The following is a 57,671-nucleotide window of genomic DNA, read 5'->3' on the forward strand; positions in this document are numbered from 1 at the left end:
TGCATGCCGACAAAGGGTGGGACCCGAAAATCAAAGTGTAGGTGCAATTCTGGAACGTCGACCTGGTAATTCTGTCAGTATCGAGCTTTTGCAATAGTCCGTAGCGTAGCAACACATCTACAACGCGGAGCTATTGCAATGACAATCAAACAGGCAGGTGAACTGGACCTTACCTACGGCGACCAAAACGACGGCCTTGCTCGTATCCCCCCCATACCCGACCTGGATCCGGATGCATATACTCTACTAGTCAACCCCAGTGCTTGGGCGGATGATGGCTCAGTGGTTATGTATGGCCACAATCCTGACGACGATGATAAGGAAAACAAGGTTTTCATCCGGATGAATGCTGATGGTCACTGGGATCGCGCAACCGGGCATGTACCGATTTCCAAAAAACAAACTGTCCCAATGCCGCGAAACTTTGACAATCTAACAGTCCTCAGCCACTCCACCGGCAAGATGGAGGATGGGGTGATTGCGGCGGGTGCTGTGAATTATTTTGAAGGTAAAACAATCTACCAAGACATCGTTGTTGGCAGATACGACGAGCGCTTTTCACCTTGGCCAGGTTTTGGAAATGATGGCATTGCCATTACGCGCCCGGTGGGCGAGCCTGATGACTCACGCCTAGCAGATATCTCGGCCAAGGCAGTCGACTATCGAAACACACCAAAATTGGCATTGGTCGCGGGGCTGATCAGGGTCGTATTCAAAGCCGTTACTTACCCGGAAACGGGGAGCGAATATGAAACCACCTGGTGCATGGCGATGGATCCAGCGACGGGAGAACCCGCTGAAGCTCTTGGTCCCAACGGTGACAAGAGTCGTTGGGAATTACCCAGTTTCGATGGCAATGCCCTGACGCCCCATCGTGTCGTTTTTCTTGACGACGGCGGCTTCTACCTCTTGGGGGATGCGCAAACGTCAATGTATCTGCTGCGCTTCAATGCCAATGCCGTATGGGACAGGTCATTTGCTGGGCAAGACGGCTACATTAAACTCCCACGCCGGTTCAGGAAGTTCGGTTTGGCAATCAAGGATAACTTGATCGTGGTCAGCAGCGGCGCAACGCCCAATACCGAAGTACCGAGTGGTACCTTACTTTACGGTTTCGACTTTCAAGGCCAACCCGTCAAATCCTTCGAACACACATTGACGCTGCCAAATGGCAATCTCTCACTTCCACACATCGCTTTCGATGAGCAAGGCCGACTGGTTCTGGCGGGCGAGCGGCACTTCATCGCTGGCAGCGATCCACAAATTAATAACGAACTGCGCATGGCACGCTTATTGGCTGATGGATCACTGGACAACCGCTATGGCAAGGATGGTTTTTCGGAACCTGTTCCCTATCTCTGGGCTTGTAACAACCTGTATATCAGCCCCTTAGGAATATACGTTCTCACGCTGATGCCTGTCAGCGATGCCCCCTTCTATGAACTGATTGCGCGATTCCAGTCCTGATGGTTGGTGGCCCCTTCAAGGGGCCACGCTGGGGCTCGCGCGCCAAGTTTTTGATCAGCCTTCAGAATACCCGCTTCACATGCGATGGTTCGAACCGTGAATCCTTCCAAAGTTACTGCACAGGCAGGAAGTTCATCAGTAACAAACTCTGCGCGTAATTCAAACCAATTCGTCTATAACGCTCATCCAGCAACTCTGCCAACAAATCCAGCCGCGCCACGATCTTGCCGAACTCCACGGCAAAACTCAGGTTGCTACCCTCCTCAGAGATCTCGTTGGAAAACAGCAACAACACCCCATTGGCATCCTGCCGCTGGCTGAGCATCCAGGTGGCCTTCTCGATATTGCGCGCCGCGTTGTTGACGAACAGCGGGTCGATGGTATCGGTCATGTAGAACTCGGTACGCCCGCCGTGCGCGGTAATCAGCATGCTGCCGATGGCGTAGATGAAGGCGCCGACCCGGTCGCCGCGAAACTCCGGGCTCAGGGCATAGCTCAGGGCGGCGAGGTCGCGGCGGTTGCCCAGTTGCGGCAACGGCTGACGCTGTTCGATGGCAATGCGGATTTGCCGCTCGGCGGTGGCGGCGTCGAGGTAGCCGGACATCTTCCACTGGTTGGGATTGCGCAGATACAGCTTGTTCATCAGCAGATACAGGCTCTGCAGGTTGTCACGCATGGCCAGCGTGGCCATGCGGTCGACGCTGGTCTGGAACAGCTCGGTGGGCTTGCCGTTGCCGAACTGGCTGACGATGTCGTGGCCTTGCTGCTGGCTGCAGCCGGCGATGGCTATGACGGCACCTACCAGCAGCAGGCGCGGGAAAAATCGGGGATTGCTTGCAACCATCGGCACCGGGTCGATATTCGGCGGCCGCACTGGGGGTCAGCGCGACCTGGCCAAGCATAGAGCCCGGAATTCGGAAAAAGTGCAGTAGCGGTCAGCCCGGTGAGCGGATCACAGGGCAGGCGTGGCGCAACATCTCCACCACCTGCGCATGCAGCGCCGGGTCACCACAGGCCACCACGCACCCGCCATTCTGCGCCGAACTGCCATCCCAGGCAGTGATCACCCCACCTGCCCCTTCGATGATCGGCATCAGCGCCTGCACGTCATACGGCTGCAAGCTCGCTTCGACGATCACGTCGACGAAGCCCGAAGCCAGCATGCAATAGGCGTAGCAATCACCCCCGTAACGCATCAGCCGCGCCTTGCCGGCCACAGCCTCGAACGCCGCCTTACGCTCGGCGGTGTCGAACATGTCCGGTGTGGTGCACATCAGCGTGGCCGCAGCCAAGTCGGTGCAGCTGCGCGTTTTCAATCGCGTGCCGCTGCGCCAGGCGCCTGCCGGGGTGCCGACGAAGCGTTCGCCAGTGAACGGCTGGTTCATCACGCCCACCACCGGCCGGGTGCCGTCGTTCAAGGCAATCAGCGTGCCCCACAGCGGCAGGCCGGTGATGAAGGCTCGGGTGCCATCGATCGGATCGAGCACCCAGGTCAGCGGGCTGCTGCCTACCGCCACACCCGCTTCTTCACCGAGAATGCCATGCTCCGGGTAGCGCGCCTGGATCAGCTCACGCATGGCATCCTCGGCGGCCTTGTCGGCCACGGTCACCGGGTCGTACAGGCGCCCGCCCTTGTCCTCGACCTCCAGGCTGGCCCGGAAATACGGCTGGATCGCCAGCGCAGCGGCATCGGCCAGCTGTTCGGCGAAGGCTTGGAATTCGCCGATCTGTTCAGCGCTCAGGGACATGGGACGGGCCTCGTGGAAAATGTCGGGGCTGCATCATACCCGACAAGCCGCGTGTTACACCGCTGTCAGGTGTTCATAGAGAATGGTCGCCCCCACCAGCATCAGCACGATGCCACCGACGATTTCGGCACGCTTGCCCACCACCGAACCCAGCGCTCGCCCGAGCATGGTGCCAAGGGTCACCATGGTCATGGTCGCCAGGCCAATCGCTGCCGCCGCCACCCAGATATTGACGTCGACGAAGGCCAGGCCGACGCCCACTGCCAGGGCGTCGATGCTGGTGGCAAAAGCGGTCACCGCCAGGATCCAGAATGCGTGCTGGCTCTGTTTTTCTTCCGCTTCGTCATCCGGCTTCAGGCCCGCATGCACCATGTGCGCGCCGAGCAGCAACAACAGGGTAAAGGCGATCCAGTGGTCCCACTGTTCGACATACTGACTGGCCGCCTGGCCCAGCAGCCAGCCAATGACCGGGGTGATGGCTTCGATCACGCCGAAGATCAGGCCTGTGCGCAGGGCCTCGGCCAAACGTGGCTTGTGCAGGCTCGAACCTTTGCCGATGGCGGCCGCGAAGGCATCCGTGGACATGGCGAAGGCGAGGAAAATGAGGGAAATGGGATTCAACGATCAGACTCCAGCCGGGCAACGAGTCAACGACAGACGACCTGCAGGCCCGGCTTGGCTGCAGGAAGGTCGTTGGTCTCGCCAATCCGGGTGGATGCGCTGGCCATGGCAGGTTGCCAAATATGTTGACCAGAGCGCCTACGCAGTGCGCGAAGGCAGGCTACTCCCCAATGAGTGGCGCGATGATACCAGTGGCATGTGAAAAAAGCGTGAACCATTTTGGCCTTGCGCAACGGGTCTAGACTGTACAGACCAGATGACATGGCATGAACCGGGGGGCTGCCACACGTGGAGGTGTGCAATGAGCCAGTTCAAGCGTCTGTTCGTCATGCTCGGCCCGCAAATGCGCCATAGCCCGGCGCTGCAGCGCGCGGCGGCACTGGCCGAGTCCAGTGGTGCCCTGCTGGACATCAATGTCTTCGTCGATGATGTCGACACCTTCGGCCTGATGGGCGACGGCCGCGAGCGTGAGCGGCTGCTCGGCGACAACCGCCAGTGGCTGGCCGACGAGGCCGAGCAACTGGGTAACGCCGGGCTCGATGTGTCCACCGAACTGCTGCTGACCCGTGACCCGCTGGGCAGCGTGCTCGAACGCATCGAACGGCTGGGTTGCGATCTGCTGATCAAGGACGTGCAGCACGAACCGGTGCTCAAGCGCCTGTTAGTGACGCCGCTGGACTGGCAACTGCTCAAGGAGAGCCCGGTGGCCGTGCACCTGGTCAGCGACATCCGTCTGCCCTTGCCCCGGCAGATCGCCGCAGCAGTGGACCTCAACTGCCACGGTGCGGGCGAGCACCTGGACGATCAGGTGATCCACAGCGCCCATGCCCTGGCCCTGCAATGCAACGCCGAACTGCACTTGCTGCATGTGGGCGATGCGGCCAAGACCCACATCGCCGATTTTGGTGCCGGCACCGTCACCATGCCGGGGTTTGATGGCAGCGTGCGCACGGCGCAGCGGGCAGCGTTCAACCGGCTGGGCGACCACCACCAGATTCCGCTGGAGCGGCGGCATTTTGTCGAGGGTGCGGCGATCCGGGCGATTGCCCAGTTCGTCAGCCACAGCCGGGTGGATGTCATCGTGATGGGCAGCCATCGGCATGATGCGATGCAAACGTTCCTTGGCGGTACCACGGCGCATGTGCTGGAACATCCGTTGTGCAATGTGCTGGCGATCAAGGGCGACCCTGTGCATCGCATGGTATCTGGCACACCGGTGCCAACTAAATAGAATGCATTTGATAATGATTCGTAGTAGTTTCTCGGCGCTTCTTACACTCTCCTTTAGCGCCCTACTTCAGGATCGTACCGTCGATGCGTCGCACGTTCGTTTCGCTTTGTGTGCTTCAAGCTATGTCCCCGCTGGCCTTTGCCGAGCCTGAACCGCTCAGCGACCCTGCCCAGATCGAGCTCCAGGCCCTGAATATCACCAGCAGCGCCGACAGCGAACGCGCCGATGGTCCGGTCGATGGTTACAAGGCCAACCGTTCGGCCAGTGCCACGCGCACCGACACGGCCCTGCACGAGACCCCGCAGTCGATCAGCGTGGTGCCCAAGGATGTGCTTGAAGACACCGGTGCCACCCGCCTGCAGGATGGCCTGGATTACGCCGGGGGCGTCGGCCGCGCCAACAACTTCGGCGGCCAGGGCCTGACCACCTTTACCGTGCGCGGCTTCACCACCGGCGAGTTCTACCGCAACGGTTTCCCGATCAACCGCGGCTACCCCAACGCCCCCGACGCCAACACCGTCGAACGCCTGGAAGTGATCCGCGGCCCGGCCACCAGCCTGTACGGGCGTGGCGACCCCGGCGGCACCTTCAACGTGGTCAGCAAGCAGCCGCTGGCCGAGCCCAAGGTGACCCTGGGCAGCCAGTTCGACGACCAGGGCATGCACCGGGCCACCCTGGATGCAACCGGGCCGTTGAACGCCGATGGCTCGCTGGCCTATCGCCTGAACGTGCTGGGCGAAGGTGGCGAAAGCTTCCGCGACGATGTCGAGAGCGAGCGCTATGACGTTGCGCCGGTGATCAGCTGGCAAGTCAACGATGCCACCAAGGTCATCTTCGAAGGCGACTTCATGCGCAACAACCACCCCCTGGATCGCGGCCTGACGCGTCTGCCCGGCCAGCTCGGTACGGCCTCGCGTGACACCAACATCTGGGAAAAAGGCAGCGACAACCTGCTGCACAACGACAACAACATGGCCCAGCTGCGCTTCGAGCACCTGCTCAATGACAACTGGACCCTGGGCGGCGGCATGCAATGGCTGGACGGCTCGCTCAAGGGCAACGCCGTGGAAGCCAACGGCCTGCAAGCCGATGGCCGCACGCTGGGGCGCAACTTCAACTACCGCAAGCTGGAATGGACCGACCGCGACTACCAGCTCAACCTCACCGGCCACTTCGACACCGGCGCTTTCGCCCATACCCTGCTGACCGGTATCGAATACGAAGACTACGACTACAACTCGATTATCCAGCGTTCGGCGGCGGGTACCGGTGCCTACCCGATCGACATCTTCGATCCGGTGCTGGGCCAGCCGCGCCCTGCCCTGACCCGCACGACCACCCACGACAAGGAAAACCTCAAGACGTGGGCGGTCTTCATTCAGGACCAGGTGGCCATCACCGAACGCCTGAAAGCCCTGGCCGGGGTGCGCTTCGAACGCTTCGAGCATGACTACGACAACAAGCTCAACAATGCCGGTGACTTCAACAAGGGCGAAAACGGCGTCACCCCACGCTTGGGCCTCATCTACGACCTGACCGATACCGTTGCCGTGTATGCCAACACCGCCCGCTCGTTCAAGCCCAACAGCGGAGCCAGCCTGCAAGGCACGGGCTTCGATCCGGAAAAGGGCAAATCATACGAGCTCGGCGTGAAGTGGGAGGCGCTGGACCGTCGGTTGAGCGTGGACGCGGCGATCTATCACATAGTCAAGGAAAACGTGCTGACCCGTGACCCGAACGACCCGAGCGGCACCTACAGCGTCGCGGCCGGCGAAGTGCGCAGCCGCGGCCTGGATATCAACGTCGCCGGCAACCTGACCCCGCAATGGCGGATGATCGGTGGCTATGCCTATGTCGATGCGGAGGTGACCAAGGACAACAGCATCCCCACCGGCACCCGCTTGGCGAACATCCCGCGCAACAGCTTTAGCCTGCTCAACACCTACGCGTTCCAGGATGGGCTGGCCAAGGGTCTGGGACTGGGGGTTGGCGTGAAGTATGTGGATGACCGCGCCGGGCAGACAGCGGCCAGCACCTACACCATGGAGCGCTACACCGTGGTCGACCTGCTGAGCTTCTACAAGGTCAACGAACACGTGCGCTTGAACCTGGACGTGAAGAACGTGTTCAACAAAGGGTATGACGAGGGGGCGTTCAATACCTACGTGTACCCAGGGGCGCCGCGCACGGTGCAGGCTGGGGTTTCCTACACGTTCTGAAGCAGTGGGGCCGCTAGGCGGCCCCCGCAATCAGAAACCTTTGCTGTAGAACAGCGAGTACGACTCGATGCCGTCGTTCGGTTGCTTGATGCCGGCATTGGAATAGTGAATCGCCCGGAACCCCACCTTCTGCTCGCCTGGCAACTTCAGACCGAAACCGATACGGTCTTCGAAGTTGAACGACGAACCCAGCCGCTGGTCGCCCACCTCAGTCTTGGAGAAGGCCGCCAGGCCAATGCCCGCTTCGATATAAGGGGTGTAGGTAAAGCCATTGAATTCGTAGGTGAACACCGGGCTGAACGACAACGAGTGGGCGCCGCTGGCATCGCCCCCTTCCCAGTAGGTGTAGCCCGCGTCCCAATAGCCCGTCACATAACCGATGTCACTTTCAAGCCACTTCTTGTCCCAGTCGAACGACATGCCGATACGGTATGTCATGTCACCTTGGCTGGTGGCCCCCACGCCACCGGAAACCTGTGCGGCCTGGGCCAGTTGGGTGCCGGCGACGGCCAATAGGACGGCGGCCAGCGTGCTGGCAAGACGGGTTTTCATCAATGACTTCTCCTGATGGTCACACGGGCAAGTGGGGGCTTTGGCCCCTCGATTTTTGCAGTGAACGGGTATTCATCCGGTCACAAGGGGTAATACTTTTTTGATTATTGTCCAGATAATCAGAAAGTTGAAAGTGAAATGCCAGCATTGCCTGAATTTGCTCGCAATTCTCAACCGCCTCAGTCGTATTCCTCGTCGATGGCGCCACGCAAGGCGGAGTACAGATGTACTCCGCCCGTTGTGGCCGATCAGTGCCAGTTCAAGCTCGCAGTGACCGGTGTCTTACCGTTCACCGTGACCTGTTGCTGGACCGTGGTGCCCTGCCCCTGGCCGACGACCTTGTACTGGCCCGGCGGCAGCTGGACGTACACCAGCGGGCCGGCATCCTGCAGGCTCAACACCGACTTGCCTTGTGCATTCTGAATATCGACGGCGGCGCCGCTTTCGAATTGGCCGTGTGCGCCGGTCGACATTTCGATGTGCAGGTCATAACCCTTGGTATGGCGCATGGCGTTGGCCTCGTCCTGCCCGATACCGCCCTCGAGGTAGCGCACGCCATTCTGCTCCTGCGGCTGCAGTTGCACGGCTTGCATGTCGATGGGGGCGTTGTGATCGTCTATTTCCGCGGCGGCGGCCAGCGTCCAGGGCAGCGCCAGTGTGATCAGCAGCGTGGCGCCCAACGCATAGTGATGGTTACGCATGGTCAGCTCCTCCTCAAGGAGATGGCTTACGTAATGTTTGACCCCGCACAGTGCCGATGTTCACGCCGTTCGCCGCTCTTCGAGCAGTTTCACGAACATGCTCAGGCTGCGCGAAACCGTGCCACGCCGCCACACCAGCCAGGTCTTGAGGTAGCGGAACTGCTCCTGCATCGGCCAGGCGCAGACCGTGCTGCAACCGGGCATGTTGTCGAGCATGCTGCGCGGCAGCATGGCCAGGCCGGCACCGGCGCTGACGCAGGCGAGCATGCCGTGGTACGACTCCATTTCGTGGATCTTGCCAGGCACCGCCTGGTCCTGGACGAACCAGTTCTCGAAGTGGTGACGGTACGAGCAATTGGCGCGGAAGGCATAGATGCTCGCGCCGTTGACGTCCTGGGCACGGGTCACCGGGGCGTGGTTGAGCGGTGAGATGACCACCATCTCCTCCTCGAACACCGGCATGCCTTCAAGCGTGGGGTGAAGCACCGGGCCGTCGACGAAGGCCGCCACCAGGCGCCCCGCCAGTACCCCCTCGAGCATGGTCCCGGAAGGCCCGGTGGACAGGTCGAGGTCGACCTTGGGGTAGCGCTGGTTGTAGGCGGCCAGCAGCGCCGGAATGCGCACCGCCGCCGTACTCTCCAGCGAACCCAGGGCGAAGGTACCTTGCGGGTCCTCGCCGGCCACGGTCAGCCGCGCCTCGTGCACCAGGTCGAGGATGCGCCGGGTGTATTCAAGGAAGTTCCAGCCGGCCGGCGACAGGCGCAGGCGGCTTTTTTCGCGGATGAACAGCTCGACGCCAAGGTCTTCCTCCAGCTGCTTGATGCGCGTGGTCAGGTTCGACGGCACTCGATGGATATGCTGGGCGGCGGCGCTAATGCTGCCCTGCTCGGCCACGGCCTTGAAGATTTCCAGTTGCACCAGGTCCACAGTCATTCTCCAAACGTGAATGTTTCGCTCATTATTATTCAGTTTTCATTAAAGCCATAGCCCACTAGTCTGGCGGCACTGATTAACAACAACGAGAGTCTCCCGCCATGAGTGCGATCAGCAGCCTGACCCACGCCATCTCCGTCGACCCCTTCAGCGGCGAGCAGATCGGCGCCTACCCGTTCGACACCGACGCCGCACTGGAAGCGGCGCTGCAACGTGCCAAGGCTGGCTACGGCCAGTGGCGCCAAGTGTCGCTGGGTCAGCGCAGCGAGTACCTGCTCGCCCTGGCCAGCACCCTCGAAGCCAAGGCCGAGGCCTTCGCGCAGATGATCAGCCGCGAAATCGGCAAGCCGATCGCCCAGGCCCGTGGTGAAGTCAGCAAATGCGTCGGCCTGTGCCGCTGGTATGCCGAGCATGGCCCGGCGATGCTCGCCGCCGAGCCGACCCAGGTCGAGAAAGCCCGGATCGAGTATCGCCCGCTGGGCCCGATCCTCGCCGTGATGCCGTGGAACTTCCCGGTCTGGCAGGTGCTACGCGGCGCCGTGCCAGCGATCCTGGCGGGCAACACCTATGTACTGAAGCACGCACCCAATGTGATGGGCAGCGCCTACCTGCTGGGTGAGCTGTTCAAGGACGCCGGCCTGCCTGAAGGGGTGTTCGAAGTACTGAACGTCACGCCGGAGGGTGTCACCCGCGCCATCAACGACGTGCGCATCGCCGCCGTGACCCTGACCGGCAGCGTGCGCGCCGGCATGGCCATTGGTGCCCAGGCAGGTGCCGCGCTGAAGAAATGCGTGCTGGAGCTGGGCGGTTCCGACCCGTTCATCGTGCTGGCGGATGCCGACCTGGATGCCGCTGTACAAGCTGCCGTCATTGGCCGCTACCAGAACACCGGCCAAGTCTGCGCCGCCGCCAAGCGCCTTATCATCGAAGAAGGCGTCGTCGAAGCATTCACGCGCAAGTTCGTCGAAGCCACACGCAAACTGAAACTCGGCAACCCGCTGGAAGACGACACCTACATCGGCCCGATGGCCCGTTACGACCTGCGTGACGAACTGGATGGCCAGGTCCAGGCAACGCTGGCTGAAGGCGCCACCCTGCTGCTGGGCGGCAACAAAGTCGAAGGCGTGGGCAACTTCTACGCACCGACCGTGTTTGCCAACGTCACGCCAGACATGACGGCCTTCAAGCAGGAGCTGTTCGGCCCGGTGGCAGGGATCATCACCGCCCGTGACGCCGACCATGCAGTGGAGCTGGCCAACGATAGCGAATTCGGCCTGGCATCGACCATCTACACCGCCGACTATGCGCTGGCCGAGCGCATGACCGCCGCGCTGGATACCGGTGGCGTGTTCATCAACGGCTACTGCGCTTCCGACCCCCGCGTGGCGTTTGGTGGCGTGAAGAAGAGCGGTTTCGGGCGTGAGCTGTCGCACTTTGGTGTGCGCGAGTTCACCAATGCCCAGACGGTTTGGCTGGACCGTAACTGATCTGATGCTGGGGCCGCTTTGCGGCCCTTTCGCGACGCAAGGCCGCTCCTACAGGGGATCGCGTTTCCCTGTAGGAGCGGCCTTGCGTCGCGAAAGGGCTGCAAAGCAGCCCCCAGCAATATCAATCCCTCACCTGGTCCTTGACCCAGTCCAGCATCCCCCCCGGCACGATCAGCTCATGCCGCGCCCGAGAACAGGCGGTATACAGCCCCGCCAGCATCCGCGCCCGCTCATTGCGATTGCCCGCCGTGGTCGGCGCCACCATCAGCTCTGGCGACACCATCACCCGGGCGAACTCCATGTTCTTCACATCCCGCACCCGCCCGAGGAACAGCTTGGGCGCCTTGTCCCAGCGGTAACGGCTCTTGGCCTTGGCAAAATGCTCGGCGGTGTAGCCTTTGCGCAGCATGCCGGCCACCGCGGCAAAGGCCTTGTCGTCGCCCTTGTCCTGCTCCAGCGCTTGCCAGCTGGGGTAACGGAACAACATCGGGTGGCGTGCGCGGGTACCGTAGCGGTACAGCTCGATGCAATCTTCAACGAACAGTTCGAAATCCTTGCGCGCGCCTTGCAATAGCACGAAGGGCACCCCTTGATGGGTCAGGCGCTGGAACCAGCCGAACAGGCCCCATTCATCATCGACGATCAACGCGGTCGGCTGTTCAGGCACCGTCACCGTGTCGAAGAAGCTCACCCGCGTGTAATGCTCGGCGCTGCCGCTGAAGGCGGCCTGGATAGCCGCCGGGTGCGCCTGGATCAGCGGGTTGAGTACGCCGTCCAGGGCTGGGCCGGCGCGCAGCGAATGGTCGATGTAGCGCTGGCGGATGAAGTTGCCATGGTGCGGGCTGAGGCCATTGAGGTTCTGCAATTCGTCGCCCAGGGCGATGACCGACTGCGGGCTGCGATCGAGCACCGCGAGCATCGGCGCGGACAGCTCATGGGCTTCGTCGACGATGACGTGGCTGTAGCGGCTGTCGATCACCTCAGCGGTCAACGACAACAGCTTGACCCGGTGGTAATCGCGCACCGGTAACTGGATCTCGCGTGCCGAGGGACGGATCAGTTCCTGCCAGTACAGACGGGCCTTTTCCAGCAGCACTTCCTGGTCCAGGGGCGTGGTCCCCGGCCCGGCCCAAGGCAGGTGATGCAGCTGCACCTGGCTGTCGCCGCCGCGGCAGAAGCTGCGCACGGCCTTGACGCACAGGGCCACTACCTCACGCGCAGCCAGCGGACCGATGTCGGGGATGTTCAGCCAGCGCACCACCTGCGCTTCCTGCGGGCGCCAGGACAGCTTGGTACGGTACGGGTCACGCAGGCGCCAGCCGTTGCTGGTGAGGTCACGGTTGAGGATTTCGTCGGCCAGTTGGCCGAAGGTCAGCGCGGTATACGCCTGGGCATCCTTCACCCGTGCCTGCAGTGCCCGCAGCTGGCCTTCGGTGAGGGCCAGCAACAGCGTACGCTGGGGGTCGAGCAGGCGCGCGAACTGGTGGATCAGGAAGGTCTTGCCGGTGCCGGCGAAACCCTGCACGGCTACCGATTCCTCGACGCCGCAAAGGAACTCACGCAGCAGCCGGTTCTGTTGGTCACTGAGCATCAAGTTGCTGGCCAGTGATGGCAGGTACACCGGATGCAGCGGCGTCACGCGCTGGCGGTAAATGTCGGCGAACTGGAAATTCCACTGGCCTTCGGCGTCGCGGAACTCGTCGGCCTGGTACTCGGTTTCGGCCGACACCAAGGCGACGCCATTCTCACCCAGCATGCCCAGCCCCATGGCGAATGCTTCGCGGTCGAAATGCTGCGCCACCTGGCCCTGGAAGCGGCCCGGGGCGGCGCCTTCGACTTCATTGGCGATGCGCACGATCTCGGCGAACCGGCGCTCCTGCGCGTCTGCCGAAGCGTTCGCCGACTGGCGCGGCAGGTTTTGCACGAACAGCACGGCGGCCGCCTCCAGCAGGCTGGCGGTCGGGAAGAAGTCGGTGGCAGTGGGCGCGCTGGCCAGGCGGTCGGCCTGGTCGCTGGGCAAAGGCAGGTAGAACATCGGGACCTCGGGTGGAAACTGCCGGGCACGATAACAACTTTCCAACGGGAATGCTGAGTTGTCTGTACCGGCCCTTTCGCGGGTGAACCCGCTCCCACAAGTACTGCCTTCCCTTTAATGCCTGTGATATCTCTGTGGGAGCGGGTTCACCCGCGAAGAGGCCGGTACAAGCAACAGAATTCTCAACCCCTGCCCCGTTTGAGGGTCTCACTCGGAAACTCCTTGAACAACTGCCGGTAACTCTCTGAAAATCTTCCCAAATGCCAGAACGACCAGCGCATGGCCACTTCCGCCACGGTCACCTGACCACCGCGCAACAGATCACGCCGCGCACCGTTGAGGCGACGCAAGCGCAACCAGTGCGCCGGCGGCATCCCGGTGAACGCCTTGAACGCCTGCTGCAGCTGGCGCAGCGACACACCTGCCACCTCGGCCAGCTCCACCAGATTGAGGGTTTCTTCCGGGCAGTCTGCTGCCCATTCACTGACCCGCTGCATGATCGCCCGCTCCTCGCCCCGCCGCCCGAGCGCGCCGCCCTGCAAGCGCTGGCAGGCGTTATCGAGGATGAACAGGCAGTCTTCGAGCAACTGCTCGGCCAATGCCTGCCCTTGCAGCGGGCAATCAGCCTGGCCGAGGCGAGTCAAGGTGGCGCTCAGCCAGCTACCGAACAGCGCATTCTGCCCGCTGCCCAGGGGCACCATGAACAGACCGTCGAGCCGCTGCGGGTCCAGGCCATGGCGGGCGAGAAAGGCCTGGTCGAACACCACGGCCACTTCCTGATAATTCTCCGGCGTGATCCAGATGTTGCGGCTCTGCTCGTTGAGCAGGTACAGGCTGTTTTCGCTCTGGTCGAAACAGAACGCCAGCGAACCGCTCGGGGCACGGAAAAACTGCTCGACCCGGGTGTTCAGGCGCTCTTCATACACCTCCACGCCATCGAGCCCAAGGCAGCGCAGCTGGCCGCTGAAGTGCCCTGGCGACATCTGCCGGTATTGCTGCTGCCAGCCGGGGGTGGCGCGCACCTGCTCGGTGACATCCGTAGTGTGGAAAGCCTGGACCTGCAAGGCATTGGGCGTTGTCACGCTTTGTCCTAGTTGCACTCTTTTGGTGCATTCATGACCGAAGAAAGTGGATAGATGGCTTTGCGGGCCTGCGCTCAAGATAGTCCTCAGCGTGTCACCTGGGAAGCGTAAGGCCTTCGAAACCCTGCAACGGCTTTCGCGGGTAAACCCGCTCCCACAAAAAAACCCAACCAAGAGGTCTGTATGAACGCCCCCTTCGATCAGCTGTCCACCTGGCTGAAAGAACACCGCATCACCGAAGTCGAATGCGTGATCAGCGACCTGACCGGCATCGCCCGCGGCAAGATCGCACCGACCGCCAAGTTCCTTCACGAGCGCGGCATGCGCCTGCCAGAAAGCGTGCTGCTGCAGACCGTCACCGGCGACTATGTCGATGACGAGATCTACTACAGCCTGCTCGATGCGGCCGACATCGACATGGTCTGCCGCCCAGACCCAACGGCGGTCTATCAGATCCCGTGGGCCGTCGAGCCCACCGCCATTGTCATCCACGACACCTTCGACAAGCAGGGCAACCCGATCGAACTGTCGCCGCGCAATGTGCTGAAGAAGGTGCTCAAGCTGTATGCCGACAAGGGCTGGCAGCCGATTGTCGCGCCAGAGATGGAGTTCTACCTGACCCAGCGTTGCGAAGACCCGGACTTGCCTCTGCAGGTGCCACTGGGCCGCTCGGGCCGCGCCGAAAGCGGGCGCCAGTCGTTTTCGATCGACGCCGCCAACGAATTCGACCCGCTGTTCGAAGACGTGTACGACTGGTGCGAACTGCAAGGCCTGGACCTGGATACGCTGATCCACGAAGACGGCCCGGCGCAGATGGAGATCAACTTCCGCCACGGCGACGCGCTGGACCTGGCCGACCAGATCACCGTATTCAAGCGCACCATGCGTGAAGCCGCGCTCAAGCACAACGTCACCGCCACCTTCATGGCCAAGCCGATCACCGACGAGCCGGGCAGTGCCATGCACCTGCACCAGAGCGTGGTCGACATTGCCACCGGCAAGCCGGTGTTCGCCAATGACGATGGCAGCATGAGCGAACTGTTCCTGCACCACATCGGTGGCCTGCAGAAGTACATCCCCAAGCTGCTGCCGATGTTCGCGCCAAACGTCAACTCGTTCCGCCGCTTCCTGCCGGACACCTCGGCACCGGTCAACGTCGAGTGGGGCGAGGAAAACCGCACCGCCGGCCTGCGCGTGCCAACCTCAAGCCCCGATGCCATGCGCGTGGAGAACCGCCTGCCGGGCGCCGATGCCAACCCTTACCTGGCAATCGCCGCCAGCCTGCTGTGCGGTTACCTGGGCATGGTCGAGAGGATCGAGCCGAGTGCGCCGGTACAGGGCCGTGCCTATGAACGGCGCAACCTGCGCCTGCCGATCACCATCGAGGATGCGCTGCAGCACATGGAAGATTGCGAGACCGTGCAGCAGTACCTGGGCAAGCAGTTCGTCCAGGGCTATGTGGCCGTCAAGCGCGCTGAGCACGAGAACTTCAAGCGCGTCATCAGTTCCTGGGAGCGCGAGTTCCTGCTGCTGAGCGTGTGATCCCCCGGGGGCGCCAGGCGCCCCCACTAGCACCGAACTCAAAGAACAAGACCAACGAGGTGTCGACATGCGTCATCTGCAAGCCCTGATCCCCGCCACATTCGCCCTGCTGTTCGGCGCCGCCGCCCAGGCCACGCCCAGCGTCAGTGTGTACAACTGGACCGACTACATCGGTAACACGACCCTGGTCGATTTCCAGGCCAGCAGCGGGATCAAGGTCGTCTATGACGTGTTCGATTCCAACGAAACCCTGGAAGGCAAGCTGCTCGCCGGCCGGACTGGCTACGATGTGGTCGTGCCTTCCAACCACTTTCTGGCCCGCCAGGCCCAAGCCGGTGCGTTTTTGCCACTGGACCGCAGCAAGCTGCCGAACTGGCAGCATCTGGACCCAAAACTGCTCAAACAGCTCGAGCAGAATGACCCTGGCAACCAATACGCGGTGCCGTACCTGTGGGGCACCAACGGCATCGGCTACAACGTCGAAAAGGTCAAGGCCGCGCTGGGCATCGACCATATCGACTCCTGGGCCACCCTGTTCGAACCGCAGAACCTGAAGAAGCTCAAGCAATGCGGCGTGGCTTTCATGGACTCGCCCGACGAACTGTTCCCGGCCATGCTCAACTACCTGGGCATGGACCCGCGCAGCGAACAGCCGGCGGACTACGCCAAGGCCGAAGCGCGCCTGCTCGAACTGCGCCCCTATATCACCTACTTCCACTCATCCAAGTACGTCTCGGACCTGGCCAATGGCGATATCTGCGTGGCTTTCGGCTACTCCGGCGATGTGTTCCAGGCCGCCAACCGCGCGGTGGAAGCCAATAACGGCGTGAAGATCGCCTACAGCATTCCCAAGGAAGGCAGCAACCTGTGGTTCGACCTGCTGGCCATCCCCAAGGACGCCCAGAACCCTGAACAGGCCCTGGCCTTCATCAACTACCTGCTCGACCCGAAGGTGATTGCCAAGGTCAGTACCACGGTCGGCTACGCCAACGCCAACCCGGATGCCCAGGCCTACATGGACAAATCGCTGGTCGACAACCCCGAGATCTACCCTCCCCAGGCGGTACTGGACAAGCTGTACATCTCCAGCACCCCGAGCCCGAAGATCATGCGTGTCATGACCCGCTCCTGGAGCAAGATCAAGTCCAACCGCTGAACCGAGAACGCGCCATGCCTTTCGATAACCAACATACCGCGTCGTACTACGCCGCCACAGCGCGCAATGCCACGCCCTACCCCTGCCTCGACGGAGAACTGACGGCTGACGTGTGCGTGGTCGGCGGCGGCCTGACCGGGGTAAACACCGCACTGGAGCTGGCCGAGCGGGGGCTTTGCGTGGTGCTGCTGGAGGGCCGGCGAATCGGCTGGGGCGCCAGTGGACGCAACGGCGGCCAGCTGATTCGCGGCATCGGCCATGATGTCAGCGGCTTTGCCCGCTACGTCGGCCAGGACGGCGTGCAGTACTTGAAACAGGCAGGTATCGAGTCGGTGGCCCTGGTGGCCCGCCGCATCGAACAATATGCCATCGCCTGCGACCTGCGCTGGGGCTTCTGCGAGCTGGCCAATACCCCGGCGCAGTTCGCTGCCTTCAAGGATGAGCAAGAAGAGTTGGCCAGCCTTGGCTACCGCCACGAAACCCGCCTGGTCGGGCCTGAGGGCATGCACGAGATCGTCGCCAGCGACCAGTACGCCGGCGGCCTGGTGGACATGGGCTCGGGCCATCTTCACCCGCTCGACCTGGTCCAGGGCGAGGCGCGCGTGGCCCAAGGCCTGGGGGTACGCATCTTCGAGCAGAGCCCTGTGCTGCGCATCGAGCATGGGCCCACCGTGACCCTGCACACGGCCCGGGGCAAGGTGCGGGCGCAGAGCCTGGTGCTGGGCTGCAATGCCCACCTCGACGAACTGGAGCCTCGCCTGAGCGGCAAAGTGCTGCCCGCCGGCAGTTACGTCGTAGCAACCGAACCACTGCCGCACGCACTCGCCAGCCAACTGATCCCGCAAAACATGGCCATGTGTGACCAGAAGGTTGGCCTGGACTACTACCGCCTCACTGCCGACCACCGCCTGCTGTTCGGCGGCGCCTGCCACTACAGCGGGCGCGACCCCAAGGACATTGCAGCCTACATGCGGCCGAAGGTGCTCAAGGTGTTCCCGCAACTGGCTCATGTGCGCATCGATTACCAGTGGGGCGGCATGATCGGCATCACCGCCAACCGCTTCCCGCAAGTGGGTCGGCTGAGCCAGCACCCCAACGTCTTCTATGCCCAGGGCTACTCCGGGCATGGGCTGAACGTGACCCACTGGACGGCGAAGTTGCTGGCCGAAGGTATCGCGCTGGGGCAGAGCCAGGGGCTGGATGTGTTCAACGCGGTGCCCCACCTGACATTCCCGGGAGGCAAGGCGCTGCGCTCGCCACTGCTGGCGCTGGGGATGTTGTGGTACCGGTTGCGGGAGGCGCTGGGTTAAATTCAGGCCGGGCTGAGCCTGTCGCGCAGTGGCCTGTCCGCGGCGGGCCAACCATTATAAATAACATTCGAATACTAAGCTAAACCATTGATTTTATTACATTTATCTTAATAATCTTGGCATCGCATAATTAAGCTAAAGAATTGCCTGCAAGCCCTTGACTGAAATGATATTTAGAAGCTTCAAAGCAGGCCCTGCAGGACGCGTCTCCCCCTGTTCCCACTTACGCACAGTGGATGCGCTGGTATGCAGATGCAGCGCGAACACCGGCTGACTGAAATTTAGTGCTTCGCGAAGCTGGCGAATGTCCAGAGCGCTAAAATCTCGTACAGGGGCAGGACATAACATTTCGAAATCTCGAAGCGTGACCTTGCCGACAGCTCCGGCCTCATGAAGAGCGACCAGATCATCACGCAACGACTCAACAATTTTGCTGCTCACAGCAGACCTCCATCAAAACACCTGATTGCAATGCTCGCCCGAGCGCTACAGGGCAAAGCTCCAGGAAAACCTTGCCTGCGAAGCTCAGTGCCTTTTGTTCATCCGACGTGATGTTGGCTTTATCGCTTTTGGCGAAACCGTGTAGAAACACATAACGATTGCCGATACGAGCTGAGAGCAGCGTCCGGTAACCACCTCGCTTGCCAACACCGCGCCCCGCAATACGCTTCTTGAACAACTCACCGCCAAGGCTGGCATCCACCAGCCCCCTGCGCATTTCATCCACCGCCTGGCACAACATCGCATCCGAAAGCTTCTGCGCAACCTGCCAGCGCGCGAAATCCCTGCGCTTGAGAACTTCCATCAGTGGCCTCCAAAACATACCCGTTACGGGCATATTTTTTCAAGGGGCGTCTCGATTGCATAGACGGCGCATTCCGGCCAAATCGTAGGAAAAGTCAGCACCTCAACGCGTTACCGAAGCGACTTTTCGCCCGCCCACTGGCCATCTGCCAAGCACCTGCTAGCGTTGTTCTGGCCGACCCATCATGGATGCATGACCATCATGAAATCATTGCCCCGCGTTACCCTGTTGTGTGCCGCTTTGCTCGCTGTGGCAGCCTGCTCCAGCAACCGCGTGGACCCCAAGGACTATTCCGGCTTCCTCAAGGACTACAGCCGCCTGCAGGAAGAGAAAAGCCCATCCGGTGCACCGGTGATGCGCTGGATCGACCCCAAGGTCAATGTCAACCAGTACACGCAGGTGTTCATCGAACCGAGCCAGTTCTACCCCAAGCCGCAAGCGACGGCGGTCATCTCCCAGCAGACGCTGAGTGAAATCACCCGCTACTTTAACGATGCCCTGCGCCGTGAAATGGGCAGCGTGCTGACCCTGGCCAAGGCACCTGGCCCAGGCACCATCGTGGTACGCCCGGCGATCACCGCGGTGTCCACCAGCAACGAAAGCCTCAAGCCTTACGAGTTCATCCCGATCGCGCTGGTGTCGGCGGGCGTCAACACCGCCATGGGTGGCCGCGACCAGGAAGTGGATGTCGGTGTCGAAGCGGCCTTCCTCGATGGCGGCAACCAGAAGGTGCTGGCCCAGGTAGTGCGCAAGGGCACGGGCAAAGAGCTGGAGAACGACAAGACCAAGCTGACCCTGAACGACGTCAAACCGGTGCTCGACGGCTGGGCTAAGGACATGCGTGCCAGCTTCATCACCCTCAAGAACAAGGGCAAGTAAGCGCAAGCCGCTCCGCTCGTCGGTAATCATTCAAAAACGCCATCACTGCCTGGCAGCCCTGCTTTACTCAAGCGGGCTGCCAGGCAGGCGGCACCGCAGACCAGGGACTGGTTGCACAAGCAGGCTGACAACAGCCGCTCGCTCCGGGCAAGCATCAGCACCGCCCGGTTCCCTCTTCTCCCCGCCTTTTCCGCCCGCCTTCGCAGCGTTGTGTATCGGTATTTCATTCATCGAATGCAATGGAGGCAATCATGTCTGATTCACTGCTCGCACCTACGGCAGGGCTGTTCCCGGTGTCCTACCAGATCGGCAGCAACGCCGCCGGCGCCCCGCGCCTGCAACTGGACCTGCTGATCCATACCCCGGACCGCAGCCTCAACGGCGCGGCCCAGATCACCCAGGCCATCAACCCACCGCTGGACCTGCACCTGGACGTCTGGGGCAGCTACACCTACCTCACCGTACAGCCACCCAGCGAAGGCAGGATCCTGATCACCGCCCAGGGCAACCAGGGTGGGCCGCACGCCAACTCGCCGGTGCAGTTCAAGTTCAGGGCGCTGCTTGACCCGGGCTGGCAGCGCGGCGTGGCCGACTACGAGTATTACAATGGCCAGCGCTGGGTGAGCGTGGACAATGTCCCGGTCACGCTGGAAGGCCAACGCATCCAGCAACTGGCCAACGTTGACCTGCAAAGCGAACTGCATAACGCCACGCTAGAGGCGGCCATCGCCAACGGCGACCTTGCGCATCTCAAACAACTGGCTACCGGCGGCCTCGACCAGGCCCTCGCAGCGTCCCAGTCCCCGGCCACCAAAGCCGCCAAGAAAGCCTGAGCAGGCAAGGAGATAGACCATGGCAATCGGACTGTTCCATTTGCGCCTGAACGTCAGCAACGGCTTGCTGGGCGCCCCGACCTTGACCCTCGACCTGCTGGTCAACACCGTGACCAAGCGGGTTTCCGGCAAAGCCCGCGCCAGCCAGGCCACCTACCCGCCGCAGCAATTCCAGGCCAACGTCTGGGGAGACTACAGCGAGCTGCAGTTCGCGCCGGCCGGCGCACCGTCGATCGTCCTGAGCCTGGATGGCAGCCCCAGCGGCCCGCTCAGCCAGATCGCCCAGACCTTCCACCTGCACGGCCTGCTGGAAGCCGACTGGAGCACCGGCTCGGCCAGCTACCGTTACTTCAGTAACGGCCACTGGGTCGATCAGCACGGGCGGGTGCGCAAGGCGCCGGATGTGACCCACCAGGGCCGGCCGCAATTGGCGCAGCGGCTGAAGGCGGCCGTCAGCCAGCTGGAAAGCGTGTAACGCGCAAGCAGTGCGCCGGCAAGGCCACTTGCCGGCGCAACACCCGTCAGCACTCGACGAAGGCCACCGCCAGGCCGCCGCGTGAAGTTTCCTTGTAGTTGGCATGCATGTCGGCACCGGTATCGCGCATGGTGCGGATTACCCGATCGAGCGAGATGAAATGTTCGCCATCCCCGCGCAGGGCCATCTGCACGGCGTTGATGGCCTTCACCGCGGCAATCGCGTTGCGCTCGATGCAAGGCACCTGAACCAGCCCACCGACCGGGTCGCAGGTCAGCCCGAGGTTATGTTCCAGGGCAATTTCGGCAGCGTTTTCCAGTTGTGGCGGTGTGGCGCCCAGCACTTCAGCCAAGCCCGCAGCGGCCATCGAGCAGGCCGAGCCGACCTCCCCCTGGCAGCCGACTTCAGCACCGGAAATCGAAGCGTTCTTCTTGCACAGGATGCCGACCGCCGCAGCGGCCAGCAGAAACGCCACCACATCGTCGTCGCAGGCGTTGGGGTTGAATTTCATGTAGTAATGCAGCACGGCCGGGATGATGCCGGCGGCACCGTTGGTTGGCGCGGTGACCATGCGCCCGCCAGCGGCATTCTCTTCGTTGACCGCCAGGGCAAACAGGTTCACCCACTCCATGGCGCTCAAGGTCGACCCGATCACATTGGGCTGGCCAGCCTCCTGCAAGCTGCGGTGCAGACGTGCAGCGCGGCGCTTGACGTTGAGCCCACCGGGCAAGATGCCTTCGTTGCGCAGGCCATTGTCGACGCAGTCTCGCATCGCTGCCCAGATCCGCAGCAGACCTTCACGCACCTCGGCCTCCGGGCGCCAGGCGCACTCGTTGGCCAGCATCAGTTGGCCAACGCTCAGCTTGTTGGCCTTGCACAGGGCCAGCAATTCGGCGCCACTGGAAAACTCGTAAGGGAGGATGACGGCATTCGCCTCAGCCTGCGGCGCATCGATCTCGCCCTGCTCGACGATGAACCCGCCACCGATAGAGTAATAGGTTTGTTGCAACAGGCTGCCCTGCCCGCCCAAGGCGTCCAGCGTCATGGCATTGGGGTGGTAAGGCAGGCTCTCATCCAGCAGCAGCATGTCGCGGGCATAGTGGAATTCCAGCGGATGGCTGCCGTCGAGCATCAGGCACTGCTCCTGCAGCAACTGATGGATGCGCGGTTCGATGGTGGCCGGGTCGATGCGATCCGGCCATTGCCCCATCAGGCCGAGCAGGCAGGCGCGATCGGTGGCATGGCCTATCCCGGTGGCTGAAAGCGAACCATACAGGCGCACTTCGATGCGCTGCACCTGTGCCAGCAGGCCTTGCGCACGCAACGCCTGGGCAAAGCTTGCTGCCGCCCGCATCGGGCCTACGGTGTGGGAACTGGACGGGCCGATGCCAATCTTGAAAAGGTCGAAAACACTGATAGCCATGCTAATGCCTGACCGTGTCGGTGCTGAACGCTGCCGCACGGTTGTCTGAGAAAATTGAACGGTACTGCCAATTTGCGAGATACTGCCGCGCTCATCGGCAGATGACCAACGAAACTTCCTAAGCAAGGCTTTAGCGGTACTAAACGATGCGACGGCAACTCAATGGCCAGATGTTTGTCTGGCTGCATGTCTTTTCCTGTGCGGCGCGGCACCTGTCGTTCACCCGCAGCGCGCAGGAGCTGCACATCACCCCCGGTGCGGTCAGCCAACAGATGCGCCAGCTCGAAGAGCGCCTGGGCTACAAACTGTTCCTGCGTCGGGCCCGGGGCGTCGAACTGAGTGCCGAAGGCCAGCGCCTGGCGCAGACCGTGACCGAGGCCTACGGCAGCATCGAGGCCGAATTGCTGCGCCTGGATGCCGGGGAAATCCGCGGGACCTTACGCCTGCGTTCAATTCCTTCGTTCCTGGCCAAGTGGCTCACCCCGCGGCTGCCACGCTTCCAGCAGCGCTACCCGGACATCGAACTGCGCCTGGTTGCCGAAGACAGCGCCCAGGCCTTGCACCCTGGCGACTTCGACCTGGCCATCGACCTCAACGACGGCAGTTACCCCGGCATGCTGTCGACCCCGCTGCTCGACGAACAGATCTTCCCGGTCTGCTCACCCGCGCTGCTGCGTGGCCGCCCACCGCTGCATGGTCCGGCAGACCTCGCGCATTACCCACTGCTGCACGACATCACCGCCTGGCGCGGCAGCTCGGAATACGCAGAATGGGAGTTTTACCTGGAGGGTATCGGCGCAACCGGGCTGCATGTGCGTCGCGGGCATACCTTCAACCGCAACCACCTGACCATCGAAGCGGCGATCGCCGGCATTGGCGTAGCCATTGCGCGGCGCACGCTGCTCAATGACGAGCTTGAGCGTGGCGCCCTGATCGTGCCGTTCGGCCACCCCGTCGCCAATCACAAGCGCTACATGGTGCACTACCCGCCGGGCGGGCTGAACCAGCCTGGCGCCCGTGCGGTGCATGACTGGCTGGTGGAAGAGGCACAAGGCTTCCGCACCTTGCACCCACTGGCGCTACCGGCCTGATCACTCGTCGGCAATGTGCTTGAAGTTGAACGACGGCACATAGCCAGTGCCGAGCAGATGCGGGCACTCCGAAGCCTTGTAGTCATCGCTGAGCAAGTCCTGCGTGCTGTCATAGCCTGGCATCGATATCCCGGCCATGTTCAGCAGCGTATGCGGTAACGAGGCGATGCTGACCTGCTGATCCTCCCTGGCCTTGAGCTTCTGCAATTTACCCGCTTGCTCCGACGAGAAATTGCCGCTGGACCAGATGAACGCCGAGGTCGACAGGTCGTATTCATTACCTATGCCATGGCCCAGCAGCACGCGACTGTCATCCAGCAAGTTCTCGCCATGGTCCGACGCGTAGACCAGCAGCGTTTTCTTCTGGCTGGCCGTCAGCTGTTGCATGATCGAGAACAGCAGCCAGTCGGTATACAACACCGAATTATCGTAATCGGCGGTGATCCGGTCTTTCTGACTGCCGCTGGCAGGCTTGAACCGGGCAAAGTCACTTGGAAAGCGCCGAGCGTATTCGAAGTGGCTGCCCTTGATATGAATGAAGATCGCTTGACGGTGCCCATCGGCCTTGCCCAGCACGCTCTGCAACACCGGCATCAGCGCACCGTCATAGCTGCGCTCCAGGTACTGGCGGTATTGGGCTTCTGCGGCGATCTGCGGAATGATTCCGCCAAAGCTGTCCACCTCCTGTGAAGACAGCCAGTACGTGTCGTAACCGGCCGCGCGAAAGATCCCCACCAACGACTTGTTCGAGGCGATCAGGTCCCAGTCGCGGATGGATTCCAGGCTCAACAGCGAAGGCACGGCAACCGAGGTATAGGGCGCAGTGGTGCACATGCGGTTGAACTTGAACAGCCCCGGCTGCTGGTCGAGGTGGGGCGTGGTCTTGTTGGGGTAGCCGTACAGCGACCAGTTGTGCGGGCGCGAAGACTCACCGATGACGAACACCAGGGTCTCGATGTCGGCCTGGTCGGAGATGCGGGTGATCTTCACCTGCGACGCCAGGCGCTGCTTGATGTACCCCTTGGACTCCACATACAAGGTCGCTGTCAGGCCGATCTGCGACAGGTAGCCTACCGGCGTGCTCTGGTCTTTCGCCACCAGGTCGAGCACTGCACCTTTACTCAGTGAGTTGACCTTTACCGTCTTGTAGAAGTACGCCCCATAGCCCAGCAGCAACCCACCCAATGCCAGCCCCAGAATGGCCTTGTTGCGGTACAGACGACGCCCGTACAGACCGGCCAGCCCCGCCCCGTAGCACACAGCGAACAGGGCCAGGGTGCCGGCGATAGACCGCCAGTAGGTGGCGAAAAAGTCGGTCGCTTCCTTGTAATTGGTCAAGGCAATGAACAGATACGCGGCCGTCAGGCGCGAACCGAAGTTCAGCACGACGAACAGATCGATGCTCGCCAGCAGATAGAAGGGCAACAGCAGCAGGTGCACCTTGAACTGATTGGCGGATACGAAGCGGATTGCCAGCAGCCACAAAAATGAAATGGCAAAGGTGTATAAAACCAGCAGGTCGAACTTCGCGCATTGGCACTGCGCCATCAGTCTGGCCAGCAGCGGCGACAACAGAAACATCCCTAGCACAAGCGAAGGCCACTCAGACTTCAACAGCCCAGCGGCACTCGCCCTTCTCGGTGGCAAGATGCTCATGCCCCCTCCGCCTTTACGCAGCCTTTCGTTCCGGCATCAATAAGCCTGCTTGCCGGTGAAGGCATTGACCGTGCGCACCAGGATCACGAAGTCGAGCCACAACGACCAGTTATTGATGTACTCGATGTCCGAGTTGACCCGCTGGATCATCTGCTCGATGTCCTTGGTTTCGCCCCGGTACCCGCGCACCTGCGCCAGGCCGGTCATGCCAGGCTTGATGTTGTGGCGGGCGAAGTAGTCGACGATGTCCGGTGAGTACAAGTTGTCGTGCTGCAAGGCATGGGGCCGCGGGCCAACCAGCGACATGTCGCCGGTCAGCACGTTGAACAGTTGCGGGAGCTCATCGAGGCTGGTACGCCGGATGAAGGCGCCAACCCGGGTCAGCCGCGGGTCATTGCGCTGCGCCTGCGCGACCACACCGTTTTCCGGCTGATGCACATGCATGCTGCGGAATTTCCAGATACGGAACGATTCCCCGGTCCAGCCCGTGCGGTCCTGCCGGAAGAACACTGGCCCCGGGCTGTCGAGTTTGATGATCACCGCGACAGCCAGCAACACAGGTGACGCGCACAGCAGGATAAGCGCGGCCAGCACGCGGTCTTCGAGGTTTTTCAGGAACAGGCTGGTGCCGGTCAGTGGCGTTTCCGACAGGGTCAGTACCGGAATCCCTGCAATTTCACGCACGCTGTGGTTGATCAGGCGCAGCGAGAAGATGTCTGGCACCCAATTGACCGCAATACACTTGTCGAGCAACTTGAGGTAGACGTCCTGGATGACGGCGGACCCCCCCAGGGGGGTTACCAGGTACACCGTGCGAATGCCGTGTTGGGCAATGATCTCGTCCAGGTCAGCAATGCTGCCCAACACCGGCAGGCGCTGCTTTGCATCTTGTTGTGCCTCACGCTGTGCATCCTCTTCCTGATCGACCCAGATGCAACCCATCACCCGCTCGCCGAACCACGGGTTGTTGCTGATTTTCTGGTACAGGAAGTTAGCCAGGTCGCCGCTGCCGATAATCAGCGCGTTATCCAGCCGAGCATGGGCCGTGAAACGCTTCTGCAATTCGCGCATGGCCACGTGCAGGAACAGCTGGACCACATAACCAATGACAAACAGCTGGACGACCAGCAGCCGCGAATAGGTTTCGCTCTGCTTGGTCAGGAAGGCGATAACCACCAGGAAACAGAATGTCGCCGACCAGGCCTTGAACAGCCTGAAGGCCTTTACCGAAAGCCCCACATTGCTGCGGTAGATGGCGTAGTGGTCATAAATGACCGCCAGCGCACCGATCAGCAGCAAGAGCATGATCACATAATCTGAGGTGATGTAGCCGAACTGGTTGTAAATCAGGTACCACGCCACACCGGTGACGGCAATCCCGTCCAGGCCCGCTTGAATGGCGTTGCTGACGCTGCTTCTACGCTGGAGCAACGAGCGACTGCTTCTGGGTTCGAAAACCATCGTAAGGCCTCACTGATTTGCGTGTGGCAAATGCCTGACCATCACAACGAAGCGATGGAAACTCACCTCAGGTAGCTGATAAACCTTTGAAATTTTGCAGCACGGCGCTCCGCGTCAGTTGATATCACTGTAGCAGCACCCTGCAGTTGCTGCGGGGCAGATCGCCCCACCCGACGGGCAGCATTGAGCTTCGTCACTGCACCCGACGCAAGGGTGCTCTGGCGTAGCGCAGCGCACGCAACAGGAACAACGGATTGCCCACCACATAGCGTGAAAACAGGCGTTTGGGTTCCTTGAACAACCTGAACACCCACTCACCGTTCAGGCGCCGTATCCATTGCGGCGCTCGCGTCACCTTGCCCCCTAGAAAATCCACGATGGCGCCGCCGCACACGATCAGGCAGGGGCTGTCGAGCGCCGCCAACCGGGCGGCCAGCTGCTCCTGTTTGGGCATCCCCATCCCCAGCACGATCAGCGCTGGCTGTTGTGCCCGGGCAAGGCCGAGGTAAACGTCGACCTCGGCAAAGCCATCGTGGCGTGACACCACGTGCACGCCATACCGCGCCTCGCAGCGCTCAGCGGCCTCGGACAGAAACGGCTCGCGCGTGCCCCAGAATGCCACGCGCCGGCCATTGAAGGCCGCCAGCAACTTGGGGATGAAGTCCGTGCCGTTCATGTTGAGCCCAGGCGCCAGCCCCAGGCGCCGCAGCAATATCGCCATGCCGGCACCGTCGCGCAGCAGCACGTCAGCCGATGCCAGTGCCTGCCAGTAATCAGCCTTGCCGGCGACCAGGTTCATGGCATGGGCGTTGACAAAGCCCAACACGGTTGGCCGCTGCGGTGAACAAAGCGACACCAGCAGCCCTTGCTCGTCTGCGGCATCCTCGACCAGGCGCAGCTTGCCCATGATCGTCTGCCAGCGTTGCAACCAGGCCCGACCTTCCATCAGCTGTCATCCCGTTTCGAACGCACCCAGTCGACCTGGCGCTTGAGTAGGAACCCCAGGTACAGGGGAATTTTCCTCGCCGCATAGAACGGCGCGTACATCAATACCGAAAACGGGATCAGCTCCCGCGCAAAACGGGCCCACGCCAGCAAGACGGCGACGCCCAGCAGGCCCAACGCCAGGGTGGCGAGCAATGCCGGCAACAGCACGCCAAACAACCCGAACGCCAGCCAGGTGACCACGAAAAGCGCCATCAGCAGCAATGACAACAAGGCCAGCGGCGGCACCAGCAGGTCCATGGCCATGCCCAACAGCGGCCAGTCTCGTTGCATCAATGCGCGCCCCATGAGTTTGGGCCCCTCAGCCAGCACAACCCCCAGGTGCCCATGCTCCCAGCGTTTGCGCTGGATGCTCAGGCCTTCCTGGCTGGTGGGGAAGTGACTGTTGACCACGGCCTCCGGGCAAAACAGCGGCGGTTTGCCGAGCGCTGCACATTCCAGGCCCAGCTTCAGGTCTTCGACCAGGTGCCCGGTTGCCAGGTTGACGGCCGACACGTCCTGCCAGGCCAAGGCCATGCCCGCCCCCATCAACTGGCAGGGCAAGCCCGCCCGGGCCCAACCGCGTGGACGGACCAGGTTCTTCACCCGCCAGGCAAAGGCGGCGACCTGCACCTTCAACCCGGCCCCGGCAGGTGCATGCATCAGGTACAACGCTTGCGCAGGCCGGGCGTTGTCTATGCAACAGCGCGCCAGTTGCTCAAGCGCACCTGCGCCTACCTGGCAGTCCGCGTCGATGATGATCAATACCTCGGGAGGCGCCTGACGCAGATGCTGCACCCCGAAGTCCAATGCGTAGCCCTTGCCCCGATGCTGCAGATCCTCGCGCTCGATCACGTGCGCGCCCGCTGCGCGGGCCAGGCTAGCGGTCTGGTCCGTGCAGTTGTCCGCGACCACCAGCAACTGGTCGCCTTCGCACAGTTGCGGCCTGATGCTGGCAAGCGTGGATGCGATCAGCGACGCCTCGTTGTGCGCCGGCACCAGCACGGCAACCCGCGCACGGGTACCTTGCCGAACAGCCCGCGCAGGCTGGGGCAGGCAGGCCAGCACCACCTGGGTGAACAGCACCAGTGTCGGCAACAGCACCAGCAGCGCCGCCAGCACCAGCAGCAAGCTCAACAAAGTCAGCATGTCGGTACCTTGAAGTGGCTAAGCAACATGGCCGCTTGCGTATCGATGTCGTGGCGTTCCAAGACGCGCTGGTAAGCGGCCTCACCCATGCGCTGGAGCACCTCCGCCGGTTGCTGCAGACAGTCGAGCATCGCCTCGGTCAACGCCTCGACGGAACCGGCCGGGAACAACCAGCCATTTTCACCCTGGCGTACCAGTTCAGGAATACCTGCCACGTAGGTGGTGAGCACCGGCCGACGCAACGCCATGGCCTCCATGATGACCACCGGCAAACCCTCGGCAAAGCTGGGTAGTACCAGGGCACGCGCGGCGAGGATTTCGTCCCGCACCAGCGCGCTGCTGATCCAGCCGGTGATGCGCACCTGCCCCTGCAAGCCGTGCCGGGCGATCAGCGCCTCGATTGGACCACGCAATTCGCCATCGCCCGCCAATACCAGCTCAAAGGCCACGCCCCGGCTCGCCAGGACGCGTGCGGCCTCGATCAGCAGCAACTGGCCCTTCTGCTCACACAGCCGTCCCACGCAAACCAACCGGGGCGCAGCCACTGGCGCTAACGCAGCCCCTTCATGGAAACTGCGCTCCAGGCCACAATGCACAACCTTGACCTTGCCCCAGTGCTCATGGGCCACCCAGCGGAACAACTGGCTGCGCCCGAAGGAACTGACGGCGGCAACGAACGCAGCCCGACGCACCTTTTCGCCCAGGTGCAAAAGCTGCGCCTTGTCGAACTCTTCCGGCCCATGCACGGTGAAGCTGTAGGTGGGCCCACCCAGGGCGTTGGCCAGCATGACCACTTCTGTCGAGTTGGTGCCGAAATGCGCATGCACATGCTCGACTCCGGATGCCTGCAGCCACTGCAGCACTCGGCACGCCTCGGCCAGGTACACCAGGTGGTAGGGCCATGGGCGATCAGCGCGCCAGCCCAGGCCAAGCGCCAGGCGCAGGGCGGCAAGAAACGCCTTGGGTTGCGCCCGAGCAACCTCGAACAGCGGTTTCAGCAAACCCCGCAACCCTTCATCTAGCACATAGCGGGTCTTGCCCCGTTCGGTCAGGTCTTCGGGGTCGTGCAGTTCGGCATCCCAGCCTCGCAAGGCGATACGTTGAACGTCGATGCCCTGGCGCTCCAGTGCCAGTATTTCGCGGCGGATGAAACTGTGACTGACCTTGGGATACTGATTGATGAAATAAGCAATGCGCATAGAGCCCCGAATCGGTGTTCGTTTACTGAATGGCCAGGTCTGCCGTGCTCTGCTGCACAGGGCTACCCGCCAGGATGGCCTGTATCTGGCCAAACACGTCATCCAACAACGCATGGCGCCTGCGATACATCGCCCGTTTCTTGGCCGCGACTTCCTCGGCCGCGCGCTGCGCGGGTGCCAGGGGGATTGTGAAAAAATCCTCACGGTCCGACGGCTCGGCACCGTTTTCCTGCCAGATCACATCGTAGTTGGCCGCCAGGTCCTGGTGCTTTTCGGCACCAAAGTAGGGATGGCGATGGTGGCGATACTCATCCCCCACCGCATAAATGCGTTCGGCCCCCAGCGTTCGTGCCACGCACTTGATCGCCTCGATCAGCAGGCTCCTGGGGCGCAGGCCTTCGAAGTCCTTGGTCAGGTCGCGATAGATCGTCAGCGACGTCTCGCTGTCCACGCCCTTGTGAATGCCCTGCACGGCGCCGATGTACAGGCACAAACCTGCTGCTTCGCGGCACAGGGTAAAGGCGAGCGAGGCCACGCGCAGTTCGCCCTGGAACAGGTTGATCACCAGCTCCCCTTCGCGCTTGAACCAGATCGGGCGGTCGAGCACCAGGCTGCAACCGCTGGCGTAAGCCGACAGGTCACACAGCAGCCGGTGTTCGTCCCGCTGCAACAGCAGCAACGGGGCACAGTGCGCCGCGACCACTTCATAATGCGACGCCACCGCTTCGAGCCGCTGTGGGGCGCTCCAGCACTTGCTGATGTAAGGCCACTGCACGACGCCAATGCAGTCGACGCCCAGCCGCTCGAAGCGGTCTTGGCCCAGTGCCTGTGACATGCGCCGAGCGAAAGCCTGCAAGCCGGGCCACTCGCGGGCCATCGATACCGTCAACTTGAACTTGTTGTTGAGCGCGCGCAGTGAATAGCCGGGCTGCAAGGTGAGCACGCTCTTGGCCAGCGATCTGAAGGTCATCGTCATGTCACTTGTACTCGATCAGCAGCGACTTGCCGGCCGCATACCTGTTCAGCAGGAACCTCGCCTGGCCGAGCATTTCCGGGAACTTGCCCAGCACCAGGAACACCGCCTGCCACCAGTTCTCCCGCGTCGAACGCCCGCCCCGGCAAGCCAGACGCACAATCTGCAACGGATAGACCAGCAACAACCACAACCCCCAGCCGCCTGACAACAGGCTCAACGTCAGGATCGCCAGTGGCACGTTCAGGCCCCACAACCAGGCGCGCCGTGATTCACGCAGCCAATGGCGTTCCGGCGTCTGGCCATGCAGGTATGCGCCTTCGGCATAGGCATAGCCGGCACGCAGACTGCGCCGCCACCATTGCCCGAAGCGGGTCATGGCGGCGTCGTGCAAGGTCATCTCATCCGCCAGGCGCCAGACCTTCCAGCCACCGGCGCGCAAGCGCACGCACAGCTCCGGCTCTTCGCCGGCAATCAGCTCCGGGCGAAAACCGGACACCGCCATGAAAGCGTCGACACGCATCAGTGCATCGCCCCCGCAGGCCTTGGCTTCCCCCACCGGCGTATCCCACTCCAGGTCACAGAGCAGGTTGTACACCGAGCGCTGCGGGAAGCGCTCGCGGCGGCGACCGCACGCCACCGCCACGTCCGGGTGCTGGTCGAGAAACGCCTGAGCCTTGCCCAGCCAGCCGGCATCGACTTCGCAATCGCCATCGACGAACTGCACGTGGCGGATGCCCGGCACGATATCTTGCAGGCAGGCAAAGCCTTCATTGCGGGCCCGGGCGGCGGTAAAGGGTTGCGTCATGTCCAGCGCCACCACTTCCACGCCCAGCCTGCGCGCCAGCTGCACCGAGCCGTCGGAGGAGCCGGAGTCGACGTAGACCAGCTGGTCCGCACGCCCTATCAGGGACTGCAGGCAACGCCCCAGGCGCTGCCCCTCGTTGCGGCCGATCACCACTACTCCAATGCCTGTCACCATGGGTTTCACTCGTCAGCTGCGGGCTGGGTCATGTGTATTGCATCGCATCGGCGTGCTTGCGCGACTTGATGGTCGCGGGCACCCCCACTGCCAAGGAGTTGTCCGGGACGTCGATCAGCACCACCGCGTTCGAGCCTATCGCCACGTTGTTACCGATGCGTATATTGCCCAGCACCTTGGCCCCGGCGCCGATGTCCACGTTATTGCCGAACACCGGAGCGATAGGTTCGTCGACATTCTTCAGGCCCACCACTACGCCGTTGCGAATCCGGCAATCATCGCCAAAACGCGCATAGCCACTGATGACGATGCCACCGAAGTGATCAATGACGAAGTTGCGGCCGATCACTACCTCGCAAGGCAGTTCGACCCCGGTGATGATCTGCACGAACTTGAACAGCACCTTGTAGACGAAGGACAGCAGCTTGCGCAGCAAGGCCGGGCGCACGCCATAGCGCCAACGGCCGAAGCGGTAGACCAGCAGCACCCAGAACCCTTGGGCACCCCAGTCACCCCCGTGGGCGCGCAAGTCTGCGCGAATGTTATCGAACATGGTTTCACCTACCGTGTGGGTTGGCTGGCAAACTGGGTCTTGAGCAACAGCGACCAGGTGGCGCGGGTGTGCCGCCAGCACGCCTTGATTGCAGCCAGGCCGCGGCCTTTGAGCAGTGCCTTGAGCGCCAGCACCAGGTCGCCCAGGCTTACCAGCAGCATATGCAGGGCCAGCCCCGCCGCGCCGTGGTGCTTGCGGAAATACAGCAGTTCGCTCTCGATCTGATAACCGGATATCTGCCGGCTCGCCGCTTCCAGCTCGGCCACCGACTTGGAGCTTTCACCGCCAATGTGCACCACGGTGGTGTCAGGGAAGAACACCACCTTCCAGCCGGCCGCTTTCACCCGCTTGCAATGGTCCACCTCCTCGTAATAAAGGAAGTAGCGCGGGTCGAACAGGCCCACCTGGTCGAGCACTTCACGGCGCACCAGGTAGAAGCAGCCGGGCAGCCAGTCACACTCACGCACCGAGGCGTGGTCCCAGTCCATGTCGTCGACCATTTTCAGGCCCGGAAAAAAACGCCCGAGTCCGGTGCGCCCGACGAATACGTTCAAGGGCGTCGGGAAATACCGGCAACTCGGTTGCAAATCGCCGTCACGACCCACAAGACGCACGCCAAGAATGCCGCACTCAGGGTGTGCCTCCATGTAGTCGACGGTTTTCTGCAGGCTGTCGGCGGCCACGAAGGCGTCGGTGTTGAGCAGCAGCGCGTACTTGCCCTGCAGGTGCGCCAGCAGCTGATTGTTGGCGCGGCCGAAACCGACGTTGAGTGTGTTGCTCAGCAACAGGGCCTGCGGGCAGACCTTGCCCAAGCGCTCCACAGAGTCATCAACCGACGCGTTGTCCACCACCAGATAGCTGGCCAAGGCTTCCCCACCGGCAGCGCGCAATGCATCGAACATCGGCTGCAGCAGCGACGCGGTGTTGAAGTTGACTACCAGCACATCGACTGGCTTCTTATCCATTGCTGCTGTCCCCGAAGAAATAGCGACGCCGGTGCATGGCCAAGGTCGACTCCAGCGACGGGTCGAAGGAGCCTTTGCGTTGCTTGATCAGGTCTATCCAGGGGTAGGCGTTGCAACGCTCTTCGACCCGCTTTATCAGGTCTTCCGTGGTGCAGATGAACTTGGCGGGGTTGCCGCCGACCACCGTCCCCGGAGCCACGTCCTTGGTCACCACGGCGCCGGCAGCCACCACCGAATCAGGCCCGATGGTCACCCGTGGCATGACGATCGCGCCGTGACCGACAAAACTGTTGTCCCTGACGTCGATGACACCGACCGAGTCCAGCTTCCTGCCATAGCAGAGTTCGATCAGCGCCACCACGCCGTCGTGACCGATCAGCGTGCAGTCGGACAGGCCGACGTTGTTGCCGATGCGCACCAGCGCCGGGTCGGTGACGTTGCAACCCACGTTCATGTGAAAGTTGTTGCCCACCGAATAGAACTTGCCCCATCGGTACTGGAATTCGCCCCACTGCCTCGGTGTCGGTTTGCAAAGTTTCAGGTAGGCCGTAACGCCCCGCCCGGTGGTGTTGGCGTAATGCGCCACTGCATTGCGTATCCATCCAAACATATGGCAAACCTCGCAAATCAAGCGATCCTGGACTGTCCCTGAGGCGAACAAGGTCTCGTTCTTGTAGGTGCTGACCCTGTTGCGCTCAACCCTTGCACACCGCTCCTTCCGTTTTGCCGGCTCAGGCCGCCGCGCCCTTCGCCGTATTCATCTTCTCGTTGAGGTGGTCGGCCAGCCTCAAGGCAAACTGCAGCAGCGGCATGGTCGGGTTCGAGGCCCCGCCCGTGGCAAACACACTGCTGCCGGCGACGTAGAGGTTTTCGATGCCGAACACCTTGCAGTTGACATCCACCACTCCGTCCTTCGCGGCGGCCGCCATCCGCGTGGTGCCCATGTGATGCGCATGCGGCGACAACATCAATGGCAGGCTGGTGTCGTAGACGTAATCGCTGAGCTTGATGAAACCCAGGCCCATTTCGGCGAACTGCTTGGCCAGTTCGTTGCCGATGCACTTGATGGTGTGTCGGTCATCGGCGCTCAATACCCAGTTGACATTGACCTTGGCCACGCCCAGTTCGTCCTTTTCATCCAGCAACGAGATACGGCTTTGAACGTTGGGGAACTGCTCGATCAGCGTGGTGATCACACCATCGCCCGGGCAACTGAACTTGGCGACGAATTCGATCTTGCTGGCCACGCCCATTTCACAGGCCAGGTTTTCCAGGAAGTACTTCACTTCGGCCGTGCGGCCGTAGGTGCGCACATCTTCCAGCACAGACGCCAGCACATTGCCCTTGCCGGCGTGGTATTCGGCGACGAATGCGTCGCTGGTGAAGTACTGACGCGGCTCGGTGTCCTCCCCGCTGCGCAGGATGAACTTGCCCATGTCGATATTCAGGTGCTCCATGAAACACCGACCGACCAGGCCATCCTTGCGAACGATGCCCGCATCCGCCAACGACTGGCTATTGAGCAGTTGCCTGGCGTTTTCAATGGCGCCCATGGCCAGGATGTAGTTGCGCGCGGTGACCGGCTGACGCTTGCCGCCGTAATCGGACACCTGAACCGCTTTCAATTGGCCGTTGGCCTGGTCGAACTGCAGGTCAACACAGTTGCAATTGATGAACACATCCAGCCCAGGCGTTTCGTCGAGCGCCGTGGCGTATTTCTGCGCAAAACGGGTTGGCGGGCTGAGCAGGAAACGGTCGGCATCGAAATCGCCTCCTTTCAGGCCCGGATTCACCGCGCGAAACTCTGCGCCCTGGGGCAGATCGACGATCTCCATGGCACCCGGCAGATAGCGCTCGATTTCAGCGTAGGGGATCGGCCAACCCGGCATGTCGACCGGCGGTGGCACGGCGAAATCAGACGCCGTGAAGGGCCGGCAGCGACCCATCCAGTGATTGGAGGTGCCGCCCAGGTAACGCAGGCGGGCCTCACCGGGGTACAGCTCAAGGCCAGTGGAGGTGCACTTGTACAGCGCCTGCGAGCGCGGCGTGTATTCGCGCCCGCCACCTTCGAGCAACGCCACGCTCCATCCCGCACCCGCCAGGCGCAAGGCCAGCGTGATCCCCGCAGGGCCTGCGCCCATGATGCAGAAGTCGTAAGCATCACGCAGGGTCTTGTCGACGTCGTAATCCTTGATCATGAGCGTCCGTCCTGGAAGTAACCAACCGGCAACACCCAGCCATTGATGATGACGAAACCGCCCTTTGCCTCAGGCTTGCGCGCTGCATTGGCATTGGCATTGGCATCGGCCCCGACACCGAACACGGCCACCCCGGCACTCAACAAGACGCTGTTGCGAATAAAGCCCCTGCGCCCCAGCAACGGCGTACACAACTGCAGCTTCCCCATGATCACAGCCCCATACCGTTGATTTTATTATGCCCCGCGTACTGCTGCGGGCCTTGCCGGGCGACCATCAGGGTCAATCGAAAAAACGCGTCAATACAGTGCCACAGCGTGCCCCTCTCGCAATCATAGGCATAACCCGCACCGCCCGCCTGTGCTGGGCGCTCCTGTGCTGGACTTGTCGCGTCGCCACAACTTCAATCGACTGCATGACGTCAATCTCTGACCGAATGGCTAGAACTCACTATAGTTTCATTTAGCCACGATGCTAGCCTCCATCCAGTCCACCGAGGGATAGGTGCCTACAACCCATGCCTGAACATTTAAGAGCCCTGGTCGTCATTCTGTTTGTGGCCAGCGTGGTTTTCTTCATGGCCCGGCGTCCGGCAACGGACCTGATCCCCCTGACCGACTTCAAACGACGTCGCAACCTGTGGTTTGTGCTGACCCTGGCGGCATTTTTTGCCCACAGCTTCTGGGTATATGCCGCCGCCGCCACGGTCATCCTGCTGGTCGCCAGGCGCCGCGAGCACAATCCGCTGGCGCTGTTCTTCCTGTTGCTGTTCCTGATCCCGCCGGCCATGACCGAAATACCCGGTTTTGGCGTGATCAACTACCTGTTCGACATCAACCACCAGCGCATCCTGACCTTGTGCGTGCTGCTGCCGGCGGCGCTGACGCTGCGCAAGCAAAGCGAGAGCATTCGCTTCGGCCGCCTGCTGCCCGACAAGTTGCTGCTGGCCAGCCTGGTGCTGACCAGTGCACTGGCGCTGCGCGAAACCACCGTGACCGACACGCTGCGCCAGGTGCTGAGCCTGTACATCGATGTGTTCCTGCCTTACTACGTGGCCAGCCGTGGCTTGCGTGAACTCAATGACTTCAAGGACGCCATGCTCGCGTTCGTCCTCGCCGGTTTCCTCCTGGCCCTGCTCGGGGTTGCCGAATATGTACGTAACTGGCTGCTGTACAACGCCCTGCTCGATGCCCTGGGCCTGCAATGGGACATGAAAGCCTACCTGAGCCGTGGTGGCTCGTTGCGTGCCAGCGTCACCACCGGCCAGGCCATCGTGCTCGGCTACGTGATGGCCGTCGCCATGGGCCTGTTCCTGTTCGTGCAGCACTTCGTGCAACGGCCAGCGCACCGTTACCTGGGTGCCCTGCTGCTGGCCGCGGGGCTGTTTGCGCCACTCTCGCGCGGCCCATGGATCGGCGCTGGCGTGATCCTGGTGGTGTTCATCGCACTGGGCAAGCAAGCCGTTTCGCGCCTGGCGTTGCTGGCCCTGGCCGGCGTGTTGAGCATACCGCTGCTGAGCATCATGCCCGGTGGCGACAAGGTACTCGACCTGCTGCCCTTCATCGGCAAGGTTGACACCGAGAACATCACCTACCGCCAACGCTTGCTCGACAATTCGTGGATCGTCATCCAGCGCAACCCGTTGTTTGGCTCCTTCGATTACCGCAGCACTCCGGAAATGCAATCGATGATCCAGGGCGAAGGGATCATCGACATCGTCAACACCTACGTCGGCCTGGCGCTGCGCATCGGCCTGGTGGGGCTCGGGCTGTTCATGGGCTTTTTTGCCTTCATCCTGCTCGGCACCCACAGGGCGATGCGCGCGATCACCGACAACGCCGACCCGCACCGCCTGCTGGGGCGGGTGTTGCTGGCGACCTTGCTGGGCATCCTGGTGACCATTTTCACCGTCAGCAGCATCACGGTCATCCCGATCGTGTACTGGTCGATTGCCGGGCTCAGCGTCGCCTACATACAGATGATGCGCCGACACGCCGCAACAGTGCCCCGCCAGGTGACCACCATCAGCCTTCAACCGAGGTAGTTCGATGCCCAGCATTGCCCTGTGTACATGGACCCGCACATCGTTACTGGTCGGCCTGCTGGCATTGCCCGTGGGTGGCTGGGCATCAGAATGGATCGTGCGTGTCGACGAACAGAACGGCTTGCCGACACTGACCCACGGGGGGGGCCAGGCCTTCGTGTCGAGCTTTGACTTCTGGGGTGCGAACTGGGGCTGGACCGGGTTCTATCCAACCCTCAAGGTCGAAGGCCCCTACCGCTACACACTGACCGGCAGCAACAAGGACCTGGACTTCGACGTCAAGGCCGCGATCCAGAAGCCCCAGGCGCAAAGCCTCAGCTGGGACTTCGACCTGCAGGCTCACAGCCGGCAGAGCAACGTGATGGGGGGCGGTATCGTCTGGCGCTTCGACCCCACGCTGATTGCCGGGGAAATGGGCGACCCGGTGCTGTTACCCGATAACCGCGGCTGGGCCTGGGGCAAGAACCCCGAAGGGCCGCACGTTGAAATGCGCTTCGAGCCACCGCTGGCCAAGGTCTATTTCGAACGGGGCAACACCGACCAGATACGCACCTTCTTCTATACCGACCCGATCAAGCCCGGGCAACAGCAGATCAAGGCGCAGCTGACCGTGACCGGCGATATCACCATCGGCCAGACGGCCACTGAACGCTTTGGCATGGCAGACCCCACGACGTGGCCGGATGACCAGCTCGACTGGCGCACCTCGCCGGTTGACCTGTCGTTCCTCAACGCAGCGGAAAAACCGGCCGGCAAACGCGGCTTCGTCAAGGCCGAGGGTGAGCAGCTGGTGTTCGCCGACGGCACCCCGGTACGCTTCTGGGGTACCAACCTGTCGGCCTATTCACTGTTCCGCACGCCTGACGAGGAGATCAAGCAGCAGGCCAAGCGCTTGTCGGCCCTGGGCTTCAACCTCGTGCGCCTGCACCACCACGATTCCCCTTGGGTGACGCCGAACATTTTCGGTGACTTGCAGCAGATCAAGGATACCCAGCAGCTGAGCACCGAGTCGCTGAAGAAGATCGACCTGTGGATCAAGAGCCTCAAGGACGAAGGCATCTACGTCTGGCTCGACCTGCATGTCTCGCGCCCGGTCACCCGTGCCGACAACATCTACGGTTTCGACGAGCTGCCCAAGGACCATGGCGTCGCCGGCCTGAAGGGCTACCTGTTCGTCAACGTCACCCTGCAGCAGGCCTTGAAGCGTTTTGCCGAGCAATACCTGACCCACGTCAACAGCTATACAGGGCTCGCCTACAAGGACGACCCGGCGATTGCCGCCGTACTGATCACCAACGAGAACGACGTCACCCACCACTTCGGCAACGCGCTACTGCCCGACAAGGATGTACCCAAGCACAGCCAGCTGTACATGGACCAGGCCAAGGCCTTCGCCCAGCGCCACGACTTGCCGGCAGACAAGACCTGGCGCGCCTGGGAGCACGGCCCGTCGAAGCTGTTTCTCAATGACCTGGAGCAGCGCTTCTACGCCGACATGATCGGCTACCTGCGCACGCTCGGGGTCAAGGTGCCGATCGCCACCACCAGCACCTGGGGCCTTAATGGCCTGTCCTCGCTGCCGGCACTGACCGCGGGTGACGTGGTCGACGCCCACAGCTACGGCGGCCTCGGCCAGCTGGAGAAGAACCCGCTGAGCAGCGACGGCATGATCAACTGGCTGGGCGCGGCGCAGGTACTGGGCAAGCCGATGACCGTCACCGAGTGGAACGCCGAGCCGTTCCCACTGCCCGACCGCCACACGCTGCCGCTGTACGTGGCCGGCACCGGCAGCCATCAGGGTTGGGACGCGATCATGCAGTACGCCTACAGCCAACAGGCGTTCTTCGAACAATGGCGCCGGGCCGACAACTGGAATGCCTACAACGACCCGGGGCTGATCGCCACCCTACCCGCCGCCGCCCTGCTGTATCGGCGCCAGGACGTGCATCAGGCCAAGACCCGTTACGTCTTCGCGCCCACGGCGGCCACCCTGTTCAACCAGGACATCTCACCGGCCAACTCGGTGATGCTGCGCACCGCCATGGAAAAAGGCCGCCTGCAGATCGCCATGCCGCCAACCCCTGAGTTGCCGTGGCTGCAGGCCGGCGTAGTACCCGCCGATGCGCAGGTGCTCAACGACCCTGGGCAGTCGTTGATCGCCAGCGATGCCAGCGAAGCCGTGAGCGACACCGGCGAACTGCGTCACAACTGGCAGCAGGGCCTCTACACCATCGACACGCCCATGACGCAGGCGGCGACCGGCTGGCTGGGCGGTCAGTCACTTACTGTGGGCGACATTCAGGTCCGGCTGAAAACCGGCTATGCCAGCGTCGTGGTGCAGAGCCTGGACAGCAAGCCGCTGGCCCAGTCGCGCAGCCTGCTCATTTCACTGGGCAGCCGCGCCGTGCCAAGGCCCGAGGACGTCACGCCCTTCCATGTCGAACCCCTCGAAGGCAGCCTCAGCGTCAAGGCGCCGGCGGGCCTGAAGCTCTACAGTCGCAGCAGCGATGGCAAGGAAACCGCCCTGCCGGCGAGTTACAAGGATGGCCGCTACCTGATCACATTCGATGGCCAGCACATGGCCAACTGGCTGTTCTTGAAATAGGGCATATCGCCATCTACAGTCATTAAAGCCCTGTATCCCAGGCATTCGACGCTGCGTCTGCTCCAGGAGGATTGGATGAAGTACTTGGTTGTCGGTGGTGCAGGTTATATCGGTTCACACATGGTCAAGCACCTGCTGCGTGGTGGCCATGAGGTGGTGGTGGCAGACCTTGAGGCGCCGGCGCCCGGCATCGAATGGGTGTGCCTGGATATCGCCGACGGCCACGCGCTGGACGCGTTGTTCAGCGATTATCACTTCGATGCGGTGTTCCACTTCGCCTCGTTCATCCAGGTCGGCGAATCGGTGGCCGATCCTGACAAGTATTACCTCAACAACGTCTGCGCGACCCTGAGCCTGATCGAGGCCATGGTTCGGGCTGGTATCAAGCGGCTGATCTTTTCCTCCAGTGCCGCCGTATACGGCGACCCTCAATATGTTCCCATCGACGAGCAACACCCGAAGGTGCCGATCAACCCTTACGGGCGCACCAAGTGGATGGTGGAACAGATGCTCGAAGACTTCGATCGGGCGTATGGATTGCGTTCGGTGAGCTTGCGTTACTTCAACGCCGCCGGCGCTGACGCAGATGGCGAGCTGGGCGAATGCCACGAGCCGGAAACCCATCTGATTCCGCTGATCCTGCAGGCAGCCTCCGGGCGTCGCGAGGCCGTGACGGTGTTCGGCCATGACTACGACACCCCGGATGGCACCTGTGTTCGTGACTACATCCACGTTGCCGACTTGGCGTCGGCGCACGCGCTGGCGGTGGAATACCTGCTGGCCGACGGTGCGACCGCAGCGTTCAACCTGGGTAACGGGTTGGGGTTTTCGGTGCAGGAAGTGATCGAGACGGCACGCGTGGTTACCGGGCAGCAGATCCATGTCATCGAAGCGCCACGCCGTGCCGGGGACCCGCCTCGGCTGGTGGCAGATGCCGAGAGGGCCAGGTCGGTGCTGGGCTGGCAGGCGGCGTTCACTGCGCTGGATCAGATCGTGCGCCATGCGTGGGAGTGGGAGCTGAAGTATCCCTGGAAGTGACAACCAAACCCTTCGCGTCGGCTTGACGCGAAGGGTTCAACTTTCAGTAGTAAGTCCGCGGCTGCTCATCCGCCTTGTTCAACACCGCCCCCACCAGGTTCGCCCCGGCCAGGTGATACAGGCAATCCTCGATATCCTTCTTGCTGTTCATGCCGTTGGCCACCACCAGCAGCACGCAGTCGAACTTCGGCAGCACGGTGATCGCGTCGTCCGAACTCAGCAGTGGCGGCAAGTCGAAGATGCAGATCCGCGAGTCATAGCGGTCGCGCAGTTCGCCGATCAAAGTGTGCACCTTGGCCGACGACAGGACTTCGGTAGACATCGGCACCGGCTCGCGCGTTGGCAGCACCACAAAGCGTGGCAGCGTCGGGTTGACCAGTGCCTCTTCGAGCCAGGCCTTGCCATTGAGCACGTCGTTCAGCGCCTTCTCCATCGGCAAGCCGAGGCTGCTGCCAACCCGTGGGCGGCGCAGGTCGAAGTCCACCAGCAAGGCGGTCTTGTTGGTGTGGTGGGCAATGCTCATGGCCAGGTTGACGGCCAGCACGGTCTTGCCCGCCTCGGGTGTTGGCGAGGTGATCGCCAGCGTGCGCCAGCCATTGTCCTCCATGGCCTGCAGCACCTGGGTGCGCAGCAAGTCGATCGCCCCGCTCATGTTCGAGTTCTTGTTGAAGGACACGATCCGATTACGCTCCAGGTGTTCCGCATTCAGCGGCACCACCTTGGTCTGTATGTAATCGAACTGCCCGAGTTCGCCAGGCTTCTCCATGACCGAAGGCACCTGGGCCGTCTCGGACGTGGCAGGCGAAACCTGGTGAATGTTCTTACCCATAGCCGGCGTACTTCTGTCCATCGCTGCGCTCCCTATTCAAACCGAGCCATAGCTTTGAAAAGCAGGAGGTCCAAAGGCATGTAAAACATATGGACGACCACCAACAGGATAGCAACCAGCAGCAAACCGGCACCGATCATCATCGACAACAGCCGCTTGCGCCTGGCCTTGTCAGCCTTGGTCGCGATGTACGGCACCGCCACCAGCACGCGCCGGCCCAGCACGCTTTCCAGGGCGCCGACCCCGCGCACGCGCTGATTGAGCATTTCCAGCAACATCACCAGGCCACCGCCAGCGGCCGGGGCCAGTACAAAGCCGAGGGCGACGATTTTCTTGCGATTGGGTTTGACCGGTTTTTCCGGCATCAGCGGTGGCTCCAGCAGCACGAAGCGCTCGGCCTTGTTTTCCTGCTCGAGGCTTTCGGTGATCTTCGCGCCCATTTCCTTGTTGCGGATTTCTTCGTACTTCTTGCGCGCGTTGTCGTGGTCGCGCATCAGTGTCACCAGCCCGCGTTCGACTTGCGGTGCCTCGAGGATATCGGCCTCGTAGCCCTCCATCTTGGTGGTCAGCTGGCGCTTCTGATCGGCCAGGGATGCAATGCGCGACTGCGCTGCAGCCATCTTGGTGCGTACCCTGGCGGCGTCCAGGTTGGAGGCACCGGCGGCGGCGATGCCCTGGTCGCCGGAAGCCTTCAGCACGTCGATCTTGCGTTTGATCGCCACCACATCCGGGTGCGCGTCGGTGTACTTGGTCAGCAGGCGCGCGTACTCCGCCTTCAGGCCTGGCAGGTCTTGCGGATCGGGGGCGACGGCCCTGCCATTGGCGGCCTGGGTCGGGGCGCCGGCGTTGGCGGCAGAAAGCTCCAGCTCCAGATAGCGCAGCTCTTCTTGCGCAGACTTGTAGTCGCGGTCGACTTCGCGGAATTCCAACTCGGAACGCGACAACATGCTCATGCGCAGTTGCTGGTTCTCGGGCAAGGCGTTGGCATGGGTCTGCTTGAAGTCGGCCAGCTGGTTCTCCAGGTCGGCCAGCTCGGCGCCGAGCTTGTTGGCTTCCTGGGTGAGGAATTCGGTGGTTTCGGTGGCACGCTCGGTGCGCTGCTTCATGTTCTCGTTGAGGAACAGCGACACCAGTTCGTCAGCCACTTCCTTGGCGACGTCTGCGCGTTTGTCTTCGTAGGAAACGGTGAAGGCCACCGTGGCCTCACCGCGCCCCTTGACGTAGGTGCTGAGCGTGGCCACCACGATCGCACTGCGCATCTGCTCGATCTTGTCGGTTTCGCTGAAGCGGCTGCCGCGGTCGGCGAACAGGTTGTACTTGTCGATGATCCGCAGCAGGTTCTCGCGGGTCATCACCCGCTGGCGGATAACCTCGATGCGCTCGTCGGCAAAGGTGTTGTTGCCGGCCGAAACCAGGTCCGGGGAGATTTGCTGTGACTCCACCAGAATGGTCCCGGTCGATTGATAGATCGGCGGCACGCTGATCGCCACGCCGACGGTCGCCGCCAGCACGACCACTATGACGACCCCCAGCAGCAAGGCGCGATCCTTGATGATGGCGATGTAATCCTTGATCGAAAGCTCGTACTCAGATGTCATAGTGGCCACCAATCCGATGATCAGATGTCGGGGTATCTGTACGTCAGCGTCAAACCAGCGATGGTAGCGTCGGCATTGGGCAGACCAGACTGTTGACGTTCCTTGTACAGCAACGAAAAGCGCAGGTCCCAGGCCGGCGAAAACGCCCGGCTGGCCCAGACGCTGTAGGTCTGCAGGGTGTTGGGGTTCTGCCCTTTGCTGTCCTGCCACCAGGCATCTGCGCCAATCCGGGTGGTTTCAGTGAGCAGGTAACTCCAGCTGCCACGCACCATGTCCATCTCGGCCGCACCGCCCTGAGCGTTGGACATGGTGGTGCGGTCGGCACTGAAGCTGGCCTCGGTACGCGCGCCACGGTAGGTCAGCGATGCGCCCCCCTCACGACGGCGCTGGGTACCGACACCGTCAGTCTGGTTGACGCCGACATGCATGGCACCGACCAGGCTGTCGGAGAACTGGTATTTGAGGCCAATGCTGGGAACATAACTGTTGGTGGCGACTGCCCTGGTGGTGTCATCTGGCTCGTAACGCCGGGCTTCGAAACCGCTGATGATGTCGGTGCGCTCGCTCCAGGCGTAGGTCCAGGTGAATTCGTTGGCGTACTCGTCGTAACCGGTCAGCGTACTGATGTCATAACTGGCATGGGCGTAGCGAAGTTCGTTGGCCAGCGTGCTGCGCTCGGTCACCGCGCTGCTCCAGTTGCCCGAGAGCCGGGTCATTTTCTGGGTGCCGTCGGTGGTGGTTACCACACCGGTATCCTGGACTGCGCCGGAAAGCGTCGAGCTTTCATCGTATTGCGCCAGCAGGCCAAAGCCGCCGCTTTCGGTTTCGCGCTGCCAGCCCAGGCTGAAGTTGGGGTCTTCGCGGTCATCCATCACCGAGCGGTCGGATGAGCGCAGCACATGCATGCCCACGCCCAGGCGCAACTGGTCACGATCGAACTGACCTACCAGGGTGTAATCAGGCGCAATGATGGTACGCGTCACACCTTTCTCCTTGGACGTCAGGAGCAATGGGTTGCTGTCGTACTCGACAGTCGTGGGAACCGCGACTGAAGACTGCCAGCTGGCGGCATCAACCACCCCGGAGAACGGCATCATCATGATTGCCGTTACAACACTCGTCGTTTTATTGATAGGCACAAGTCGGTCTTAATTATTAGGAGAGTCAGGGTACGACCAGCGTATCGCCAGCCTGAAGTTGGAAGTTGGTGGACATGTCACGCCCAGAAACCAGATCCTTGTAACGCACCGGCATGACCTTTTGGCCGCGGATGACCTTGATGGCACTTTCGTCGGCGAATTTGTCCATTCCGCCCGACATGCTCAAGGCCTGAAGCACTGCCGTAGGGCCGGCCATAGGCACTGGGCCGGGCTTGATCACTTTGCCTTGAACATACACAAGGTTGCCAGCCGTGCTGGTGACCACCACGCTGACATTCGGTTGGGCCAGGTAGGGCTTCAGTGCGGTCTCGATCTTTCTTGCCACAGCGGTGGCTTCAAGGCCGGCGACATCCACGCGACCTGCCAGCGGGAAGGTGATACTGCCATCGGGAAGAACCACGGTTTCCTGACGCAGGGTATCTTCCTGCCAGACCGAGATCATCACTTTGTCGCCAGGGCTTAACAGGTAAGCAGAAGAAGAAGAAGAAGTGTCGGCGGCGGCGGTGCCAGACCCGACCACCAGGGCGCAGAGAACGGACATCAGCAAACGTACCATGAGGGATCCCTCCGGCCAGTCGGCCCAGGTTAAGAGCACTGAATGAGTACAACGACGAACCTCTCGCTCCACGTCGCAGCGCGTTGGCTGCGACGGCCTCACCCATCCTGGAGGCCCTTTACCGCGATGCCGCCCTGCCTGCCTTTTTAACCGCTGTCAGCGCCGAGGGCGCTGGCTACTGGAATATAGCAACAGCTGTAAAATTGACAAGCATCGGCCACCCCTAAAACCGTTAATGCTTGCGATTCAGCGTCAACGCATTGGCATCGCGATAAAAATGAAACAACTTAGATCTTCTTTCTGTTCGCCACCGCAATAAAACCGATCACCGCAGACGCGAACAACCACACCGCCGTGGACAGCGGAACAATGGTATTTTCGGTCAAGTAAGAGTCGGCCGCTCGCGCTGCTCCAGTCAATAATACCAACAAGAAGAAAGACTTGATGAGCAGAGTCGAGCGCATATTCGCACCCTCAGAGAGGAAAGTTGTTATTAAGTTGGCGGCAGACTGTATCGCTGTTGATTTGAGCTTATGGGCACAATGACATTACGTCAATGATCCGACACCATAATAAATCTCAATGGACCGGGGCTGACCTCGTCAAAATGCCGTCAGCATGAATTTGTTGGGTTCTGCACCCCGCCAGAACGCGTTTCAATACGGGAAGAGGTCCAGCGTTTGCTCCACTTCATCGATATCGACGGTGAAGCCTTCACCTCGCGGTATCCCGACCACGAAACCGAAGTGCTGGTGATCGCGATCCGTCAGGTATTTGTAATAGCTCACAAACCGGTTTGGCGGCTGCAGTGCCAGTATCGAACCGCCGGGCTGCAGTACATTGACGCCATGCACCAGCTGGCTGCCTTCGACACCGATCACCGTCCTCGCCCCCGCGCAGGCGGCAACGATGCCTGGCACATCGGTTTTCATCGGGTCGATGATGCGAAAGCCGCGGTACTTCTGCAGGTGCGAGGCCACTTCCAGCTCATTGCGCATCAGGCGCAGGTCGCCATCGCTGCCACGCAGGATGAACACCCCAGGATGTGGTGCCGAGTCGACGTGCGACAGCAACTTGTCACCCATGGCGCGGTAGCGTGCATACCGGCTGCGGTTATTGCTCAGGTCATCGAACAGCACCAGTTCCCGAAAAAACGCGCCACGAGTACGCAGTGGCTGCATGCCAAGCCAGCGTTCATAGGCCGGCCCTTGGCTGAACAGCGGGTAGCGGGCCGAAGGCGCCGTGGTCACCGGCACGCCTTCGTCGCAGGCCAGCGCGTAGGTGGGGCAGTCTTCCATCAGCCAGGTACCGAACCAGGTATTGCCATTCTGGGTGCAGTAGATGGCCCCTCGGTCGATTTCGTGATCCACCGTGATGCCAGGGAAGCGGCTCGGCTTCAACGACAGCCAATGGCTGGCATTGCCCTTGTACAACGCGCCGTCGATCAGCCAGACATCCTTGAGCAGGTGGCCCCGGGTAGGGCCCTGCTCGAGGGTGATCCCGCCTTCCATGGTGCGCGCGGGGTGCACATAGGGATAAAAGCGCTTGGCCTCCCAGCCCGTCACGCGTTCCAGTTGGTTGGGCAGATAGAATGCCGGTGGCGATACCGTGGTTTCGCCAGGTGCGATATCCCAGGACTTCTCGGCGACACGCTTGATATCGATGTCTGCCTTGCGTGCCAGGCGCTTGCGCGCGATATGCTGGTAGGCCGCCAGGGTCCAGGTGTTCTGGCTGGCAGCCGACGCGCCACTGAAGCTTGAAATACCACTACCCATGAAACGCCCCTCCCGATGTGACAGGTGTCTGGCCTGAGGCAAGGCACACACTCCTGGCATGCCTTGAGACGGTTCAGCTGGAAACGACGACCCTTTCCATCATGGGCGGGGACTGCAGCGTTGCATAACGGCTGCGCAGGTTCTGCAGAAATGGCTCGCCGCTGCTGCTGGCGCCGTAGAGGTAGATCTTGTGCAGGCCGCCAAACACCATTTCGTGATAACGGCTGGCGACTTCATCATCACTGGGCCCTTCCGGCAGCCCCAGGTGAAGCGTCAATTTGTTGCCCTCGAGGGCGAACAACGGCGTGTCCCACAGAAACTGCGCCGTCCCCGTACGGGGCAAACGGATGAACATGTAGGAGTAGTTGCCCAGTTCGTCGATATCACCACCACGCCGGCGCTTCCACTTCAGCAGGCCGTCATCCGGCCTGGCCAGGCACAGGCCGATATCGTAATAGTCGTAGCCGTTGGCCAAGGCCCATTCCAGGGCCATAAAGGTGGTGATCGAGTTGACCTCGCGCAGCCTTTTCGGGTCTGAGAACACCGCTTCGCAATAACCGAAACGCAGGGTGCTCCAATAGCGTTTGCCATCACGCGTGATTTCGCAGCCCAGATGACAGCCGATCACCTCGTCGCCGCAGGTGATCAGATCAAGGCGCCCTACCCCTTTGGCCAGACGAAACACTTCGTCGGTCGGGAACTGCGCCGCATGAATTCCCTGCCTGGCCGTGGCATAGGGGCGCAGCAGCTGTTGATCGGCCATGGCGATCTCGGCATCGTCCAGTGTCTGGCGCATCTGGTAGAGCGGGCGGTTCTTGCGAATGCTGCGACGCAGTTCACTGTCGTAACGGGCGGTGATGTCGTCGAGCGAACGCCCCAGGGGCACCACCGCGCTCAGGTAGTGGGGCACCGTCAAGGAACCCGAGGTGGGCATCTCGCTCACCACCACCACATGCCGGCTCGCCGCCGGGGCAGCCGGGTCGGCAACCTCAGCCGCTGGCTGTTGGTCCTTGCCGCCAATCAGCAGCTTGGCCATTTCGCGCTGCTGCTTCCTGCCGATATAAAGAATCTCGTAGGGGCTGGCCTGCTGCAGCCGGAAACGCGAGACTTCCCAACGCCAGACGCACGCACGGGCCAGCAGTTCGCGTAACTTGCTTGAAACAGTCCGGATCTCGTAGCGCATGGAAGGCGAGATCACTTTTCGCGCCACAGCCGCCAAGTTCTCTTTCATGTTTGCTTCGACGTCCTTTGATGTTGTCAACGGGGCTGATCGAAAAACAATAAAGCAGCGCTGCAAAACCTGCATAACACGTTGATTTATAACTCATCAGCGTCGAGATAGCGCCTTCACATTAAGTAATAATTTAAGATGCAGTCTCGCTGCTTGGCAAGCGGCATTTTGACAGCATTCAAGCGTAATTAATGGCGTCAATTTCCCTTGCATGGGCAGGCTTCCAGTAACGCTTTTGCTATATATAAACGCTGTGTCAACGCCTTGAAAGTTGCGCTACTCCACTACCACCGCAAGCACTCGTTAATACTGCCTGATGGCCCCTTTCAACAAAGGAGCCTCGATATGGCCAGCCCAGCTACCGCTTCGCCTCATGAAGACCTGATCGCAACGCAACTGCCCGCCTGGACCCGCCACACCACAGCCCAGCACTGGCACGCCTTGCGCCGCAGCCAGCGCTTCGCCGCATTCGATCAGGACTGGTACAACAACGCCGCGCCCGACCTGCGTGAAGCCGTACAGGCCAGCCACACTCGCCTGTTGTATTCACAAGCCACGCTGGCACGCTCGCTCAAAGGCCTGCAGCAGATCAGCGAATTTGCCGAACCGCTGCTGCAGGCACGCCTGGCCGAGCTCGGCTTCACGGCCCCGCTGCGCGGCAGCGAACTGCTTCGCGTCGAACGCAACTGGAACTGGAGTGTAGTGGGCTACTTGTACAGCCATCGTCGTGACAATTTGCTGCAGGCCGCCTTGCAGAACTTTGCCGATGACGAGACGTTCACCCAAGAGAGTGCCCTCGCCCTCAGCGGCGCAATCCATGTGACGCCCATCAAGGTGCACGGCAGCGTTGTGACTGGCCCGCAAACGCCGACCGAGGTAGTTGCACTGGCTTCGGAGCAGTATCAGGTCGAGCGCCTCGCGCTCACACCTGAGGCTTTTGCACAATGCTGCCGCGACCTCGACCTCGGTGCCGCCTACCAGGCCCATCTGCGGCAATACTTCGCTGCACCTCAGGTGCGCGCTCAGGCCATTGCCGTTCAACAGGACCGCTTGCGCCTGGCTGCAGACCTGGCCTATCTGCGTCAGCAATTGAACGGCAGGGCACGCGATCAAGTCGAGCAGCTCGTGCAGTACGGCACAGTGCCGTGTTGGCAACTGGCCCTGTTCGGCATAGCGCTGCACGAAGTGATGCTGATCGAGGCCGGCGACGCGGGTTGGCTGCTCTACTTGCCCGGCGAAACCGCTGCCCTGCACCCCTGTGCCAATCTGGACAGCGTCAATCAGGTGCTGGCAACCCTGCTGCGCGAGCCAGAAAGCCGTCAACGCTTCCAGGCCTACCTGAGCCAGGCCGATCAAGCGCGCTTCCTCGACGTGCTGCAACAGAACCTGGACAACGCCAGCCCGGCCGACCTGCATCCCACCCTCAAGGCCATCAACGGCGACCCCTTTGGTTACTATCAGGACCTGCACCTGGCCCGCCTGCAAAGCGAGGCCGAACAACTTGCCGTTCCCACTGCCGTGGCCGACGCCCAGGCCCGCGCCAAACGCCTCGCAGCGTGGGAAGACCTTGGCCTGGATGTACTCAACCTGGCCGGCTTCTTCATCCCCGCCATCGGCACCCTGATGCTGGCCGTGACGGCTTGCCAGTTGCTCGGCGAAGTCTACGAAGGCTATGAAGCCTGGCTCGAAGGCGACCGCCACCTGGCCTTGCAGCACCTCGAAGCCGTCGGCCTTAACCTGGCCCTGATCGGCGGCCTGGCAACCGCAGGCCACATCGTGCCAAAGCTGTTCAACAGCCCCTTGCTGGACAACCTGCAGGAAGTTCACAGCAGCGATGGCCGCTATCGTCTCTGGCAGCCAGACCTCAAACCCTACCGCAGCCCTAAGCCCCTGCCAGAAGGGTTGCAACCCAATGCGCAAGGCCAGTACCTGCAGGACGGCAGCCATTACATGCGCATGGATGGCCAACTCTATCAACAGCGTTTCGATCCCAACCTCCAGCAATGGCGGATCGTTCATCCCGATGCAGCACACGCTTACCAACCGCCACTGGAGCACAACGGTCAGGGCGCATGGCGTGCTGCCCACGAACAGCCACAGCAGTGGCCATTTGCGGTGTTGGCAAAACGCCTGGGCGAACCTTACGCAGCCTATACCCCGGAGCAACTGGAGCTGGCCGGGCGCATCTGTGGGGTCGACGCCAACCGCTTGCGGCAGGTACACCTTGAAGGCCAGCCAGCGCCCAAGCTGATGCTCGAAACCTTGCAGCGCCTGGCAACGGGTGCGCACGTCGAGCTGCCCTAGGGCGAAGCCGCACAACCGCTTCTGCCGGGTCACCGCGAACGGCCGCTGGTGCGCGCACTGGAGCAACTGGTAGTGCCCGTGCAAGCGACAATCGACAGTGAACGGCTGCTATTCAGCTACCTCGATGACCTCCCTGAATGGCCCATGGATCTGCGCCTGGAGCTGCGCGCCGGGAGCCCGCAAGGCCCGCTGCTCGACAGCAGCGGAAACCCGTTGGCCGGCAAGGTCTGCCGCGTCATCAAGTCCGCCGAGGGTTATGAGGCCGATCTGGGCGAACGCCCCGCACCGGCGCGTCAGGATCAGGACCTGTGCAGGGCAATCGAACAGGCACTGCCCAATGCGTATCGCAAGGCGCTGGGCTTCCCGACCACGGATGGTAATACCTTGCGTCAGCGCATACTGGCCTGGACCGAGCCTCGTCGTAGTGATCTGCTTCAGCGCCTCTGGGGTGCCGGCGCACAGCGCCGACTTGCCCGCGCAGGGCTGCGTGGCGGTCGCGAGCCAGTACCCGACGGCTTTTTTCTGCAGGCCCCTCTGGCGACCCGCTACCGCCGCTTGTACCCCACCGCGACCGATCAGAATTTTCTCCATGCCAGGAATGACTGGCAACTGCAAGGGCGTTCACCCACGGTGGAGATGCGCAACCTCGAACGCCGCCTGGAAACCCTGCGTCGCGACCTGGGCGAATGGGCACGCCCCGACCCACACTACCCGCATCGGCGACAGGAGGCCGTCGTCCGCATCATCAATGCCTGGCGACGCCTGTCCAGGCTGCCGCTGGGCCACGACAACATGATCTACAGCCTCGACCTTTCACGCCTTGACCTGGAGGACCGTGACCTGTCCAGCCTGGCCCTGCCAGACGATTTCACCCACATTGAACATGTATCGCTCAAAGGCAACCGCAACTTGAGCCAACTACCCGCCGAGTTCTCCGAACGCTTCCCCAGACTCAAGCGTTTACTGCTGAGCCATTGCCGCTTCGCTCGCTTGCCTCGCCTGGCCAATCCCGAGGAGCTGGCATGGCTGGACGTTGACCACAATCGCATTACCTGGGATGACAACACGCAGCACGTGTTCGATCAGTTCACTAACCTGGGCGTGCTGGACATGGGCAGCAACCCGTTGCTGCGCGCACCCGACCTAAGCCCGATGCCGCGCCTGTTCACGCTGTTCCTGGACAACTGCGCACTGACCGAATTGCCGCGCGGGCTCGACCGCATCACCAGCACACCGGTGACGCTCGACCTGGGCGATAACCAGTTTCAACAACTTCCTGAGCATTTTCATGTACCGCAGCGGATCGCTAAGGCCCTGCGCCTTGAAAGCCGTTGGCTCAGCCCGCGCATGCACGATGAAGTCGAGGCCTACAACGCAGCACATCAAGTGGATCTGCTGGTGGACGACAGCGATTATGATGAATTCTTCGAAAGTACCGGCCGCGCTGAACGGGCAATTTGGCGGCGTCTACCGCTGCAGTACCGACGAGGCCTGCGGCGGCTGCTCGACCTTGAACCCTTTACGTCACACCCAAGACGCGCCCATGCGGAATTCTGGCGCCGCCTGACTGTGATCGACCAAAACCTGCCGTTGCGCCAGCAGGCCCTTGAGCGCCCGGCTCATGAGCTGTTCGACATCGTGCTGTAGCCGGCCTGCCTAACGCGGCACCCGCGCCCGGAGCGGGTTGCGCACCACCCACTTCTGCAATTCGGCGGCCGGCATCGGCCGCCCCAGCAGGTAGCCCTGGCCCTGGTCACACCCGGCATTGCGCAAGAAGTCATACTGTTCTTGGGTTTCGATCCCCTCGGCGGTGATGCGATAACCCAGCGCATGCCCCAGGTCGATGATCGCCCGGGCGATGGCCACTGCATCATCGTCATCGGGCAAATCCTTGATAAACGCCCGGTCGATCTTCAGATGGTCGATGGGCAAGGCGCGCAGGTAGGCCAGCGACGAATAGCCAGTACCGAAGTCGTCCACCGCCGTGGCGACGCCCATCGCCTGCAACTGGGCCAGGGCTGCGCACGCCTGTTGTTGGCTTTCCATCAGCAGGCTCTCGGTGATTTCGACTTCCAGCAGGTTGGGTGCCAGGCCATAGCGTTCCAGTGCCATCGCAAGGCTCGAGACATAGTCGCTGCGCTCGATCTGCAGCGCCGCCACGTTGACCGCCATGGGCCCCGGCAGGCAGTCGGCGGCGCGCCAGGCGGCCATTTGTGCGCAGGCCAGGTCAAGCACGCGCTCACCCAGGGGAATGATCAGGCCACTGCGTTCGGCCAGCGGGATGAACTCGCCGGGCGGTATCAGCCCATGTTCCGGGTCGCGCCAGCGCAGCAGTGCCTCCACCCCCTCCAGCTGACCGCTGAACAGGTCGACCTTCGGTTGGTACCACAATTCGAACTCGTTATCCTGCAACGCCCGACGCAGGTTACGTTCCAGCTCCAGGCGCTGGTGCAGCCGTGCCGTCATGTCTGGGTGATACGGGCGCCAGGCGTTACGGCCGCCTTCCTTGGCCGCGTACATGGCGGTGTCGGCATGGCGCAACAGGCTGCCGACGTCTTCGCCATGTTGCGGGCACCAGGCGAGCCCGATGCTGCCGGTCACCAGTGCGGCATTGCCGTTGAGGTCGAACGGCCGCTGCAGGCAACGCAACAGCTGTTGGAGCTGATGACTGACCTGACCCTGGGTGCCCTGAAGCATGAACACGAACTCATCGCCGCCCAGCCGACACACTCGGTCGCTGCTGTCGAGCTCCTGCAGGAAACGCGCCGTTGCCTGCTGCAGCAACAAATCGCCCATGGCATGACCGAGGCTGTCGTTGACCTGTTTGAAACCGTCGATATCCAGCAAAAGCACCGCCAGGCCATGGCCCTCGGCGGTGGCCTCGGCCAACTGCTGCTGGAACAGCACCCGGTTAGGCAAGCCGGTGATGGTGTCGTAATGCGCCAGGCGCTCCAGCTGCGCCTGCGAGCGTTGCAATTCGCGGTTGCGTTGGTGCAGCTGACGCTGCTTGCGGTTGATCTGCGCGATGAACAGGCTAAGCAGGCCGCTGCAGGCCAGGGCGAACCAGAACAGCGGCGAGTGGAACAGGCTTGCCTCCTGCTGGCTCTGCTGGCGCTGGATGTCCACGTGGCCAAGCACCATGGACACGCCGATGCCGGCCAGGGAAACGCCGACCGGCAACAAGCGGCAAAGGGCGCGACGCAGCGTGCCGGTCGTCGGTTTCTGTTCGTGGGTCATCGGGAAATTGGACGGGATCATAAGCTGCAAGTGTGGGCGATTGCCCCTGTATCGGCGCGCTGCGCGCAATATTGAGCCAGACTGGTGTTTTTCTTGCCCAGGGTGCATGCTCGAAGCTGAAGCGTTTCACCCGCCCAGACACGTGAGGTGCAGTACATGGATCATCTGCTCGATTCGCTGTTTCCGACCGCCGAGAACATTCCCGAACACTGGCGTCTCGGTAACCCGCTGGAACAACGTGACTACCTGGTGAACGGTCAGCTCAAACGCTGGGAAGGGCCGCTGGCCACAGTGCGCAGCCCGGTCTGGCTGAAAGAAGCGGACGGCGAGCGCCAGGTCGTGCTTGGCAGCGCACCACTGCTCGACGCCGACACCGCCCTCACCGCCCTGGACGCGGCGGTCAACGCCTACGACAAGGGCCGCGGGGCCTGGCCGAACATGCGCGTGGCAGAACGTATCCAGCATGTGGAAACCTTCCTCGCACGCATGCGCGAGCAGCGTACGGCCGTGGTCAAGCTGCTGATGTGGGAAATCGGCAAAAACCTCAAGGATTCGGAAAAGGAATTCGACCGCACCTGCGACTACATCGTCGACACCATCAACGCCCTCAAGGACCTCGACCGCCGCTCCAGCCGCTTCGAGCTCGAACAAGGCACCCTCGGCCAAATTCGCCGCGCCCCGCTGGGCGTGGCATTGTGCATGGGCCCCTACAATTACCCGCTGAACGAAACCTTCACCACGCTGATCCCGGCGCTGATCATGGGCAACACCGTGGTGTTCAAGCCGGCCAAGTTCGGCGTGCTGCTGATCCGACCACTGCTCGAAGCGTTCCGCGACAGCTTCCCGCCGGGGGTGATCAACGTCATTTATGGCCGCGGCCGGGAAACGGTCAGCGCGCTGATGGCCAGCGGCAAAGTCGATGTATTTGCCTTCATCGGCACCCACAAGGCGGCCAGCGACCTGAAGAAACTGCACCCACGCCCGCACCGGCTGCGCGCCGCTCTGGGCCTCGACGCCAAGAACCCCGGCATCGTCCTGCCCCAGGTGGACCTGGACAATGCCGTGGAAGAGGCGGTTACCGGCGCACTGTCGTTCAATGGCCAACGCTGCACGGCGCTGAAGATCTTGTTCGTCCACGAGGATGTGGTTGAACCCTTCCTCGACAAGTTCCAGCGCAAGCTTGCCGCGCTCAAGCCAGGCATGCCCTGGGAGCCAGGCGTTGCGCTGACGCCGCTGCCGGAACAGGGCAAGGTCGATTACCTCGATCAGTTGGTGGCCGATGCCACGGCCAAAGGCGCACGAGTGCTCAACGAAGGTGGCGGGCAGAGCCGCGGCTCATTCTTCTATCCCGCCCTGCTCTACCCGGTGAATCGGGACATGCGCGTATACCACGAGGAACAGTTTGGCCCGGTGGTGCCGGTGGTGCCTTACCGCGACCTGCAAACCGTGATCGATTACGTGCTCGATTCCGACTACGGCCAGCAGCTGAGCCTGTTCGGCAACGACCCGGCAACCATCGGCAGCCTGGTCGACATCTTTGCCAACCAGGTCGGGCGCATCAACCTCAACGCCCAGTGCCAGCGCGGCCCGGACACCTACCCGTTCAATGGCCGCAAGAACAGCGCCGAAGGCACCCTGTCGGTACACGATGCCTTGCGCGTGTTCTCCATCCGCACCCTGGTCGCAACCCGCTTCCAGGAAGCCAACAAAGAGCTGATCAGCGAGATCATCCGTAACCGCCAATCAAGCTTCCTGACCACCGACTACATCTTCTGACGGTCGCGCTTATAGAAAATCGATCTAGCCTCCTAGTCGATTTTCCATCTGCGCAGACGACTCTAAGCATCAGGGCGCCCATCGGCGCCCACTGCAAAGGAGATTCGCAAATGGCTGTCAAACCCATCCCCGAAGGCCAGCACAGCATCACCCCGTACCTGGCCATCAACGACGCCGCCAAGGCTATCGAGTTCTACAAGAAGGCCTTTGGCGCCACGGAAATGTTCCGCCTCGAAGGCCCGGACGGCCGCGTCGGTCACGCCGAACTGCGCATCGGCGACTCCTCGCTGATGCTCGCTGCCCCCTGCGACATGGAGGGCGGCCTGACCGCCAGCCAGAAACTCGCCGGCGCTGCGGTGGGTCTGCATTTGTACGTCGAGGATTGCGACAAGGTCTATGCCCAGGCCATTGCGGCGGGGGCTACACAGTTGCATGAAGTCAAGGACCAGTTCTACGGCGACCGCAGCGGCTCGCTGAAAGACCCGTTCGGCAATATGTGGTTCGTCTCCACCCACAAGGAAGACCTCAGCCCCGACCAGATACGTGCCCGTGCGGCGAAGATGTTTGGCGACAACTGAGGAGGGTGACATCCGGCGTTGGCGTTTTTGCCCGCGCCGGACGAAATGCAACGGCTCGGATTCTATAAAGACATCGCAGCGGTTACGTGGCCTGCCTTACAGTCCACTACGTATGTCACCTCCACTACGCTGAAATCTCTGATTACCCCGCTCTAAACTGTCGGCCAGCGCAACCATATGGTCTACCATCGGGCCTACCATTTGGTTCGGCGTTGGCACTGCCACTTGTTCACTGGCCACCGCGTTAAAAGCGCTAATAGTCCCTAGAACTTCCACCGTAGCTTTCGTGAGCGGGTTCATAGGAATGACCTTCGATGTAACCTCCGCCGCAACAGCAAGGGCACCCCAAGTCATGCTGTAGAAATTTCTTGCGCGCCATAAAGCCCTTACACCGGCTAATGCAGCTCCAGTGGATGAAAAGCCAGTGTAAGGTGCGATCGCCCGCAACAAGGGCTTGATGAAATGCCCTGACGGGTCAGTGTTGTTAATAGGGTCTGCTTCACAATAAACATAAGCGTTTCTGCCTCCCTTGCCAAAAGGGCTCAGACTATCAGGGCTTGCGAATCGCCGAATCCCAGGGCTGTAGTTCCGATACCCGTTCCCCAGTGGATAACAGTTTGTTACCTCATCCAGTCGCTGGCCATTTAATCCCAGGTGTAACGGATGCACGGCATTGCGCCCTAGGCTGCCATACGGCGTATATCGGAAGTGGCTTATCTTCATTAGAGTATCCTCACGTCAGGGGCTCGGCCATTGTCCCTGCAGCGATGACGGCCTTGCCAAGAACAATTCCAGCTTGGAAGTCAGACTGAGATTGAATAATCAAACGTCCAGTTTCAACTGGCAGAAATGACAGTCTGTGAAGCACAGAGTTGAAAGCGACGCGCGTTTGCTTGAAGCTGGAGGCTCGTAGCTTGGAGCTGCTTCATGCGAATCATCGACAAAACCGCCGCGCAGGTTCGCAGCCTGACCCAGGCCGAAGAGGAACTGCTGGTCGGTTTCGCCACCGGCAGCCTCGCCGGGCCGCGCCTGCTGCAGGCCAACCAGCTGCTGATGAAGGTACGCAGCGCCAACCAGTGGCTGGCCTGCGATTGCCGCAAGGACGCCTTGCCAGTGCTCAATATCACCCTCAATGGCAGCACCGGCACGCTTTTTCTGAAGAACAACCCGGGCACCGCCGAGCATGCGCCCGGCTGCCCGTTCACCAAGGACGAACGCGAAGCCAGCGAG

Annotated in this window: 51 protein-coding genes and 1 riboswitch (1 of these 52 running past the window's edge); of the genes, 19 read left to right on the forward strand and 32 right to left on the reverse strand. The window is 61.8% G+C overall.

Annotation, left to right across the window (positions count from 1 at the left end; genetic code table 11):
• Positions 1-138 precede the first annotated feature (138 nt).
• On the forward strand, positions 139-1,467 hold the full coding sequence (locus APH28_RS01450; protein ID WP_060507268.1) for a delta-60 repeat domain-containing protein: 1,329 nt from the start codon (positions 139-141) through the stop codon (positions 1,465-1,467).
• Between the two features lie 112 nt (positions 1,468-1,579).
• On the opposite strand, the gene APH28_RS01455 is transcribed toward APH28_RS01450, so the two are convergent.
• From APH28_RS01455 to mntP, 3 genes are all read right to left on the reverse strand, one after another.
• On the reverse strand, positions 1,580-2,311 hold the full coding sequence (locus tag APH28_RS01455) for a hypothetical protein (RefSeq protein WP_060507269.1): 732 nt from the start codon (positions 2,309-2,311) through the stop codon (positions 1,580-1,582).
• A gap of 91 nt (positions 2,312-2,402) precedes the next feature.
• Entirely contained in the window at positions 2,403-3,215 is an 813-nt protein-coding gene (hisN, locus tag APH28_RS01460; protein WP_060507270.1) for a histidinol-phosphatase, read from the reverse strand.
• A 54-nt stretch (positions 3,216-3,269) separates the two neighbouring features.
• A complete protein-coding gene (gene mntP, locus APH28_RS01465; protein WP_060507271.1) occupies positions 3,270-3,836 on the reverse strand; it encodes a manganese efflux pump MntP in 567 nt (188 codons plus the stop codon).
• A gap of 10 nt (positions 3,837-3,846) precedes the next feature.
• A riboswitch (yybP-ykoY riboswitch) is annotated at positions 3,847-4,017 on the reverse strand.
• 120 nt (positions 4,018-4,137) lie between these two features.
• Between mntP and APH28_RS01470 the strand changes: the two genes are divergently transcribed.
• On the forward strand, positions 4,138-5,067 hold the full coding sequence (locus APH28_RS01470) for a universal stress protein (RefSeq protein WP_060507272.1): 930 nt from the start codon (positions 4,138-4,140) through the stop codon (positions 5,065-5,067).
• Positions 5,068-5,150: 83 nt separating this feature from the next.
• Positions 5,151-7,286, forward strand: coding sequence for a TonB-dependent siderophore receptor (locus APH28_RS01475; RefSeq protein ID WP_060507273.1), 2,136 nt, complete (start codon positions 5,151-5,153; stop codon positions 7,284-7,286).
• A 30-nt stretch (positions 7,287-7,316) separates the two neighbouring features.
• Here APH28_RS01475 and APH28_RS01480 read toward each other — a convergent pair whose 3' ends face one another.
• From APH28_RS01480 to APH28_RS01490, 3 genes are all read right to left on the reverse strand, one after another.
• Positions 7,317-7,838 (reverse strand): acyloxyacyl hydrolase, encoded by a 522-nt coding sequence (locus APH28_RS01480; protein WP_060507274.1) that lies wholly within the window; start codon positions 7,836-7,838, stop codon positions 7,317-7,319.
• A gap of 248 nt (positions 7,839-8,086) precedes the next feature.
• Entirely contained in the window at positions 8,087-8,539 is a 453-nt protein-coding gene (locus APH28_RS01485; protein ID WP_060507275.1) for a hypothetical protein, read from the reverse strand.
• Positions 8,540-8,599: 60 nt separating this feature from the next.
• Entirely contained in the window at positions 8,600-9,466 is an 867-nt protein-coding gene (locus tag APH28_RS01490) for a LysR family transcriptional regulator (RefSeq protein WP_218186515.1), read from the reverse strand.
• Between the two features lie 107 nt (positions 9,467-9,573).
• Here APH28_RS01490 and APH28_RS01495 point away from each other — a divergent pair, with 107 nt between their 5' ends.
• Entirely contained in the window at positions 9,574-10,959 is a 1,386-nt protein-coding gene (locus APH28_RS01495) for an aldehyde dehydrogenase family protein (protein ID WP_060507277.1), read from the forward strand.
• Positions 10,960-11,080: 121 nt separating this feature from the next.
• Here the strand turns inward: APH28_RS01495 and APH28_RS01500 are convergent, their stop codons facing one another.
• Together APH28_RS01500 and APH28_RS01505 are read right to left on the reverse strand one after the other, a co-directional pair.
• On the reverse strand, positions 11,081-12,994 hold the full coding sequence (locus APH28_RS01500; protein WP_060507278.1) for an AAA family ATPase: 1,914 nt from the start codon (positions 12,992-12,994) through the stop codon (positions 11,081-11,083).
• A 182-nt stretch (positions 12,995-13,176) separates the two neighbouring features.
• Positions 13,177-14,076, reverse strand: coding sequence for a helix-turn-helix domain-containing protein (locus tag APH28_RS01505; protein ID WP_060507279.1), 900 nt, complete (start codon positions 14,074-14,076; stop codon positions 13,177-13,179).
• Positions 14,077-14,259: 183 nt separating this feature from the next.
• Between APH28_RS01505 and APH28_RS01510 the strand changes: the two genes are divergently transcribed.
• From APH28_RS01510 to APH28_RS01520, 3 genes are all read left to right on the forward strand, one after another.
• Entirely contained in the window at positions 14,260-15,618 is a 1,359-nt protein-coding gene (locus tag APH28_RS01510) for a glutamine synthetase family protein (RefSeq protein ID WP_060507280.1), read from the forward strand.
• Between the two features lie 67 nt (positions 15,619-15,685).
• Positions 15,686-16,774 (forward strand): polyamine ABC transporter substrate-binding protein, encoded by a 1,089-nt coding sequence (locus APH28_RS01515; protein ID WP_060507281.1) that lies wholly within the window; start codon positions 15,686-15,688, stop codon positions 16,772-16,774.
• Between the two features lie 14 nt (positions 16,775-16,788).
• Complete coding sequence (locus tag APH28_RS01520; RefSeq protein ID WP_060507282.1) at positions 16,789-18,084, forward strand: FAD-binding oxidoreductase; 1,296 nt, start codon at positions 16,789-16,791, stop codon at positions 18,082-18,084.
• A gap of 135 nt (positions 18,085-18,219) precedes the next feature.
• Here APH28_RS01520 and APH28_RS27700 read toward each other — a convergent pair whose 3' ends face one another.
• A complete protein-coding gene (locus APH28_RS27700; RefSeq protein ID WP_082432235.1) occupies positions 18,220-18,525 on the reverse strand; it encodes a DNA-binding transcriptional regulator in 306 nt (101 codons plus the stop codon).
• Positions 18,506-18,889, reverse strand: a complete 384-nt coding sequence (locus tag APH28_RS01525; RefSeq protein WP_060507283.1) for a type II toxin-antitoxin system RelE/ParE family toxin — start codon at positions 18,887-18,889, stop codon at positions 18,506-18,508. Before APH28_RS01525 ends, APH28_RS27700 begins: the two co-directional genes overlap by 20 nt.
• A 201-nt stretch (positions 18,890-19,090) precedes the next feature.
• On the opposite strand from APH28_RS01525, the gene APH28_RS01530 reads away from it, so the two are divergent.
• From APH28_RS01530 to APH28_RS01540, 3 genes are all read left to right on the forward strand, one after another.
• On the forward strand, positions 19,091-19,768 hold the full coding sequence (locus APH28_RS01530) for a DUF3313 domain-containing protein (protein ID WP_060507359.1): 678 nt from the start codon (positions 19,091-19,093) through the stop codon (positions 19,766-19,768).
• 251 nt (positions 19,769-20,019) lie between these two features.
• Positions 20,020-20,601: a DUF1842 domain-containing protein gene (locus APH28_RS01535; RefSeq protein ID WP_060507284.1), complete on the forward strand. Its 582-nt coding sequence runs from the start codon at positions 20,020-20,022 to the stop codon at positions 20,599-20,601.
• 19 nt (positions 20,602-20,620) lie between these two features.
• Positions 20,621-21,076 carry a DUF1842 domain-containing protein gene (locus APH28_RS01540; protein ID WP_060507285.1) on the forward strand — a complete coding sequence of 152 codons (456 nt, stop codon included), beginning with the start codon at positions 20,621-20,623 and terminating at the stop codon, positions 21,074-21,076.
• A 46-nt stretch (positions 21,077-21,122) separates the two neighbouring features.
• Here the strand turns inward: APH28_RS01540 and APH28_RS01545 are convergent, their stop codons facing one another.
• The gene (locus APH28_RS01545; protein ID WP_060507286.1) at positions 21,123-22,499 is read right to left on the reverse strand and encodes an L-serine ammonia-lyase; all 1,377 of its coding nucleotides are present in this window, start codon (positions 22,497-22,499) and stop codon (positions 21,123-21,125) included.
• Between the two features lie 146 nt (positions 22,500-22,645).
• On the opposite strand from APH28_RS01545, the gene APH28_RS01550 reads away from it, so the two are divergent.
• Positions 22,646-23,590, forward strand: coding sequence for a LysR substrate-binding domain-containing protein (locus APH28_RS01550; RefSeq protein WP_060507287.1), 945 nt, complete (start codon positions 22,646-22,648; stop codon positions 23,588-23,590).
• Here APH28_RS01550 and APH28_RS01555 read toward each other — a convergent pair whose 3' ends face one another.
• The 12 genes from APH28_RS01555 to APH28_RS01610 form a co-directional block, all read right to left on the reverse strand.
• Entirely contained in the window at positions 23,591-25,171 is a 1,581-nt protein-coding gene (locus tag APH28_RS01555; RefSeq protein WP_256248303.1) for a phosphoethanolamine transferase, read from the reverse strand. It lies immediately after the preceding gene.
• A gap of 111 nt (positions 25,172-25,282) precedes the next feature.
• On the reverse strand, positions 25,283-26,707 hold the full coding sequence (locus APH28_RS01560) for an undecaprenyl-phosphate glucose phosphotransferase (RefSeq protein ID WP_060507289.1): 1,425 nt from the start codon (positions 26,705-26,707) through the stop codon (positions 25,283-25,285).
• Between the two features lie 193 nt (positions 26,708-26,900).
• Positions 26,901-27,653: a WecB/TagA/CpsF family glycosyltransferase gene (locus APH28_RS01565; RefSeq protein ID WP_060507290.1), complete on the reverse strand. Its 753-nt coding sequence runs from the start codon at positions 27,651-27,653 to the stop codon at positions 26,901-26,903.
• On the reverse strand, positions 27,653-28,840 hold the full coding sequence (locus APH28_RS01570; RefSeq protein WP_060507291.1) for a glycosyltransferase family 2 protein: 1,188 nt from the start codon (positions 28,838-28,840) through the stop codon (positions 27,653-27,655). The genes APH28_RS01565 and APH28_RS01570 overlap by 1 nt, the downstream gene beginning before the upstream one ends.
• Positions 28,834-30,039 (reverse strand): glycosyltransferase, encoded by a 1,206-nt coding sequence (locus APH28_RS01575; RefSeq protein ID WP_060507292.1) that lies wholly within the window; start codon positions 30,037-30,039, stop codon positions 28,834-28,836. Before APH28_RS01575 ends, APH28_RS01570 begins: the two co-directional genes overlap by 7 nt.
• Positions 30,040-30,061: 22 nt before the next feature.
• Complete coding sequence (locus APH28_RS01580) at positions 30,062-31,009, reverse strand: DUF535 family protein (RefSeq protein WP_060507360.1); 948 nt, start codon at positions 31,007-31,009, stop codon at positions 30,062-30,064.
• 7 nt (positions 31,010-31,016) lie between these two features.
• Entirely contained in the window at positions 31,017-31,994 is a 978-nt protein-coding gene (locus tag APH28_RS01585; protein ID WP_060507293.1) for a glycosyltransferase family 2 protein, read from the reverse strand.
• A gap of 28 nt (positions 31,995-32,022) precedes the next feature.
• The gene (locus APH28_RS01590; RefSeq protein ID WP_060507294.1) at positions 32,023-32,547 is read right to left on the reverse strand and encodes a serine O-acetyltransferase; all 525 of its coding nucleotides are present in this window, start codon (positions 32,545-32,547) and stop codon (positions 32,023-32,025) included.
• Positions 32,548-32,555: 8 nt separating this feature from the next.
• A complete protein-coding gene (locus APH28_RS01595) occupies positions 32,556-33,512 on the reverse strand; it encodes a glycosyltransferase family 2 protein (RefSeq protein WP_060507295.1) in 957 nt (318 codons plus the stop codon).
• Entirely contained in the window at positions 33,505-34,122 is a 618-nt protein-coding gene (locus APH28_RS01600; protein ID WP_060507296.1) for an acyltransferase, read from the reverse strand. Before APH28_RS01600 ends, APH28_RS01595 begins: the two co-directional genes overlap by 8 nt.
• A 121-nt stretch (positions 34,123-34,243) precedes the next feature.
• The gene (locus APH28_RS01605; RefSeq protein ID WP_060507297.1) at positions 34,244-35,710 is read right to left on the reverse strand and encodes an FAD-dependent oxidoreductase; all 1,467 of its coding nucleotides are present in this window, start codon (positions 35,708-35,710) and stop codon (positions 34,244-34,246) included.
• Complete coding sequence (locus APH28_RS01610) at positions 35,707-35,919, reverse strand: hypothetical protein (RefSeq protein ID WP_060507298.1); 213 nt, start codon at positions 35,917-35,919, stop codon at positions 35,707-35,709. The genes APH28_RS01605 and APH28_RS01610 overlap by 4 nt, the downstream gene beginning before the upstream one ends.
• A gap of 308 nt (positions 35,920-36,227) precedes the next feature.
• Between APH28_RS01610 and APH28_RS01615 the strand changes: the two genes are divergently transcribed.
• The 3 genes from APH28_RS01615 (at position 36,228) to galE (ending at position 41,397) form a co-directional block, all read left to right on the forward strand.
• Positions 36,228-37,754: an O-antigen ligase gene (locus APH28_RS01615; protein WP_060507299.1), complete on the forward strand. Its 1,527-nt coding sequence runs from the start codon at positions 36,228-36,230 to the stop codon at positions 37,752-37,754.
• 4 nt (positions 37,755-37,758) lie between these two features.
• Positions 37,759-40,359: a cellulase family glycosylhydrolase gene (locus APH28_RS01620; protein WP_060507300.1), complete on the forward strand. Its 2,601-nt coding sequence runs from the start codon at positions 37,759-37,761 to the stop codon at positions 40,357-40,359.
• A 75-nt stretch (positions 40,360-40,434) separates the two neighbouring features.
• Positions 40,435-41,397, forward strand: coding sequence for a UDP-glucose 4-epimerase GalE (gene galE / locus APH28_RS01625; protein ID WP_060507301.1), 963 nt, complete (start codon positions 40,435-40,437; stop codon positions 41,395-41,397).
• A 43-nt stretch (positions 41,398-41,440) separates the two neighbouring features.
• Here galE and APH28_RS01630 read toward each other — a convergent pair whose 3' ends face one another.
• From APH28_RS01630 to APH28_RS01655, 7 genes are all read right to left on the reverse strand, one after another.
• Positions 41,441-42,247: a CpsD/CapB family tyrosine-protein kinase gene (locus tag APH28_RS01630; RefSeq protein WP_060507302.1), complete on the reverse strand. Its 807-nt coding sequence runs from the start codon at positions 42,245-42,247 to the stop codon at positions 41,441-41,443.
• Between the two features lie 11 nt (positions 42,248-42,258).
• Positions 42,259-43,824 (reverse strand): Wzz/FepE/Etk N-terminal domain-containing protein, encoded by a 1,566-nt coding sequence (locus APH28_RS01635; RefSeq protein WP_060507303.1) that lies wholly within the window; start codon positions 43,822-43,824, stop codon positions 42,259-42,261.
• A 20-nt stretch (positions 43,825-43,844) separates the two neighbouring features.
• Positions 43,845-44,963, reverse strand: coding sequence for a hypothetical protein (locus APH28_RS01640; protein ID WP_060507304.1), 1,119 nt, complete (start codon positions 44,961-44,963; stop codon positions 43,845-43,847).
• Positions 44,964-44,988: 25 nt separating this feature from the next.
• Positions 44,989-45,540 (reverse strand): polysaccharide biosynthesis/export family protein, encoded by a 552-nt coding sequence (locus tag APH28_RS01645; RefSeq protein ID WP_060507305.1) that lies wholly within the window; start codon positions 45,538-45,540, stop codon positions 44,989-44,991.
• A gap of 287 nt (positions 45,541-45,827) precedes the next feature.
• On the reverse strand, positions 45,828-46,004 hold the full coding sequence (eppA, locus tag APH28_RS28805; RefSeq protein WP_177334206.1) for an EPS-associated small membrane protein EppA: 177 nt from the start codon (positions 46,002-46,004) through the stop codon (positions 45,828-45,830).
• A 192-nt stretch (positions 46,005-46,196) separates the two neighbouring features.
• Positions 46,197-47,315 (reverse strand): glycosyltransferase family 61 protein, encoded by a 1,119-nt coding sequence (locus tag APH28_RS01650; protein ID WP_060507306.1) that lies wholly within the window; start codon positions 47,313-47,315, stop codon positions 46,197-46,199.
• Positions 47,316-47,388: 73 nt separating this feature from the next.
• Positions 47,389-48,546 carry a hypothetical protein gene (locus APH28_RS01655; protein WP_060507307.1) on the reverse strand — a complete coding sequence of 386 codons (1,158 nt, stop codon included), beginning with the start codon at positions 48,544-48,546 and terminating at the stop codon, positions 47,389-47,391.
• 345 nt (positions 48,547-48,891) lie between these two features.
• Between APH28_RS01655 and APH28_RS29050 the strand changes: the two genes are divergently transcribed.
• Positions 48,892-50,850, forward strand: a complete 1,959-nt coding sequence (locus APH28_RS29050) for a dermonecrotic toxin domain-containing protein (RefSeq protein ID WP_256248306.1) — start codon at positions 48,892-48,894, stop codon at positions 50,848-50,850.
• 78 nt (positions 50,851-50,928) lie between these two features.
• Entirely contained in the window at positions 50,929-52,497 is a 1,569-nt protein-coding gene (locus tag APH28_RS29055; protein ID WP_256248308.1) for a leucine-rich repeat domain-containing protein, read from the forward strand.
• Positions 52,498-52,506: 9 nt separating this feature from the next.
• On the opposite strand, the gene APH28_RS01665 is transcribed toward APH28_RS29055, so the two are convergent.
• Positions 52,507-54,108 carry a bifunctional diguanylate cyclase/phosphodiesterase gene (locus APH28_RS01665; protein ID WP_060507308.1) on the reverse strand — a complete coding sequence of 534 codons (1,602 nt, stop codon included), beginning with the start codon at positions 54,106-54,108 and terminating at the stop codon, positions 52,507-52,509.
• A gap of 135 nt (positions 54,109-54,243) precedes the next feature.
• Between APH28_RS01665 and APH28_RS01670 the strand changes: the two genes are divergently transcribed.
• A complete protein-coding gene (locus APH28_RS01670; protein WP_060507309.1) occupies positions 54,244-55,863 on the forward strand; it encodes an NADP-dependent glyceraldehyde-3-phosphate dehydrogenase in 1,620 nt (539 codons plus the stop codon).
• Positions 55,864-55,973: 110 nt separating this feature from the next.
• Positions 55,974-56,441, forward strand: coding sequence for a VOC family protein (locus APH28_RS01675; RefSeq protein WP_060507310.1), 468 nt, complete (start codon positions 55,974-55,976; stop codon positions 56,439-56,441).
• Positions 56,442-56,537: 96 nt separating this feature from the next.
• On the opposite strand, the gene APH28_RS29385 is transcribed toward APH28_RS01675, so the two are convergent.
• Positions 56,538-57,164: an RHS repeat-associated core domain-containing protein gene (locus APH28_RS29385; RefSeq protein ID WP_082432236.1), complete on the reverse strand. Its 627-nt coding sequence runs from the start codon at positions 57,162-57,164 to the stop codon at positions 56,538-56,540.
• A gap of 204 nt (positions 57,165-57,368) precedes the next feature.
• Between APH28_RS29385 and APH28_RS01685 the strand changes: the two genes are divergently transcribed.
• Positions 57,369-57,671, forward strand: the 5' portion of a protein-coding gene (locus tag APH28_RS01685) for a hypothetical protein (RefSeq protein ID WP_060507312.1). Its footprint extends 885 nt past the window's final position; only the first 303 of its 1,188 coding nucleotides appear in the window; it begins with the start codon at positions 57,369-57,371; its stop codon lies off the right edge, out of view.

The organism is Pseudomonas sp. NBRC 111124 (genome assembly GCF_001320245.1).
Taxonomy (GTDB): Bacteria; Pseudomonadota; Gammaproteobacteria; order Pseudomonadales; family Pseudomonadaceae; genus Aquipseudomonas.

Coding starts and splice junctions, on each gene's coding strand:
- APH28_RS01575 (WP_060507292.1), bottom strand. CDS start 30,039: ATGCGCATTGCTTATTTCATCAATCAGTATCCCAAGGTCAGTCACAGT.
- APH28_RS01455 (WP_060507269.1), bottom strand. CDS start 2,311: ATGGTTGCAAGCAATCCCCGATTTTTCCCGCGCCTGCTGCTGGTAGGT.
- APH28_RS01670 (WP_060507309.1), top strand. CDS start 54,244: ATGGATCATCTGCTCGATTCGCTGTTTCCGACCGCCGAGAACATTCCC.
- APH28_RS01610 (WP_060507298.1), bottom strand. CDS start 35,919: ATGGGGAAGCTGCAGTTGTGTACGCCGTTGCTGGGGCGCAGGGGCTTT.
- APH28_RS01515 (WP_060507281.1), top strand. CDS start 15,686: ATGCGTCATCTGCAAGCCCTGATCCCCGCCACATTCGCCCTGCTGTTC.
- APH28_RS01605 (WP_060507297.1), bottom strand. CDS start 35,710: ATGATCAAGGATTACGACGTCGACAAGACCCTGCGTGATGCTTACGAC.
- APH28_RS01645 (WP_060507305.1), bottom strand. CDS start 45,540: ATGGTACGTTTGCTGATGTCCGTTCTCTGCGCCCTGGTGGTCGGGTCT.
- APH28_RS01545 (WP_060507286.1), bottom strand. CDS start 22,499: ATGGCTATCAGTGTTTTCGACCTTTTCAAGATTGGCATCGGCCCGTCC.
- APH28_RS01590 (WP_060507294.1), bottom strand. CDS start 32,547: ATGTTCGATAACATTCGCGCAGACTTGCGCGCCCACGGGGGTGACTGG.
- hisN (WP_060507270.1), bottom strand. CDS start 3,215: ATGTCCCTGAGCGCTGAACAGATCGGCGAATTCCAAGCCTTCGCCGAA.
- APH28_RS01585 (WP_060507293.1), bottom strand. CDS start 31,994: ATGGTGACAGGCATTGGAGTAGTGGTGATCGGCCGCAACGAGGGGCAG.
- APH28_RS01540 (WP_060507285.1), top strand. CDS start 20,621: ATGGCAATCGGACTGTTCCATTTGCGCCTGAACGTCAGCAACGGCTTG.
- APH28_RS01620 (WP_060507300.1), top strand. CDS start 37,759: ATGCCCAGCATTGCCCTGTGTACATGGACCCGCACATCGTTACTGGTC.
- APH28_RS01510 (WP_060507280.1), top strand. CDS start 14,260: ATGAACGCCCCCTTCGATCAGCTGTCCACCTGGCTGAAAGAACACCGC.
- APH28_RS01480 (WP_060507274.1), bottom strand. CDS start 7,838: ATGAAAACCCGTCTTGCCAGCACGCTGGCCGCCGTCCTATTGGCCGTC.
- APH28_RS01675 (WP_060507310.1), top strand. CDS start 55,974: ATGGCTGTCAAACCCATCCCCGAAGGCCAGCACAGCATCACCCCGTAC.
- APH28_RS01600 (WP_060507296.1), bottom strand. CDS start 34,122: ATGTTTGGATGGATACGCAATGCAGTGGCGCATTACGCCAACACCACC.
- APH28_RS01525 (WP_060507283.1), bottom strand. CDS start 18,889: ATGGAAGTTCTCAAGCGCAGGGATTTCGCGCGCTGGCAGGTTGCGCAG.
- APH28_RS01565 (WP_060507290.1), bottom strand. CDS start 27,653: ATGGAAGGTCGGGCCTGGTTGCAACGCTGGCAGACGATCATGGGCAAG.
- APH28_RS01485 (WP_060507275.1), bottom strand. CDS start 8,539: ATGCGTAACCATCACTATGCGTTGGGCGCCACGCTGCTGATCACACTG.
- APH28_RS29050 (WP_256248306.1), top strand. CDS start 48,892: ATGGCCAGCCCAGCTACCGCTTCGCCTCATGAAGACCTGATCGCAACG.
- APH28_RS01535 (WP_060507284.1), top strand. CDS start 20,020: ATGTCTGATTCACTGCTCGCACCTACGGCAGGGCTGTTCCCGGTGTCC.
- galE (WP_060507301.1), top strand. CDS start 40,435: ATGAAGTACTTGGTTGTCGGTGGTGCAGGTTATATCGGTTCACACATG.
- APH28_RS01655 (WP_060507307.1), bottom strand. CDS start 48,546: ATGAAAGAGAACTTGGCGGCTGTGGCGCGAAAAGTGATCTCGCCTTCC.
- APH28_RS01580 (WP_060507360.1), bottom strand. CDS start 31,009: ATGACCTTCAGATCGCTGGCCAAGAGCGTGCTCACCTTGCAGCCCGGC.
- APH28_RS01630 (WP_060507302.1), bottom strand. CDS start 42,247: ATGGACAGAAGTACGCCGGCTATGGGTAAGAACATTCACCAGGTTTCG.
- APH28_RS01550 (WP_060507287.1), top strand. CDS start 22,646: ATGCGACGGCAACTCAATGGCCAGATGTTTGTCTGGCTGCATGTCTTT.
- APH28_RS01665 (WP_060507308.1), bottom strand. CDS start 54,108: ATGATCCCGTCCAATTTCCCGATGACCCACGAACAGAAACCGACGACC.
- APH28_RS01475 (WP_060507273.1), top strand. CDS start 5,151: ATGCGTCGCACGTTCGTTTCGCTTTGTGTGCTTCAAGCTATGTCCCCG.
- APH28_RS01560 (WP_060507289.1), bottom strand. CDS start 26,707: ATGGTTTTCGAACCCAGAAGCAGTCGCTCGTTGCTCCAGCGTAGAAGC.
- APH28_RS01500 (WP_060507278.1), bottom strand. CDS start 12,994: ATGTTCTACCTGCCTTTGCCCAGCGACCAGGCCGACCGCCTGGCCAGC.
- APH28_RS01495 (WP_060507277.1), top strand. CDS start 9,574: ATGAGTGCGATCAGCAGCCTGACCCACGCCATCTCCGTCGACCCCTTC.
- APH28_RS01470 (WP_060507272.1), top strand. CDS start 4,138: ATGAGCCAGTTCAAGCGTCTGTTCGTCATGCTCGGCCCGCAAATGCGC.
- APH28_RS01595 (WP_060507295.1), bottom strand. CDS start 33,512: ATGGATAAGAAGCCAGTCGATGTGCTGGTAGTCAACTTCAACACCGCG.
- APH28_RS01650 (WP_060507306.1), bottom strand. CDS start 47,315: ATGGGTAGTGGTATTTCAAGCTTCAGTGGCGCGTCGGCTGCCAGCCAG.
- APH28_RS01570 (WP_060507291.1), bottom strand. CDS start 28,840: ATGCTGACTTTGTTGAGCTTGCTGCTGGTGCTGGCGGCGCTGCTGGTG.
- APH28_RS01530 (WP_060507359.1), top strand. CDS start 19,091: ATGAAATCATTGCCCCGCGTTACCCTGTTGTGTGCCGCTTTGCTCGCT.
- APH28_RS01635 (WP_060507303.1), bottom strand. CDS start 43,824: ATGACATCTGAGTACGAGCTTTCGATCAAGGATTACATCGCCATCATC.
- eppA (WP_177334206.1), bottom strand. CDS start 46,004: ATGCGCTCGACTCTGCTCATCAAGTCTTTCTTCTTGTTGGTATTATTG.
- APH28_RS01555 (WP_256248303.1), bottom strand. CDS start 25,171: ATGTTTCTGTTGTCGCCGCTGCTGGCCAGACTGATGGCGCAGTGCCAA.
- APH28_RS29385 (WP_082432236.1), bottom strand. CDS start 57,164: ATGAAGATAAGCCACTTCCGATATACGCCGTATGGCAGCCTAGGGCGC.
- APH28_RS01450 (WP_060507268.1), top strand. CDS start 139: ATGACAATCAAACAGGCAGGTGAACTGGACCTTACCTACGGCGACCAA.
- APH28_RS01520 (WP_060507282.1), top strand. CDS start 16,789: ATGCCTTTCGATAACCAACATACCGCGTCGTACTACGCCGCCACAGCG.
- APH28_RS01615 (WP_060507299.1), top strand. CDS start 36,228: ATGCCTGAACATTTAAGAGCCCTGGTCGTCATTCTGTTTGTGGCCAGC.